Here is a 56986-nt window from a genome sequence, read left to right as displayed (position 1 = left end):
GGCGCCCCGGGTGTTGGCGTAGTCGATGATGTTCGCGGGATAGTAGCGTGGGGCGAAGGCGCTGGTGGAGTAGTAGAGGTTCGGCCATTTGAGCATGAGTTTGACGGCGAGGTCGGTCCACGGCTCGGCGCCGTGGCGCATGACGAACACCAGGTCGGGGAAGTCGTACACGACCTGGTCGATGAGCTCGACGCGTTGGGCCATGGACGGCACGCGGGGGCCGGCGATGCCGACGGTGACGAAAATGGGGATGTCGAGCTCGACGCATTTGGCGTAGATCGGGTACATCTGGGGTGCGTCGATGGCGACCTGTGGCTGCCCGCCGTGCGGGAAGACGGCCGCGGCCCGGATGCCCCAGGTCTCATGCGCGCGGACGAGTTCGCGGATGCCGGTCATGCCCTTGTTCGGTTCGCAGGTCCAGGAGCCGGTGAAGCGACCGGGGTGTTCGGTCAGTGCCCGGCTGGCGACCGGTTCGTTCGCGCTGACGCTGACCAGGGCGATCTCGATGCCGTGCCGGTCCATCTCGCCGAGTACGAGCGCGACGGGGTCGACGTCGTCGGGGACGTGGTTTTCGGGGATGTCGTGGAACATGTACTGCGCCGGCATCGCGAACTCCTCCCGTGACTGCCGGTCGCGCAGCACCGAGCGGATCTGCTGGTAGAGCGCGGCCGGGTCCTGCGGGAACCCGACCATCGTGTCGATCACCCCGACGTCGAACGGCCGGGGCCGGGCGGCGGATGGGTCCGGTGGGAGAGCTGGGACCACCTCGGCACCTTTCGTGACGTTGCCGTCGGGACGGCGCGGCCAGGACGGCCGCCGCGGGCTGGATGCTGGCGCCGGCCGGGCATCGCCGCGGCGTCGGTGCGCCCGGCGGCGGTCGCCTGGTGGACGGCTTCGACCATAGCCATGATCGTCGTTAATGTCGACATCGATATTGACATGAGGTAACGTCCGCCGTGGCGGTGGATGTGTCGTGCCTACCCGCGGTGGACTCCACCCGCGGTCTGGTTCCCGGTCGCACGGGGCTCGATGCGGGCGGCGGGCGGCCGAGCCACCTGGTGACCTGATGCGGTACTCGTCGGGCACGACCGGGCTGCGCCGGCGGTTTGGCCGTCCGTTACTCCCGGTAGAAGGCGGCCTGCCGCGGTCGGGCACCGCGGGCTCTGGCGGTGCCAGGCACGACGGCCACCGTCAGGCTTCGGTCTATATCGACGTCAATATTGACAATCGAAACGTGAAGGCGGTCTCATGGGTGGTGTGGGACAGGATGTACGGGACGCGTGGATCTTTGACTTTGACAGTCACTACTACGAGGCGCGTGATGCGTTCACCCGGTATCAGGACCGTTCGTTGGGTGGTCGGGGTGTGCGCTGGGCGGAGGTCGATGGGCGTAGTCGGCTGATCGTCGGGGGCAGGGTCAACAGCTACATCGCGAACCCGACGTTCGACCCGGTGGCGCGCCCCGGGGCGCTGTATGCGTGGTATCGGGGGAATCCGGAGCGTAGGGGTATCCGGGAGGCGTTCGGGGTGCTGGAGCCGATCCGGGCGGAGTACCGGGACCGGGACGCGAGGGTGCGGGCTCTGGACGGGCAGCGGGTCTCGGGCAGCCTGCTGTTCCCGACGCTTGGCGTCGGTCTGGAGGAGGCGCTCAGGGACGATCCGGACGCGGCGGCGAAGGTTTTTCATGGTTTCAACCGGTGGCTGGCGGAGGACTGGGGCTATCGGTATCAGGGCCGGTTGTACGCGGTGCCCTACATACCGTTGCTGGATCCGGCCGCCGCCGTGGCCGAGTTGCGGGTGGTGCTTGATGGCGGTGCTGTCGCGGTGAACGTGCGTAACGCGCCGGTGCCGGTGGCGGGGGGTTACCGGTCGCCGTTCGACGCGGTGTATGACGGGTTCTGGGGGCTGGCGGAGGAGGCGGGTGTCGTGGTGGCGACGCATGCCGGGGTTGATGGTTATGACGCGTTGGTGCGGATGTGGGAGCCGGGGCGGGAGGAGCAGTCGGTTCTGCGGTCGCCGTTGCGGGGGGTGTTGACGAAGGGTCGGGCGGTCGCGGACTTCTACGGTGCGGCGTTGTGTCATCTGGTGTTCGAGCGTTTCCCGGGGTTGCGGATGGCGAGTGTCGAGAACGGTGCGGGTTGGATTCCTGATCTGTTGCATCGGCTCGATGATGTGGCTGGCCGCAGTCCCGGCTATTTCAGGGAGCATCCTCGCGAGGTGTTCGGGGAGCATGTCTGGGTGACGCCGTTCTGGGAGGACAAGGTGGAGGACCTGCTCGCTGACGTGCGGGTCGACCGGTTGTTGTTGGGTTCCGACTGGCCGCATGCGGAGGGTGTCGCCCGGCCGGTCGACTTCGTCACCGAGTCGCTCGCGGGCCTGCCCGAGGACGACGTCCGGAAGATCTCCCACGACAACGCGCTGCAGGTCCTGGCCCTCTCCACCACCTGACCAGTGGTCAATCCCCCCGCCGGAGACCACGCCAGGGCCGCCGAAGCCCGAAGCCCCGTGAACCGGCCGCGGGCCGCTGGGCCCACGGCCGGTTCAGGTTGGCGGACTACTGGTCGAGCCGGTGGCCGCACCAGCGGTCGCGGCCGGTGGGGCCGGGGACGAGGTCGTAACCGGTACCGGCGTCGTTGACCCGCATGAAGGTGTAGCAGGTGGCGATCTGGCCCCAGTCCTTGGTCATGTCGACGGGGCCCGGCAGCAGGCCGCCGGCGTCGTATGTGCTGGCTCGCAGGGCGTCGATGTACTGGGCGCGGGTGGGACAGGCGCCGGCTTTGTCGAGGCCGTAGAGGAACAGGTCAGTGAGGATGTAGGTGACGAGGGCCAGCTCCTGGTCGGGTGGCTGGATTTCGGGGGCGTAGCTGCTTATCGCCTGGAGGTACTTCTGGTGGGCGGGGCCGCCGATCTCGAACGGGATGTAGTTGACGGCGGCGGTCAGCCCGCCGAGTGTCTGGCCGTACGTCTTGAGCAGTGACTTGTCGTAGCCGCTGGGCGCAAGGATGACCTTCACCGGTGCGCCGGCTTCGTGGATGCCGCGGACGACCTCGGCCAGGTCGGTGCCGGCGAATGCCGCGGTCACGACATCGGCCCCGGCCTGCTTCAGCTGCTGGCCCAGCTGGACCGGGTTGGTGAAGTTCGGGTTGTAGGTGAAGCGGCCGGGCACGAGCGGGATCCCGGCCGCCGTCAGGCTGGTGCCGATCTTCGATCCGATGTCGTTTCCGGCGGCGGTGACGTCGTTCTGGATGACAGCTGCCTTGGTGCCGCCCTGGGCCTTCGCGAAGTCGCCGAAGGTCGAGACGGACGGGCCGTCGCCGAACAGGTATGTGTAGGCGAACATGTTGCGGTAGCCGTGGTCCGCCCAGAAGGTCTCGGCTGGTATTCCCGTTGCCGGGATGCTGTGGTCACGCAGGTAGCCTGCGCCCTGGGCGGCGGCGATGGATGCCTCGACGAGTCCGAAGACCTTCTGGTTCTCGACGAGGTCGCGGACGACCTCGAGGTTCTGGGCGGGCGTACTGGTGTCGTCGCGCCAGGTGTAGATCAGCTTGCGGCCGTGGATCCCGCCGGCCGCGTTCGCCTCCTCGATCCGCGCGACGAACCCGCCCCTGGCGGCGCTCAAGGACGTGGAGCCCGCGCCACTGCCGGGATAGACGAAGCCCAGCCGGATCTCGTTGCCGCTGTACCCGGGGGTGCCGCAGCCGGCGACCGGGTTGTCGCCCGCGCCGCCGGACGCCGAACAGCCCGCGGCCAGCGCTGTGACCAGGGCAGCGACGAATGCCGCGGGCCGCGCCACGCCGCGCCGAGGCCCGGCATGGGCGGCGGGACCGGGCACCGCGTCCCATGGGCGGGAGGACGGCCGATCATGGTGTGGTCGCCGGCGGAGGCGCCATGCGGGCCAGCCGCCATTTCGGGGATCATTCTGCTTGTCAAGCATCCCGTCACCCCCGGCTCAGGGCGAGTGGCCCTCGCGCGGCGGACCGGGCGCGGGGGCAATGGCCTTGGACTTTGTACCGACTAGGCACGTTGATCTCCGGGTCGTTTCTCTTCGGTATTTGTCAGGGCTCGAGGGCACGTCGTGAGACGACGGCCCACTCGGGCACGCGCCTGCCTGGGGCCGGCGACGGTCTCGACGAAGCGTGGTCCATGGCGGCTCTTGCTCCCCGACTAGCTATCGACGTTGACGTCGACCTCGACATCCGCGAACCTTAGCGGGTGGGTGTTGGCACAGTGACGACGGGCTGGGCCTAGCGGGCTCTCCCGGACGCCGGAGTGCCGCGGCGCCTTCCGGTGACGGCCGGCGCCCCGCGGAGGGCGCTGGAATGGGAACCGGGCCGGCCTCCGCGACCGAGAACGCACCCGAGCGTGCCGGGTGTGGGCGGCTCGGTCGTCCTCCAGTCCTGACCTGTCGATCTGCTCCGGCCTCACTCGTCAATGCTGTGTCAGCGTCGAACCGATCCGAGAGGACGTCTCATGCGCTACACGATCCTGCTGCACTACCGGGAGCTGATGGCGACGGGCGAGCTCGACGAGGCCGCCGTTCAGGACGGTATGGCCGCCTTCCAGAAGTACGCCGCCGACCTTGACGCGGCGGGCGTTCTTATCTCCGCCGAGGTGCTCGGCGACTCGTCGGCCACCACGACCGTGCGCAGCGTCGACGGCGAGTTCCGCGTGCAGGATGGCCCGTTCGCCGACACCAAGGAACAGCTCGCCGGCACGTTCGTGATCGACGTCGCCGACCTGGACGCGGCGCTGGGGTGGGCGAAGCGGGCGCCCTCGGTCGCGTGGGGGCCGGTCGAGGTACGGCCGGGCATGACCCACTGGCAGGACGGCGCGTGGACATCGAGGCGGTGACCGACCTGCCCGCGCGCGTCCCCGACGAGGTCCGCGCCGCCGCCGAGGGCGCGGCGCGGACCTCGTACGGCCGGCTGCTCGCCCTGCTCGCCGCACCGACCCGGGACATCGCCCTCGCGCAGGACGCGCTCGCCGACGCCTTCGAGCAGGCGCTGCGCACCTGGCCGGCCTCGGGCATCCCCGGCAACCCCGGAGGGTGGCTGCTCACCGTCGCCCGCAACCGTCAGCGCGACGTGCTCAAGTCGGCTGCCCACCGCATGTCGGCGCCTCTTCCCATGGCCTCCGACGCCGATACCGTCGCGGCCGTCGCGATCGACCCGCTCGCCGCCGTCGATCCGGATGCGATCCCCGACAAGCGCCTGGAGCTCCTGTTCGCCTGCGCCCACCCCGCGATCGCGCCCGAGGTGCGGACCCCCCTCATGCTCCAGACCGTGCTCGGCTTCGACGCGGCCAGCATCGCCGCCGCGTTCCGTGTGCCTTCGGCGACGATGGCGCAGCGTCTGGTCCGGGCGAAGCGCCGCATCCGCGCCGCCGGCATTCCGTTCACCGTCCCGACCCGTGCCGACCTGCCCGAACGGCTCGGCTTCGTCCTCGAGGCGATCTACGGTGCCTACACGATCGACTGGGAGTCGCTCGGCTCTCCCGACGCCCGTGTCGCGCCGCACGAGTCGCTCGCGGCGGAGTCGCTCTATCTCGCCGTCACTGTCGCGGCGCTGCTCAAAGTCGAGCCCGAGGCGTGGGGGCTCGCCGCGCTCATCGCGCTCTCGTCGTCCCGCGCCCCCGCGCGTTGGCCTGGCGACGTGTTCGTGCCTTTCGCGCAGCAGGATCCCGAGCGCTGGGACACGGCCCTCATCCGCGAGGGCGAGGCCTACCTGCGCCGGGCCCACGCGCTCGGGTCCCCTCTCGGCCGGTTCCAGATCGAGGCCGCGATCCAGTCAGTCCATGCCGACCGCCGACGTACCGGCACGACCGACCAGGACGCCCTGCTCCGGCTCTACCGGGCACTCGTCAACATCGCGCCGACCCAGGGCGCCCGCGACGCGCTGGCCGCCGTCGAGAGAAACCCATCGGGGGAGATCTCCCCGACGCGGGGCTCATAGCGGGACGTGGCCACCGACCAGCCCGCGCCCGGTCCGGACGTCCTGGTCAGTCGATCCAGGTCAGCACCGCGTCCCCGCCGGTGGCGGCGTCTCGGAGGAACACGGTCAGGTTGGTGAAGGTGTCGCGGCCCCATTCCAAGGGGAGGCGCCTGTGCCAGGGGGCCAAGCTCACGGCCGCGTCCCGTTTGTGCAGTGTCTGGGCCTACGATGCGGTCTGTGATGATCCCTCCTGGCGGGGAAGGTGGGGCTGACCCTCTTCTCGACAGCCTTCGGCGCGCGGTCGCAGCGATGCCGGACGATCTGCCGCTGCGGCTCCTCCTCGCCGAACACCTGTTGCTGCAGGGCCTGGGGGACGAGTCGGTGGCCGTGTGCGCGGAGGCGCTGCGGCGGGCACCTGACAATGCGCAGGCCCGGGAGCTCATGGTCCGGGCTCTCGAGCCGACCCCGACGCCCGGACCGAGCGCGCAGACCCATGCCTCGTCCGGAGCCGCGGCCGGCGCGCCGGTCAGCCCTGTCAGCCCGACACATGCGCGGCCGTCCACCGGCTCGTCGGAGCCGGAGGCCGAGGTCCCCGTCGCCGGTCCGCCGGCGCGGGACGACTTCGACTGGGGCGCCGCGGAACGCGATGTCGACGGCGTCGTCCCGCCGGCGTTCGTCGGCGCCGAGCCGGTCGAGGCGTCGCCGGGAGCGCCGGGCCCCGGCGACGCGTGGGACGTGGTCGGCGCCGGGGTGACGCTGGCGGACGTCGGCGGGATGGCGCAGGTCAAGAAGCGGCTGGAACAGGCGTTCCTGGCGCCGATGCGCAACCCCGAACTGCGGCGGATGTATGGCAAGAGCCTGCGGGGTGGGCTGCTGCTGTACGGGCCGCCCGGCTGCGGCAAGACCTTCGTGGCCCGGGCCGTGGCCGGAGAACTGGGGGCGAAGTTCCTGTCGGTGGGGCTGGCCGACGTGTTGGACATGTGGGTGGGCTCGAGCGAGCGCAACGTCCACGAACTGTTCCAGCTGGCCCGGCGGGAAGCCCCATGCGTGGTCTTCCTGGACGAGGTGGACGCGCTGGGCCAGAAGCGTTCGCAGACCCGCCAGTCAGCCACGCGGGGGGCCGTCACCCAGTTGCTCGCGGAGCTGGACGGAGTGGACGGCCTCAACGAGGGCGTGTTCGTCCTGGCGGCGACGAACCACCCCTGGGACGTGGACTCGGCCCTGCGGCGCCCGGGGCGGCTGGACCGCACCCTGCTGGTCCTGCCACCGGACCAGGCCGCCCGGGAGGCGATCTTCCGGCATCACCTCGCGCAGCGGCCCGTCGGGGGCATCGACCTGGGCCGGCTGGCCAAGGCCACCGACGGGTACTCCGGAGCCGACATCGCCCACATCTGCGAGACAGCGGTTGAGCGCGCGCTCCTGGACAGCGTCAGCACCGGCCAGGCCCGCCTGGTCGGCATGCCCGACCTGCAGGCGGCCATCACCGAGGTGCGCCCCTCGATGGGCCCCTGGTTCGACATCGCCCGCAACGTCGTCCTGTTCGCCGACGACGACGGCACCTACTCCGACCTCCGCGCCTACCTCAAGAAGATCAGGCGGCTGTGACCTCCCCTCCTTCATCCGGCGAGGCCACCGGCCTCGACCGTGCCGCCGCCGTAGGGGCGATCGAGAACCTGCTCGACGTCCGCCGGTTCGCGGACGCTCGGGCTCGTGCCGCGGCGCTGCTTGGCGAACAGCCGGACGACCCGCGGGTGCTGTGCCTGCTCGCCCAGACACTGCTGGGCCTGGGCGAGCACGCGAGCGCGCTCCAGACGGCCCAGCGGGCCATCGCGGTCAGCCCTGAGGAGGAGTGGGGTCACCGGCTGGCCAGCCTTGCCTACGAGAAGCTCGGGCAGTACTGGTTTGCCCGGGACGCCGCCCAGCGCGCCACCATCCTGGCGCCACACCGCTGGCAGGCCTGGATCCAGCTCGCCGACACCGCCCACGCCCTGGCCTCGGAACACCAGGCACTCCACGCCGCGACCGAGGCGCTGCGACTGGCTCCTCACGAATCCGCGCCGCATGTCGTCTACGGCAGGCTCCTCATGGAGCGTGATCCCGTCCGTGCGCGGTCGGCCTTCGAGGAGGCGCTCCGGGTGGAACCCGGCGACGCCGCCGCCCGGAACAACCTCGCCGTCCTGGACCTCCGGACCAACAATCTCCGCCAGGCCGGCGAAGGGCTTATCCGAGCCGCCGCCGCCAACCCTCAAGACACGGTCGCGCAGCACAACCTGCGCGTGACCGTCCACGCCATCGTCTCGCGGACCTGCCTCGCGGTCTTCGTCTTCACCATTCTGGTCGCCAGGTCCCTGACCATCGTCGGCGAGGCCATGGGCCGGGTCCAGCTCCCTTTCGCGATCATCTGGATCGTCACCGAGGCCCTGGCTCTGGGTTACCTGACCTGGTGGCTGCGCCAGCTCACCGCACCCCTGCGGCGGCATCTCTGGTATCTGGTCAGCCGGGACGCGATCCTCAGCGTCGTGGTCGCCGGCCTTGCCGTCGTGGGCATTCTCGGCACTGTCGGCGTCGTGACCTCCGGACCTGTCGGGCTTACCACTCGGGCCCTCGCGCTGCTTGTCGTCATCGCGGTCCGCATCCTCACCGCGATCTCCGTTCGCCGGCTCAGGTACTAGTCCACCGACTGAGTGCCATCACCGCGCGACACGACGCGACAGAACCCGCTATTCGGCTGGGGCGGTGCGGTGCGGAGCGGCTGACCATGCCCCGGAGCAAGTCTGACGAGATGGGAGCGGTGGTCGAGATCTGTCGGATTCCGGAAGGCTGCGAGGCTCACCAGAGGCTTCAACACCATCGTGAATGGATTGACGGATGACCGGGCTCGAGCCTGGCTCTCAGGGGGTCTCGCCGGCGCTGGTGGCTGAGGCGGAGGCGCGGCAGTCGCGGTTGCGGTGGCGGGTGGAGCTGGCCAGCGGGTTGGGTGAGGGTGCGGCGACGGTCGCCGGGCTGGACGTGTCGTATGAGGTGGGTGGCATGGGCGCTCGGAATCACTGCACATCTCGATGCGCCGTAGCCTCCGGAAGATCCGTGGCGTCCCCTGCCCCCGGCGATCGGATAGTCGACTTCTGGTCCCTGATCCGTTGCTGGGCGGAATCCGCCCGCGCCGGTAGCGTCGATCTCATGGTTGACGGGGAGCCGTCCGGGACTGGCTGTTTTTCCTGCGCGCAGAATGAGGTCGAGTCGGCGAGTCTCCCGCCCAGAGAGCGGATCCTTCTCGGTGACGGTTGGCGGGTGGCGCACGCGTTCACAACTGCCATGCCCGGCTGGCTCGTCGTCGTCGCCCGCCGCCACGTCCTGTCGGTCGCGGACCTCACGCCTGCCGAGGCGGCGGAACTGGGACTGGTGACCTGGCGGCTGAGCAACGCACTCGCCACGGTGCTCGGCTGCCAGAAGACCTATGTCGCCTGCTTCGGCGAGGCCGCGGGCTTCGAGCATCTGCACGTCCACGTCATCCCGCGGGCCCCCGACCTGTCCCCGCCCGAGCGCGGTCCGGACGTGTTCGCATATCTGCGCGAACCAGAGCAACGCCGGGTCCCCGCCGCCGACATGGACCGCATCGCGACCCTCCTGGTCAGCCATCTCCATGATTACTGACGCCCTCGACATCATCGGCCGACAAGAAGCTGATGCTGGCGCCGCAGGGCGTTGGCGTATTGGTCAGGTCCCCCAGGTTCACGTCCCAATGGTCGAACTCGACTTCAGTACCGCAGCCACCGACCGGCCGGCTGCCCTCGCCCAGCTCGACGGTGAGCGTGACCAGGTCCGCGCCATGCCAGGCAACGTCGCCTTCCGGGCCTGGGCGCTCCCGAAGGTGGAACGGCCGCCCGCCAACGCCGTTGGAAGGTTTGTCGCTCGGTGCAGCAGTGCCAGCAGGCCGCGGGCTTCCGCCGGGTCGGCCCGCTCTCGTGCCGCTCAGGAGCCGGCGGGGTCCAGGGTGAGCAGGTCGTCGAGTTCGCCGAGGGCGTCGCGCAGCCGGTCGGCGAAGGCGTGCATACCGGCAGCCACCGGGCGCGGGGTGCTCAGGTAGATGTTCAGCCGGTCCGGCAGCAGCACGTAGGCGATGCCGATGCATTTCCCGCTGGTCGAGCCGAAGCCGAAGTGCTCGATGTTCGCTGACGGGGCTGAGCTGGTGCTCAGGTAGTCGTCCCGCATCACCAGCCAGCCCGGCGACTCGTACAGCGGCGACGAGGTGGGCACACCGAGCTCGGCTCCCCGGCGGCGCTGGATGAAGGCAAGCTCCCACAGGTGCTGTTCGGGAGCGTCCCCGCGCTGGCACTCGCCGGCCCGCCGCACGTGGGCGTCGGCCGCCGCGCGCAGCGCCGCCCGGCGAGTGGCCGGATCGGCGGCCGGATCGTCCATCGTCGCGACGAAGGTCAGCACCTCCGGGGTGACGACTCGCATCGCCTCGGTGCGCCCGTACCGCCACTGGCGGGTGGCGATCGACTCGTATGTCGCGCCGGTCCGGCCCCTCGCCCGATAGTGCGCGAGCTGGTAGGCCAGCTGCACGAGTGCGTCCGGTGAGATCCGCAGCGTCTTGGACCGGTCAGCGCCGTGCTCGGGGAACGACAGCGTCACCGCCACGGTTTCCTCGCCGAACTCGGCGAACGACTCCGCCGCCGCCTGGACATCCGCCCGCAGCGTCGCGTCCAGGACGAAGGAGACAGGGCGCACCGCCGGGCGGCCGTGCGCTCGGGCCCCCGAGCGGGCGGACAGCTCGGCGGGCGGCGCGGCGAGCAGCTCGTCGACGAAGCTCAGAACGGTGGTGCCATCCAGCCCGCAGTGCTCGATGTTGATCCCGGCGCGGCCGTTCGGGAAGACGACGAACGAGACCGATTTGTCGTACCAGCGGCCAGCGGCGCTGCCGTACAGCAGCTGGTCGCAGGTGGCGAGGGTGTCCGGCGGGACGACATGGTCGAGACAGACGCAGAACAGCGCCCGCTCGATCTCGTCCAGCGCGGCCGCGTTCGCTGGATCGTGGGCGAGCAGCTCTGCCCGGCTCTCCGCCCACGCCGCGCGGGCCTTGGTGGTGAGGTGCCCGACCGCGACGTCGTCCGGCGCCGGCGCCGGACCGGCGGCGGCGAGGACGGCGGCAAGCCCGGCGGCGAGCTCCGGGAGGGTGTGCGGGGTGCCGTCCGGGCCGAGCACGTCCATCCGGAACATCTGGCCATGCCGGAACACCACGACGTGGCGGGCGTCCGACGGGCCCGGCCACGCGGCGCTGTACGGCACCCGGACGGTGTCCTGCCCCTGGCCGGGGATGCGGGTGGTGGAAAACAGGAACCGGTTCTGCACCATCGACTGCGGCTGGCCGCGCCGCAGCAGCGGCGGGATGCTCTCCGCGTCCAGCCGGATCTTGTAGTCGAGCGCGGCGGCGATCAGGCCCGCGGCCCGCTCGGCCTGCGGGCCACCGGGCGGTGTCGGGGTGGCGGGCGGGGGAACGGCGTCCCGGAACAGGAAGAAGAAGTTGGCGTTCAGCGCGATCCGGTCCCGCCGGCCCAGGTAGCGGGCGGGCCAGAACTCGTCGAGCCAGCTGTGCACACCGTCGCTCGCGTTGAACCGGGCCAGTTCGGCGTGCAGTGGCCGCCCCGGGCCGTCGGGCGCGAGGAAGTCGTTCACGGCCGCCTCGGTCGCGGCGAGCTGCTCGGTGGTGAGCAGCGGGGCACACCAGTCCAGAAACCGCGCGCAGCTGTCCGCAAGGTCGGGCAGCGGGACCCGAGGCAGACTTTCCTCGTTGTCGAAGGTGCGCACGGCGGGCACCGTCTCGGTCGTGGACGGGGCCGCGTTCGTGGACGGGCCTGCGTTCGTGGGCGCGGCCGCGGTCGTGGCGGCCTCGCGGCCGGTCTGGACGGTCATCCTGGTCGTCTTCCTCGTCCTGGTCGTGGAGGGTGGGCCGTGGCGACGGGTGCTGGTAGGGGCGCGGAACCGGGCGGCGGGCTCAGAGCCGGACGACGCGGGTGCGTTGTCCGGCCGGGCGGTCGAAGCCCGCGCCCCAGCCGATCATGACGCCGGGGCGTCATCCCGGCGGTTGCCGCGCCCCGCCCGTGACGTTCTCATAGCGATTGGGTGTTCAGAGGGATTCGGGCGGACGGGAGATGAACAGCTGGGCGTACAGCCATCCGTCGGCCTCCAGCCGGCGTGGATCCACCCCAACCCCCGCGAGGGTCGCCAGCACCTGGTCCCGTTCCTGCGGCGAGGCGAACCGGCGCTGCTCGAACAACCGGTCCACGGCCACCGTCTGGTAGCCAAAACCGGCAAGAGTCTCGGCAATCGGGTCGAACGGGAACATGCGCAGCGTGAAGTGAGCCATCCAGGGCAGACCCGGCCCGCCGCCGCCCGCCGCCGCGTCTGGCTCGGCAGCCGCGTCCGAGCTGGTAGCCGCCGTGACGATCCGGGTGAGAGTCCGGCCGGTGACGTAACCGAGGCAGCCGGTGGAGATGACCAGATCCACGCCGGCTAGGCGGGCCCGCTCCGGTTCCGTGGGCTCGCGGGACTCCAGGTCCGCGTGCAGCGCGTCGTCGAGAAAACCGGCGTCGAGAGCGTAGGCGAGCGCGGGACCGGACGCATCGAGACCGATCACCTCGATGTCGGTGGCGCCGCCGCGGGCCGTGGTCAGTGCCCGGTCGCTGGCCACCAGCGTCGCCCGGGTTCGCGGGTCAGCCGCGAGGCCGGTCGTCCCAGTCGCCTCGGTCGCCGTGGGCGCCGCGGTCAATTGGCCACCGACGGATCCACGGTCACGATCCTGGTGGCCGCCGCCTGGATCGCCGACGGCCCGCCCGATCTCGCCCGCGTAACGGTCGTACAGCTCGTCCATGGCGACGTCGAGTTTCAGCAGCGCCGCGTTGACGCCATAGGAGCAACCGACATCGAGCACTCGCAGCCGCCTGTCCGGGCGGCTTTCCTGGCACTCGTCGATGATTTTGGAGAAGTACGGCTTGGCCAGCTGAGGCAGCCGGTAGCCGAGTGCGCCCAGTGTACGGAAGTAGGAACGCGGGTCGGGCTGGTCGTAGACATGCCCGAGTGAAACCTTTCCAGCGGCGTCGAAATCCATGGTCGGTGCTCCTCTCGATACGCCCAGCGGCTGGGCGATCAGGGTGCGCATCGGTCCGGAATGCTCGGTCGGGACTGGGCGGGCTGGAGCGCTCGTCGGAGGCCGACGGTCAGCCGACGGTCATCGGTGGCGAGGCGCGTCCGTGTCGGCGGACCCCGGGGTGCGATGTGCACGGCGGTCAGTCGAGCAGCGCGTCCATCCGGACAGGCCGCTCGGCCGCCTCCCGGTGTTCCGGCAGCACCCGGCCGAACAGCTGCCTGGTCCGGGACAGGCTGCCGACCACGCCCGGCCGCGCACTGTAGGCAAAGATCACGCTGTGCCGCTGGACCGGGCCGGTCACCTGGCTCACCCGGTGCAGGGAGTAGCGACCGAGGAAGAGCTGGAGGTCGCCGGGCCGCAGGCGCAGCCGCCGGACGAACCTGTCGCCTCTACTGGCCAGCACGGCCGCGACGTCCTCGACGTTCTCCTCGGCCGCGGACCGGATCCCCGGGCAGTACTCGAACTCGCCGCCGTCGGCCTCCTGGGTCAGCAGACTCACCGCGAACTCGTTGGTGTCGAAATGCCAGGGATGTTCCCGCCCGGGAGCGACGATGTTAACGCACAGCCCCGCCAGCGGGTCCGCCAGTTCGTGCACTGCCGGCAGTTCGAAACAGGCCGCGACGAACGTCTGGAACGCGATGCTGGTGTAGAGCCGCTGGACGGCGTGGTCGGCTGGGATGCGGTCCCGGGCGACGAACGCGTTGCCCCGCGGCATGCTGACCCGCCCGGGATGTCCTGGCGGCAGCGGCGTCTCCGGCGCGATGTTGTACGCGTTCACCGTCTCGCCGCCGTAGTAGGCCAGCGGGGCCAGCGCGGCGCATTGGGCGCGCAGCCGTTCCAGCGCCTTCGGTCTGACGAATGCCGGAAGCACACAACATCCGGACTCGGCCAGCTCGAGCCGGACACCCCGGACGAGCTCATTCCAGGCTGTGCTGCCCGGTGGCGCGAACAGCGGGTAGAGCCCGGTGTTAACGACAGCCTCGGCCGCCGTGGCCGTCGCGACGTCGTCAATGACGCTCTCGGGCCTGGTCACGGAAATCCCTCCATCAACCGTCCACACGACGCGCCGTCCGGAAATTCAACGTCACGAAGGAACCCAGCACAGTTTTCCGGCAGGTATCCGCGGAATGTCCGGCAATGTGACATGTAACACGACGGTCATCTCACGGCCTGATCTCGGGCCTGATCCCGCCCGCGACGGCAAAAGCGCAGGTAGAACGCATCGCCGAGCGCGGGTCTGTCGCGCCGACATCGGCGGCCCGCATCTCGATGGCTCCCGCCGGTCCCAGCTCACCACCCGCTGGATCTCTCCGGCTCGTGTGGGGGCCGTGAGAGGTGCCGGCTGTGCGGGACGGGGTGTCTCGCACAGCCGACGGTGGTGTGGGTCAGCGACGGGCGAGGAGGAGCAGACGAGGAGAGCCCAGGGCGTACGGGGTGCTGTCCGGGCCGGCGTGGCGGCCGGTCACGGTGAAGCCGCCGCCCGCGGGTGGATTCGATCTGGTGCATGCCCGGCTGCTGCTGACGCATGTGCCTCGGCGGGTCGAGGCGCTTGCCTCGATGGTGCGAGCGCTGCGCCCGGGTGGCTGGCTGGTCATCGAGGACGCCGACCCCGCGTTGCAGCCGCTTGTCTGCCTGGACGAGTACGGGCCGGCGCAGGAGTTGGCGAACCGGCTGCGTCAGGGGTTCCGGACGCTGATGGCTGGTCGGGGTGCGGAGCTGGCGTTCGGGCGGACGCTGCCGCGGCTGCTGCGTGGGGCGGGGCTTGACGCGGTGCGGGCCGACGCGTTCTTCCCGGTGACGTCGCCGGCGTGCTCGGTGTTGGAGATCGCGACTGTGCAACAGATACGGGGACGTCTGCTTGCCGCGGGCCTGGCGACCGAGACGGAGATCGAGGAGCATCTCGCGAACGTTGCGAGCGGCCGCCTTGATCTCGCGACCGCGCCTTTGATCTCGGCGTGGGGCGCAAGCCGCGGTAGTCCTGGCGGCCCAGCGCGCAGCGGGCTGTCGGTGCCCTGGTCGGATGAGCGGCGCAGCATCATCGAGCTGGCGGACGCCTGCGACGTCCCGACCCGCTGGTCCTGCCGCACCGGCGTCTGCCACACCTGTGTGACGCTGCTGCTGACCGGATCCGTGCGGTACGCACCCACCCCCTGGAGCCGCCGGCCCCCGGCGAGGTGCTGATCCGCTGCTCTCACCCGGATGGCGAGATAGTGCTCGACCTGTAACCAGGGCGCTGTCGTACCCAGCGGGGCCTCCAGGGTCAGGCCGCGGTGCTGGTTCTCAGCCCGGCGAGCAGCTGGCCGTGGGCGAGCTCGCCGGAGGTGGGCTGGGTGGCCTGCCGCCAGGCGACGTGTCCGTCGGGGCGGACCAGGACCGCGCCGGCGGCCGAGACGCCGTACTGGTCGGGCCAGCCGGGTTCGCGGATCACATGGCTGACGACGGGTACGCCGAGGGCTCGAGCGGCGGTGTCGGCGGCTGTCCGCCACGATTCGCCGGGCGGCGCGGTGAGCAGGACGTGGTCACGGTCGAACAGGTCGATCGTCGATCGGCGCCCCGCCGAGGTGTCGATCCACAGGTGTGGCGCGCGGCAGCCGGGGGTGGCGCTGGGGCGGTAGTCCGCGCCGGGCGGGTCGGCGTGTGGGCTGCCATCCGCGGTGATGACCGGTGACTGGTACTGGTAGCCCATGTCGATCTGGGCGAGGCTGCGACCGGCGAAGGGCGCCGCGCCGCTGCCGAAGACCCTCGACCAGGCGGTACCGGTCTCGTCGGCGTTACGGCAGCCGACCGGTTCGCGTTCGGATCGGTAGCTGTCCAGCAGCCTCGCGGGTGCGTGGCCGTGCACGACAGAGGCGATCTTCCAGGCGAGGTTGTGGGCGTCGTGCATCGCGGTGCTCACGCCGGTGGCACCGGCGGGTGGGAACCGGTGCGCGGCGTCGCCGAGCAGGAATACCGGGCCGTCGGCGTAACGCGCCGCGCTCTGCGCGGCGGCGGTCCACCGGCTCGAGCCGACTATCTCGACCGGCAGGTCCGGCACGCCGAGCACGCCGAGCACGGCCGCCGCCGGATCGGATATGTCGCCGGTGTCCGGAACGCTGATGACCCAGCGGTGGTCGGAGTGGGTCCAGATCAGCGCCGCGTTGGTGCCGGTGAGGAAGTAGATCCCTCGCGGGTGCTCGCCGGTGTACGGCGTCAGGTCGGCCCGGAAAGCGATCATCTGCTGCCGGCCCAGGTCGTGCGGGCCGAGCATGGCGACACCGAGCCGCTCGCGTATCGCGCTGCGAGCGCCGTCGGCGGCGATCAGCCACCGGGCCCGGACGTGGCTGTGCTGCCCGGATGCCAGGTCAAGCAGGGTTGCCCGCACGCCGGCGGCGGATGTCTCGAACGACTCCAACCGGACGCCGCGGCGAAGTCGGGCGGTGTCGTAGCCGCATGCATGTTCCAGTAGCACGGACTCGAACACGTCCTGCGAGACGGACAGGCCCTCACACGGGCTGACCTCGGCCGCGACCGCGGAGGACGGGACATCTTCGCGGATGGCCGGGCCGGCAAGCCCCGTCCGCCACTGTGCACCCGGCGTGATCGGGAGCTCCACCGCGCGCAGGTCCGGCTCGACGCCGCACACCCGCATGATCTCCATTGCCCGGGCATGGACCCCGCGCGCCCTCGGCAGCGGCGACGCGGTGTCCCTCTTGTCCACCAACAGCGACTCGACGCCGTGACGGGACAGCAGCAGCGATGCGGTCAGCCCCGCCGGGCCGCCGCCCACGATCAGCGCCGGTACCTCGACCACTCCAGCAGTCATAGCTCCACACTCTTCGTCATAGCGAGACTATGATTTGTAGAGTGGTACCGTGCTCAGGTGGTTGTCAAGAAGGAAGGCCCCAGCCACCGGCAGCGCCAGGCGATGGCCACCAAGGCACAGATCGCCGCTGCCGCGCGGAACCTGTTCGCCGCGCAGGGCTACGTCGCGACCACGATCAACGCGATCGCCGAGACCGCCGACATCCCCGCACCGACGATCTACTCCGCGTTCGGCACCAAGGCCAAGATCCTGCAGGCGATCGCCTGGGGCGTGGCGGCGACCCTCGACATCGACACCAGCCACGACGAGGCGCTCGCACAGCCCGACCCGGCGCGGGGTCTGCGCCTGGCCGCGCGCATCCAGCGCCGCCAGTACGAACTCATGTACGACGTGATCGCCATCTACCAGGAAGCCGCCCGCACCGATCCGGACATCGCTCACGACCTGCAGACGATCACCGGCAACCGGGAACGTGCCTTCCACCGGCACATCGAGGCCATCGCCGCCCACCTTGCGCCCGGCGTCAGCGTCAGTAGGGCCCTCGACATCTACGTCGCCCTCGTCCTGCCCGAGATCTACCGCACCCTCGTGCTCGAACGCCGCTGGACCATCGACCAGTACGAATCCTGGCTCGCCGACACCCTCATCCACCAGCTGCTGTATCGCACCTGAGGCGTCGGCACGACGGTGCCGACCGGCACCAGAAGCCGCGACCTGGGGGGCGGGCGTGAGGAATGGAATGGAGTGGCGCTGACATGACCGGCGCTGGAGTTCTGGTCGAGGAGTCGACGGGTCCGTTCCCGGGATCGCTGGACGCCGACCTGATAGGGCGGTACGCCGCGGCCACCGGTGACCGGTCGGAGCGGACGCGGGCCGGCCTGGCGGTGCCGGCGGTCGCGATCGTGACCCAGATCTGGGTGGCGCAGGAGGCCGGCCGGGGCGCTCTGGTCAGCAAGGAGGTGCAGGCGGCCGCGTCGGGCGGGGTGCACGGCGAGCACGATGTCGTGCTGCACCGGCCGCTGGTCCCCGGCGAGCCGCTGCGGACCTGGGTGCGTGGCTTCGGGGCCCGGCCAGCGGGCCGGAACGCGCTGGTCACGCTGCGCTACTCGACGCTGGATGAGCGCGACGAGGTCGTCGCCGAGCAGTTGTGGACGACCGTCTACCTGAACACCACCTGCCGAGCGGTCGGGTCGCCCGTGCCCGACCACGCCTTTCCCGCCGACGTGCGGCGTAGCCCGGTGGGGGAGTACACGGTGACGGTGGACGCCGACATGCCGCGCCGGTACGCGGAGGTGTCGGGGGACTGGTCGGATCATCATTTCGACGCGGCGGCCGCCCGCCGCGGCGGTTTTGACCGGCCGTTCCTGCATGGGCTGTGCACGATGGCGCTGTGCTCGCAGGAAGTCGTCGACGCGGTGGCCGGTGGCGACCCGGACCGTGTTCGGCGGGTGGCGGTGCGGTTCGCCTCACCGGCCTTCGTCGGCGAAGACCTGCGCGTCGGTGTCTACGAGGCGGGCCCGCTCAGCTATGCCTTCGAGGCGAACTCCGCCGGAAGCCCGGTCGTGACGCACGGCCGTCTGGAGCTGCGTGGCTAGGGCGGGCGACACCGTGGCCTGCCTCGCCGGGTGGACGGGAGTCGGCCATCGGATCGGTGAGGAACTAACGCGCCGTGACCTAGCGGTCGCGGCCTCACCTCGGCCGGTGCGACAGCGCCGCCTCGGTTCAGTCATTACCGAGCGAAGCGAGATGACAGCGGACTAAGGTGCCTGACTGGATCTGATCGTCCAAAAAAAAGGGGGTGGACGTACGTGTTCGGTCTCGAGCTGCAGGCATCCAAGAACGTGTTCGTCAAGGGGGTGCAGGACCGCGAGGTCGCGTACCGTCACGGCAGCAAACTCCTCACGCTGGAAGGCGACGAGACACTCAGCGGCGCGCTGTCCGAGCTGGAGTTCGTCACCGCCCCGGTCAACTCGCTCGCCAAGATTCGGGAGGCGGTCGGCTTCGCGAGGGACGTCGCCGCCGAGCTGGCGAGACTGTCGCCAGCCACCTGGGGCAAGCTGACGTTCGAGAAGGGCGACACGTTCGTCGGCGGTATTTGGGAGCGGGACTGCACGCTCCAGATCAACGACAGGACGTTCGTCGCGAAGCCGCAGGGCACGGTGGGCGTCCCACTGGCCAAGCTCAGAAGTTTCGTCGAGGAGGTGCTCCACAGCGAGGGCGCGGCCGGGGCGAAATACCTCGAGAGCCTGGCCGAAATACGTGCGAAGAGCGGGCTCGTCTTCGACCAGGAAAACCCGGAGCTGACCGGCTTCCTGACCGCGTGCCACATCTTTCTGCTGGCCGCTGTCTGGAACTTCTCGCCCGACCGCGCCGTCGCCCCCGACGGGACACCGTTGATCGCCAAGGACGGCGACTTCTTCCGAGTGTTCACGTTCAAGGACAGCGCACATCTCAGAACATTCGAACATCTCCCCCCTGGCTCCAAGGTGAAGGAGTTCTCCTTCTATAAGGCTGACAGCGGCCACTGCCGTGTGCTCGTCAACCGCGACTCGCCGAAGTCGTCGTTCACGCTGCTGCATCGGACCGACTTCCACGCCATGTTCGACGCTCTCCCGGAAGACCAGAAGGCCCGCCTCCGGACGCAGCCGGGTCATATTCCCCCCGCCCTGTGGCCGACGGACTGGCCCGACAGGTTCCTGTTCCCATTCGCGTACCGGGCGGACCCGCCCGACCCCCAGATGGTGATCCCGGAATACGCCGCCGGCGGCTGGCCCAAAGACGGGGTGACTCGGCAGGAAACATGGCAGCTCATCGAGCACGGTCCAACGATCAGCGCGTGGTGGGACAGTGTCCTCAACGGGCGGTCGGCGCCAGGGCAGCAACCCGATGAGCCAAGGATCCGGAAGGACCTCGCCTCGCCGCCCCCTGGGCTGCGAGGCCGGCGGCCGGACAGGATCGCCGACTTTCCGGGCGATGATGAGAACAAGCGGGAGTACTACGGCATGGGCGCCTTCCCGATGGACCGGAAGGACGGCCCGAAGCCGCTGGCCGTCTTCGAGCTGCGGGCCTTCGCCGACCACCAGGAGGTGATGGCCCTCGGCCCGCCAACCCTGGACACGTGGGTCCGCATCGCGGAGATCTTCCAAACGAAGTTCGTGCCCAAGGCCTGACGCCACGCTCGGCGGCCACCTTCACCGGAATTTCCCGCCTGGCGGACCGTTCGCTACCGGTTCTGGCGCCCCTGCGTCACAGGGGCGCCAGTCCCAGGTAGCTGTGAAGGACTGACATCAGTCAAGACATCAACCGATACGGACTGCCTTGGCGCAGGTTCCGGTGCCTCATGGCGATCCCTTCTGGCCCGCGGCGCGCAGCGCCCGGACCTGGGCGAGCGGGTGGAACTCCTGGTTCTCACCCCAGCCCTGTCGCCCGTCCCAGCGCCAGTCGGTGAGAGTCCAGTAGGCGAGTCGGCCCGGCCAGCCGAACCAACGCAGGACTGTCCGGATCTCCCCGATCGCCCGCAGCTCGCGTCCATGCTCGTCGACGGCGTCCAGCACGACACGGGCCGGCGCGTCCCCGCGTCGCTCGAGTACGCGTCGGCTTCCACTAACAAGATCGCCAAGGATTCCGTCGCGGAACAGGTAGCCGTTGCGGACGGACTCGACCCCGGGTTCGTCGGTGGCGAGAGTGATCGCGTGCCAGTGCGAGTCGGGCGACGTGATGGCCCAGAGATAGTCGCCAGGCCGCGTGGCGCCCGGGCGGTGCGGCCCCCAGGTCCGGTCTCGCAGGGAGAAGCAGCCGACGTCGATGCGCTCGCCGTGCAGGACTAGTGACCCGGTGCACCGGCCGGGCTGGTCGAAGTGCCGGGCCCCGCTCGCGATCGACAGAGGATCGCTGCGGATCTCGTGTGGCTCCATGAGCGCCGTCCACTCGAGGTCGAGCTCGAGGCCGAGGTTCGAGTAGGACAGCCGGTAGCGCCGCATCGGGTCGAGGACCTCGTGGCGGAGGCTGTTCGGCAGCTCGACATGTGTGGAGTCGAGGTGCTCGACTGTCGGTTGGAGCCATCGCCAGTCGTAGAAGAGACAGTCGTAGGTCTCTTCGCCGCTGGGGTCCCATACCGCTGGGCCACCGCCCGGGACACCGGTGCGCGGGTCGTAGAAGAAGTAGACGAACCCGATCAGGTTCCGCTCCGGAACCGAGAAATGGAACCACGCGCTTTCGCGCCAGTATGGGTCCGCACCGTGATGGAAGGCTTCGTCGCCGGCATCAAGACCCACAGGTTGCTCCGATGGTCGTGTCATGCGGCCACTCGATGTCCAGCCGCAGCCGGGTCAGGGTTAGCGTGGCGATTCGCCAGCAGCCCCTCTCCTTGCGGTAGGTCTCGTGGTAGTGGCCGCGGCCCAGGATGCTTTTCCAGCCCTCGCGCGGGTGCCGGTCGGCCCATTCGATGACGTCCTGCATGGCCCACACGCCGGTGGCGTGCCGCTCGTCGAGGATCTCGATCTCCCCGGTGAAGCCCTGGTGGCACGACACAGCGGCTGTGAGGCTGGATCGGAGGCTCGCGGCGTAGTTCGCGCCACCCTCCATCCACACGTCACCGCGCGGGGTGATGACCTTCATGTCGTCCGTGAACACGGACGACAGGTCGTCCCAGAGCTTGGAGTCCATGCAGCGGAAGTAGCGGGCCTTGAGGTTGCGGATCTCCTCGATCGCCTCCAGCCGGTCGATCCTGTCCATACACGGCCTCCTCGCTGAGCACGGACTCCACCGGCCACGCCCTCACAGGAAAGTACACGTTCACTCTCTAGCGATCCATCCGGCGTCAGCGATCCAGCCGGTGTCGCCGACGGCCGTCGCCGGTGACAGATGACCCCGTGACTCCGCACTTGCGTATGACTGCTCTCTGTCCGAAATCGGCTATAGCTCCTCGGGCACGTTGGCGGAACGCGTGAGCCGGCGAAGGAAACCTGACGGGGCGCCCCTTGGCGAACACAAATCCCCGGTTCACCGGCCGCCGTCATGCCCGGCAGCGCCCGCGCTCTGGCGCGGCCAGGCGATGGGGATGCGTTCGAGGATGCCGTCGGTGAAGGTGCTGTAGAGGCCGAGCGGTTCCAGGTGGACGTAGCCGATGTGGCAGTCGCACACGTCCAGGGGGCACAGCCGGGGGCGCAGTGCCACGCCGAACGAGCCGTCGTAGAGGTTCCCCAGGACCGTCGGGACGAAATGGCAGCGCCGGACTGTGCCCTCGCCGTCCACGGACACGACGGTCTCCCCGGTCCGGCAGGGCAGGCCACGGCTGGGATGTGGCACGCGGCTGTAGGCGAAGAGCGGGTCGATCTCCGCCCAGTGGGCGGCCTCGGCGTCGGTGTAGGCGCGGCCCTCGGCCGCGTTCACCCACAGGTAAATGTCGGCGGGGAGGTCGGCGCGCAGCTGGCGCGCGGCGTCCAGGTGCTCGGGCTGCCCCACGCGCCGACGCTGTAGCGCACCCCACGTCCGGCCAGGTCAAGGCATCTGCCGAGGAAACGCTCGTACGGCACCTGGCTCGGGTGGTAGGTGCCCCACAACGCGAGCCGGGACAGATCCGCGCCGGCCGTCCAGTCGACGCGATGGCTGAGGTTGGTCTGGATCGCGACGCGTTCGACGTGTGGCAGGCGGCTGAGCTCCACCAGCGCACGCCGGTACCAGGAGCGGGCGAGGCCCTCACCCCAGGGGGGAGCAGCACCGAGACGCAGCCGAGGGCGGCGATCGCCTTCTGGCCAGCCTCGGAGGAGGTGTAGGTCAGGAACGATTTGACCAATGCGGTCTGGGCGGAGTCCAGGCCCCTGGTGCGGACGATCTCGTGGCTCACGAGGTAGATCGGGTAGACGCCGGCGGTGGTGGCGGTATAGCTGTACGTCAGCAGGAGGTCGCGGCCGGTTCCGGCGAGCGTGGCGGAGCTGAGGCCCTTCGTCGCGCCGTCAAGCCGCGCACCGTCCTTGCCGTCGTCCGGCCTGACGGCTTCCTGGCGGAGTCAGGGTCGGCGCATCTGGTAGGTCCGCACCGACCTCGGGTCGATCAGGTCGAGTGTCTGGCCCGCCGGGTAGAGAACCGCGTTGAAGACGCCGGCGCAGAACGAGCCGCCGGCCTGGCGGCCAGGCAGGCCGGAACCGATCGGCTCAGCGGTGCCGGTCTTGGTCGTGAAGGTCAGCTGGTAGGCGTCTGCCGTGACGGTTCCTGAGCAGGACTGTCGGATTCCGTTTCGATGGTTCCCGACCATGACGTAGTCCGCACCGGTGAGATGCCACCGCGCGCCGTCGATCGTCAACTGGTAGTCGGCGCGGCTGCCCGCCAGCGTGTAGCGGTTCACCCAGGGGCCCGCGGCCCGGGCCACCAGCTGGGACGGCGGGTCCTGTGTCTCGGCCGTCCGGCCACCGGGAACGAGCAGCACGCTGATGGTCACCGCGGTCGCCAGGGCCGCGGCGCCGGCCGCGGCCGTCAACGCCCGCCAGCCCCGCCCGCGGGTGGCCGGCGTCTCTGGCGGTGCGGGCGGACCAGCCAGGTCCGCCGGCGGGGGTTGCGGCACGAACCAATCCGTCGTCGCGCCCTGCGCACTCCAGGGCGACGGCGTGGTTGTCGCCGGGGTGGCGGGCGGCCCCGTGGCCCGAACCACGGTGGCCAGCATGGGCTCGCCGCATGGGAACCGCTCGCTCACGATGTCGCGCCTGCTGTCCATGGGCGCCCCCATGCCTGACTTCGGCTGATCAGGAACAGCGCGCATTCTAGCCCGCGGCGGGCCTAGGTGTCTCGGTTTCGTCATCGCGCGGAAACCTGCACGAAACAATGTGATGGAGCGCTCGCTCGCGTCGCGTCGACCCGGCCTCGACGGCGGGGGCCTAATGATCGCGAAAAGGCTGTCGTAGCATCCTGCGATCCCGTTGCCGCCATGGCGCTAACTGCCGAGACTGGGGTGAATGCGATGAGGAGCCAGTGGTCGTTCGAGGTGACCAGCCTCGTTCTCGCGCCCGCGGATATGGTCTGGCGGCGGATCGTGACGCCCGAGGGCATCAACGACGAGATGCGTCCCTGGATGACGATGTCGCTGCCCCGCGGCGTGGGTGAGGTCTCCATCGAGACGATCCGTGTCGGGGTGCCCGTCGGCCGCGCGTGGCTGCGGCTCTTCGGCGTCCTACCGTTCGACTACGACCGGCTGACACTCACCGAGCTCGAGCCGGGCCGCCGGTTCCACGAGGTATCCACCATGCTCAGCATGCGGCGATGGGTCCACGACCGCACCGTCGAGGCCACAACCGACCGCACGGCTGTCGTCACCGATCGGGTCACTCTGGAACCGCGCGTCATCCTGCGGCTCGCGGGCCCCCTGCTCCAGGTCCTGCTCCGTGCCTTCTTCGGACACCGCCATCGCCGGCTACGGCGCCACTTCGAACGGTGACGTCCGGACTCGTAATCCTCCGGTCGTGGGTTCGAGCCCCACCCGCCCCACCCCGCAGCGTGACGAACCGCCTGACCTGCAGAAATAGGTTGGTTCGTACGTTGTGGACGTGCTCGTGCCCGCCGAAACTGCAGGTCGGCGGGCCGGGCAGGTGGTTCGAGCCTCCTTTGGCTCCGTAGCAGCCGACTCCTGTCGGTAGTCACCGCTGCTGGGACTGGGTCAGCATGCGGCTCGTTCGCGGCCTTTGATCCGGACTGGAGACCGCCGGAGCCGGACACACCACCCGCGCCCCTCGTCCACGAAGGCCGGTACCAGCAGGCGCTGGCCGAATACGACCGCCAGGTCGACGAATGGCACCGGCGTGCCGGTGGCACGGCTTCCGATCCGGTGACCGTCGAGCGGGCCAGGCTCGTCACGTGCCCGAAGTGCGGCGCCCCCGAAGCACGCCCGTGCACGGACGCCGCGAAGCCCCGGAAGGCGAATCACCAGGAGCGGCTCCGGCGGTTCCGTGAGTGGATGCAGGAGACCCGCCCCCGGTACCCTCGGCGCGAGACGCTCTGATCATGTCGGCGCGACCGGCCCGGCCAGGGCGCGCCGGCGGGCGGACACCGAGGGCGCGATGTCGCTGAGGGCGATGCGGAACGTCAGCCGGGGCGGCGCCGGGCCTTCGGCCCTACGGGTGTTCCTTCGAGTTGGTGGCGGCTGCGGTGGTGTGCTCCCAGCGCAGGATCAGCTCGGCGAGCGCCTCGACTGCTCTTCGCCGTTCCTCGGCCGTCATGGGTATGGTCTCGACCCGCTCGATGACCATGTGGCGGGCGACGGGTTGTCGTCGTGCTTTCCGGGACGGTCCCGCGCCAGCTTGGATGCCGGCTTCCGTGCTCTCCGTGCGCGGATCGTCCTGGGCGTGGTCGGGACCGGCCATCGGTAGCGTGCCCCCTTGAGGCTCTCTGGCCTGTATCGGCTGTCGGGGCACTCTATTGCTGCTGGGAACGGTTCCTGGGCGACCACGGCGTCGCCCTTCGTCGCCTCCGATGGCTTGTTCTGGTGCCGGGTTGTCCCGGCGCTGGCGCGGTTCGTCCTCGTTTGCCTGTTCCCGGTCCGGGTAAGCGCGTTTCCGGTTCGGCCGGTTGGAGGTCGCGGTTGTCGAGACCCACCAGCTGTCTCCGCGGGCTGTTGGCGTATGAGGTCGATCACCCGACAGGCTAGTTCTAGTTGATCGGATGAGATCATGATGGGTCGTGTGGAGGAGCCGGAACTCACGCGGTTGTGAGCCGGAAGATCGCGGGATGACGGTGCGCGAGTTCTTCGCGGCGCTTGCCTTCATTGCGCGGGACGCGTGGAGCCCTACGCCCCGGTCAGATCTTTACTTGCACTGTGATGTCTGTGGCGGTCCGACCCCGCACTCCAGCTATCGGCGGATCATGTCAGCGACCGAGGTGAATCCGACGCTCGTTGCCGCGCCCCCGGAGCCGGTCTGCGCGGTGTGCCGTGACGCGCATCCGCGCACGCTCGGCGACGAACCGCCCTGCGACACGGCCATGGTGTGTATCGGCCGGCGACGGCGCCGCTGGCGCTCGGGGAGGGTCCCGGCGGCGGTGTGGTGCGCGATTCGAGGTTCCCGCGTCCGCGCCGACCGTGATCTGCCCGTAGTGCAGCACGCAACAGGACGGGCCAGCGAGGCATCAATGACCACGCCGCGGGACTGACATCAACGCTCCCAGGAACCCGAAGATCTTGGTGTCATCGGAGCATGTACTCGGCGCGCGTTCGGTGAAGGCGGCCAAGCTGCCGATAGGTCGCCGCCAGCGGTCCAGCAGCGGGCAGTCAGGCTCGCCGTCTCCGGCTCGTTCAGGCTGTTCGCCGGGACGCGAGCCACGGCCCTGGCATAGCGGTGCAGGATACTCGCCATAGCGATCAGTGACCATGACCGGAAGGTGCTGTGGGCTCGGGCGCACAACACTTGCGCCATGTGCAGGAAGCCACTCGTCGTGGACGGCGACGCGACCAGCCGAGAGTCGGTCGTCGGGCACGAGGCCCACATCGTCGCCCAGTCGCCCACCGGTCCTCGCGGGGCGCAGCTCCCGCTTGATGCGATCGACAGGCTCGACAACTTGATCCTTCTCTGTCCGAACGACCACAAGATCGTCGACGATCAGCCTGGCATCTATCCCGCCGACCGCCTCAGAAAGATCAAAGAAAACCATGAGAAATGGGCGGCCGGGAGGTTCGGAGCTGACCTGATCAGAGTTCGGCGCGACCCAAGGAACCCCCGCTGGTACTCATGCGGCTGCTGGTGACCGGGAGCGACGTCTGGGAGGTGATCGAGGGTAGCCAGGCTTACCGGCTCGGGAACCTCGCCGACGGAGCAGCCGACCCTGAGCTCTGCGACCTTGCCGACGACTTCCTTGACCTGGCACGGGACACGGCCGAGGTCAGCCGGGAGACTACACGACTAGGGGCAGCGGACGATCCGCGAGGCGAGCCGCGTTCTCAGCGCCGAGCTGGTGCAGCTCAGGGAGAAGGGCGTGGTCATGTTCGGAGGACGACGCAAGCTGCTCCTGACCGGCGGCGGTGATGCGCCCACGACCTGGCGGGAGGCCGTCCTGCAAGTGAGCCTCGCGGCAGAGGGCCTCCCAGACACCTGGCATGATCTGATCAAGTAGCGGCCGGGTCTTGGTCAAGCAGACTGGCCTGGAACCGGCCTGTTGGACTCAGGGCCGCATGTAGCGAACCTCTGGCGTCTCGAACTCCGCCGGCGCAACCGTGGCGCATTACGTCCGGCCAGTCCCGCTAAATCGCGGTGCCCATCCGTTGGGACGTCTTTGACTTTCTTTGGGGCGAAGCTGGGCCGTGGTGGGGGTGCCTGAATGAGATCGATCTTCTTAAACAGCTCTACGACTTGGACGCGCTGCCCTCGACGAAATCCTGCCATGCCACCGCCGCCGAGGACATCGCCTGCACCGGGTCGCAGACGTCGACTGGGACGATGGCCGGGTGTTGGGCGCCCCGTGCTTCCAGCTCACCGACGGACCCGACCAGGCGCTGCTGGACTCCGTGGAAAATCTGAGGATCCTTCTGAAGCGAACTCCTGGGTCATTCCGAGGCCGTCATCCTTCTGGCTCGGAAGACCGGCTCGCGATCAATCCTCGGCCTAACGGCAAGCCGCATCGCCAATAATCAAGCAATCGAAGAAACAGTAGGACCCTTCCGCGAGGCACAGGCTCCAGTCGAATATCCTCCTATAACTTGAACGTGTCGCGGCGCACCAGGGAGGGACAACATGAAGCGCTTGAGACCCGAGGATGCGAAGCAGAGGATGATCGAGCGTGGCGTCTGGCCGGTTACGCCGTTCGCGAACACACAGGACAAGTGGCTGTGCGTCTGTATGGCCTGCGGGACGTTTGTCGAGCCGAGATATAACAATGTCGTTAACAAGGGGGCAGGCGGGTGCAGACCATGTGGCACTGTGAGGACGATCGACCAGCTCCGTCTCGATCCGGCTACAGCAAAGGGAGAGATGATTGGGCGCGGCATCTGGCCGATCGAACCGTTTGACAGGACGCTGGCGCCATGGCTCTGCGTCTGCATGGAGTGCGGCTCCTTTGTTTCCCCGACGTATGCCAACGTCGTAAGTCGCGGTCAAGGTGGCTGCAAGGAATGCGCGCGAAGGAGCAACGCCACTGATCCCGATACGGCCAAGGATGCGATGATCGAACGCGGGGTCTGGCCGGTCGCCGGTTTCGTCAATACCAGCGACCCTTGGTTGTGTGTCTGCATGTTATGTGGAAAATTTGTCACGCCGAGATACAACTCGGTTGTACACAAGGGCAACGGTGGCTGCGAGCATTGTGGACGCCGTGAGGTTGATGCCAGCATAGCCAAGGCGACGATGATGGCACACGGAATATGGCCTGTCGCGCCGTTCCGTGGGACAAATGTCCCCTGGCTCTGCGTCTGCATGGAGTGCGGCGAGTTCATCACGCCGCACTATGCAGGAACGGCCTCTCGTTCCTCTGGCTGCAAATTCTGCAAAGGCAAGGCGATAAACCCGAAGGTCGCGATGAAGAAGATGATCGAACGTGGCTATTGGCCGATCGTCGAGATCACATCTTCGCACGCACCCTGCAAATCGATGTGCATGCGCTGCGGAGAGATCGTCACCCCACGCTACGACACCATCGTCAATGCGGGTCAGGGGGGATGCTCCAACTGTGCCACGAGCGGATTCCGTGATACCGAATCCTCCTTGATCTACCTCTTGAGACGCGACTCGGTCGCTAAGGTTGGCATCTGCAATGTTGGCTCCCCGCGGCTGCAACAGCATGCACGGAGAGGTTGGGTCGTATATGCCACATACCTGTTCGCAACCGGGGCCGAGGCAAGGCTGGTAGAGAAGGTAACCGTCGAATCCTGGCGCGCACGGGGAGACGGCTGGAATTTCATCCTCCATCCAGGTGGTGATAGGTATGACGGGTACACTGAGACCGTGTCTCTCGTCCGCCTTGACGGTACTCAGACACCGATCGAGGAAGTCTGGCAGGACATACTTAAGACCATCGAAGACAGATACATATAGCAGGAGCAGATTGTCCGTGACCGAGCAATCTAGCGCCGTTACTAAGAGGTAATTAGATTACTGGAATGGTCGGGGCGCAGTGTGGGATAATTGGGGCATGTCGAAGGAACCCGGCTCCCGTATCTCCCGGCGCAACCTGGAGGACACGCGTCTTCTCGCGTTGAGCGCGATTGATAAGGGGATGCACCCGAAGGATGCGGCGCTGGCCTTCGGGGCGGGTGTCTCCACGGTATACGGCTGGCTGCAGGCGCGGAACGAAGGTGGGCCGGAGGCCCTCAAGGTGAAGATGGCGCCGGGCCGGACACCACGGCTTTCGGACGAGCAGATGTCGCGGCTGTGGAGACTGGTCGTGGGAAGGGACCCGCGGCAGCTGCGTTTCGATTTCGCGCTGTGGACCCGGGACTTGGTCCGCGAACTCATCCGCCGGGAGTTCGGGGTCGAGTACACCCGACAGGGAGTCGGCAGGCTCCTGCACCGGCTGGGGCTGTCGCCACAGCGGCCACTGACGCGGGCGTGGGAACAGGACCACGAGGACGTCGCCCGCTGGAAGCAGGTCGACTACCCGAAGATCCACGCAGAGGCGCAGGCCACGGGCGCGTCGATCTACTTCGGGGACGAGGCGTCGGTACGCACCGACTTCCACTCGGGCACCACCTGGGCGCCGGTCGGCCAGACCCCGGTCGTGCGGGGCACCGGCAACCGGAAGTCCGTCAACATGATCTCCGCAATATCCGCGAAGGGAAAGCTGCACTTCTCCCTCCTCGACGAGAACACCACCTCGGCGACCTTCATCGAGTTCTGCGGGAAACTCCTCCACGACGTCGACGGCCCGGTGTTCCTCATCGTCGACGGCCACGGCGCCCACAAGTCCGCCGCCACCCGAAAGTACGTCGATTCCACGGAGGGCCGGCTGAAGCTCTTCTACCTACCGGCCTACTCGCCCGAGCTCAACCCCGACGAGTGGGTCTGGAAGAACGTCAAGAACGACAATGTCGGAAAGGTCGCCGCCCGCACACTCGACGAGCTGCGCGACGGAATCAAGAAGGCGTTCGCTCGGCTGCTGGAAACCCCCGATGTCGTCCGGGCCTTCTTCCAGGCGCCCGACCTGGCCTATATCGAAATTCCAGTAAGATAGTTTCTCCTTAGTAGAACCTCCTCGCGACCGGCAGCGGCGACGGAACGGTGCGCTTCTGGGACGTGGCTACGGAAGAACCGGTGGCGACATTCAGCGGCAACCGCACAGACGATGTCTTCGGCTTGGTGCTCGGACGGGACGGCACCTGGATGTTGCGGGCCGGCATCGAGAGCACGGTGCTCGTTCAAGACATTTTTCAGACACCGCAGGATGCCTGCGAGCAGGTCGAGGCGAAGTGACCGAGGACGAACTTCGCGCCGCCCTCGGCGGCGAAGCGCCCGAAGCGTGCACCAACCTGCACTGACAGTAAGTATGTGCGGTGAGCCCGCACCAGCCGCTGACCCTCGCACTGCCTGACTTCGGGCTAACGGGATCAGTCGGCCGCCCGGACGATGTCCGGACCGAGACCGCAGAACAACATCTCCGCCGATGTTGGTGGCTCACAGTCGACTACGCCGCAGAGCCTGCCCGGCGTGATCGTTGAAGTCAAGGGTATGAGATCGACTGGGGGTGTCGGCTCGTATCTGCGACACCAGTGACCGCGCCTATCTGCGCCGACGTGCAGCCGTTGCGGAGGGTCTCGGGGGGAGATTGGACGCTGGTACTGAGGCCGCCCCCTGCGTCGTCCGGAAGAGGCAATGCAAAATCGGCTATGAACGGTTCTCGTGAGCGCTGGCGGCACTGCTCACCGGGTGTGAGTAAAAAGTCCGCTGGAGATCAATTGCATGGCCGGTGTGGCGAGATGAACGGCGGCGTGCGCTTCCTCCAACGTTTGCGGTGAGAACCCGATTGGGCCGCCGGGGCGAGTGCTGACCATCCCACAGTCGCCGAATGGCCATCTCTAGAGGCTCAATCGATCCCTCTCCAGATCTATCGAGAAGGATGAAGGTCCACTTGTTTGGCGCGTCCGGCAGGTGCTTGAGGGCCTTGCTGAGGTTCGGCACCACGTCTTTCGGTAGGATCAGCGAGCAGGGAATCTCCTCGCGGGCTTCTGCCGTCTGGCTGCCCCGTTCCGACGCCTTCCCGAGTTCGCTGGTGACCTCCGATCAGGATCGTGGGGTTCCCGTTCCCTGGTTCTGCGGAGGCGGATGTGCTGAGGTTACCGGGAGCAGGCCCAGCGACCTCAGGATGCGTCCGGTGTCGGCCCCGTCGATGATCATGTAAGAGCGGGGGCGCCGGGCGTCGTGGGCGTAGGAGTCCATCATGCCGACCACGCTCGGCTTGATCTGATGACAGTGTTGCAGCACGAGTAGCTCCGCGGGCTCGGTGAACAGCCGGTCGATCTGGTCGCCGTTCTTGCCCAGGGCCTTGACGTCCATCGCGCGAGGGTGGCCAGGCCCCTTGAACAGCCACGCGGCCGATACCTGGCGTCCGCGGGCGAACACCCGTGATGTATAGAGATCGGAGCGTTCGCCACCCCAGTCCTTCGGAACGTGTGACTCGCCAATCAGCCCAGCGAAGGCGCGTTTTACCTTCTCCTCCGGGACCCGCAGAACCGCGTCGAGTTCGGCCTGTGTGAGGGGGGACGCGAAGTCGATTCCGCTGAACTGGCCGATATCGCTGGGGTACACGCGCAGCCCCGGCGCCGGCTCGTCGGCGGCGAGGTCGTCATCGACGAACGACCTAATTCCGATGAAGACCGGTCTAAGCTCGATCCGCTCTGCGGCGAGGTCGGTGACTGTTCCGATCAGGTAGGCCCGCCTGCTACCGGTGAGGCTGCTGGTCGCGGACGAACTGGCCGTCCGCGCGGAGTTGAAGGTGCCAGCCACGTGCACCGGCTTGCCCGCGTCTAGCACCGCCGTGAAGGTGACGGGCTTGAAGCCGGGCGCATCGTGGTCCCGGTCTCGCTGGAAGGCGAACTCCAACTCCGCGCCAAGTACCTGCCCCGAGCGGACGTTCTGCTCCAGGACGCACCTTGCCAGCTCACCGATGCCCAGCGCGGGGAGTGCCTTGGCCAGCTCTGAGGCAAGCGTGTAGGGCAGCGCCGCCGCAGGATCGCTCCTGCGGGCCGCTCGCGCCAGCGCGGACTCCGACCGCTGGTCTCCGAGTAGAGACTGGACCTGATCCTGGTGCAGGAAGTACGGCTCTAGCGCGATGCGCGTCATCGACGACTGGACCCTTTCGGCCGGTGGTGCGGACCAGGTTCGCGGCCTGGCCGCGATGGGGTGCATGCGTAACGGCTACGGGATGTCCTTGAGAAGGCGGAGAAATTCGCCCACGTCCTGCGGTCTGTCCGCCGGGTTGCGGTGGGTTGCCTCCGCCGCTACCGTCCGCCACGGGCTGGTCTCCGGGAGCAGTGGGATGTTCGTCTCCGGAGGCTGCCCAGTCAGGATGGCGCCGATGAGCCGTCCGATGCTGTAGATGTCGGTAGCGGGCGTCGCGTTATGGGGGTTGCCGGATAGCAGCTCGGGAGCTGCGAATCCCTCGGACCCGAACCTCGAGCCGGTGTGTGTGCGGCGGGGAACGCTGGTCTGTCCTCGGGGACGCCGTCCTAGCCCCCAGTCTGCTACGACCCACCGGCCTTGCAGGAGCAGGATGTTCGCGGGCTTGATGTCGCGGTGAGTCCAGCCATCCGCATGGGGTTGGCGCAGGCCCTCACAGGTCGCCTCGACGAGGCCTCGGAGGGCTGTAGTCTCTCGCAGCCGCTCCGCGTGATCGGCTGCGCTGCCATTCGCGTGCGGCATGATGAACCACCGGCTGTCAAGATCAGAATCCAGCACCGGCATGACGTTCGGGTGGGCACCGTACCGCTGCCCCATTTCAATCTCGCGTCCCATGCGGTGCACAGCGTCGTCATCGCCGAAGCGGAGCCGCTTCAGCGCGATAGTGATGCCGGTGAGCTTGTGCACCGCACGGAATACTGCGCCTTGACCACCCTCGTCGATCGGTTCCGGGGACATGCCGTAGTCCGTCCTTTTTCCGCGCTTGAGCCACCGCACAGGGGCCCACGGCGCGTCCTCGCCCGTCCCGGGCAGGGTGCCGTCGGCGAGGAGGACACGGGCGGCCTCAATAGCGTGGTCGCGGTACGGACCACCCTGTCGCGTGGTGAGGATGGTCACCAGTGGCCCGGCGGCGGGATAGGGGGCAAGTTCGGCGGAGAGACGGCGTGCCTCGTCGTCCTGAGCGGCTCGACGGGCAGCACGCTGGTTGGTGTGCTCCTCCGTGGCCGCGTGCAGGTCAGGATGAGGAGACCAGCCACGTGGTGGCAGGACCACCCGGGCGTCGCGGAAGTCACATTCGAGGACGATGCTGCCGCTGCGCGCCAGCGCTGCGGCTATGTCCTCGGCGCGGTCGCCGAACGTGGTCACGACGGACTGCCACCGGTGGGGGCCGCTGGTGACGAAGGCCCACTGGCTGTCGGTCAGGCCGTCCGGGCGGTGCGGTGCCGGGTAGCCTTCGGGCTCAAGGGTGACGCGCGTGATCTTCGGGTTGCCGTTGCGGTCTTTGTTGTAATTGCCGTCGGGTAGGGGGACGGCGTACGTGGTGAGGTCGGGGTAGACGCTGAGGTGGCGCATCGCGAAGCCTCGCGGGTGGTGACGGCCGGTCATTCCGGCTCGCGGTACTCGTTGCCGGTCAGCCAGGCGCGGAGCAGTTCGACGCGTGGGGCATGCTCGTCATAGCCGACGACGACGGGCTGCTCGTTGTACGGGCTGGAGTCTGAGCTGCGGCGCAGCTTGATGTACTGGCCGCAGGCATCGATGGCGTAGGGCTCCATGTCGTCTTGCAGTGCCCCGACGACGGTGATGCCGCTGTCCCTGCCGATTTGCCCGAGCAGGGCGACCGTCTCGCGGCGATGCTGCTTGCCGAGGTTGCGGCCGAGTTCGTCCAGGACGAGCACCAGCGGGCGGCCTGTGCCGCTCGCGACCGCAGCAGCGCAGACGAGCTTGATCGCTCGGTCGTCGATCTGCGCGGTATTGGCTCGCCGATTGTAGAGGATCGGGCGCTGACCCTCGGCGCGTCGCCACATCGGCGTGACCTTCCAGTCCCACGCTTCGGTGGGGTCGGCCGGCGGCGGAGGCTCGTCGTACTGGAGCGAAGCCCCATACCCGCCGTATGTCTTGTCGAGCCGGTCGAACTCGCCTGCTACGTCAGCCAGCTTCTTCTTGATGGCGGAGGTGAGCGCCCCGCGGTATGCCCGGCTGGCCTGGACCGCCTCCTCGTGGCCGAGTCGCGCGGCGTCGAGGCTCTTGTGGCGTTCCTCGCGCTGGATGCCGATCTGCCGGCGCTCGTACTCGTCGCTCTGTTCATGGAGGCGCAGGTGCACGTGGAGTGCGTGGCGCAGCGAGGCGAAGGCGGTCTGTGCCCGCCGGCTGCTGCCGGGTCCGCGCTGGCTGAACTCTGCCCACAGGCTGGTGATCTCCGTCGGCATGCTGGCCGAGGCGGAGGGTGGGAAGCACTCGGAGACTGCGGTGGTGATCAGGCCCCGGGCATCCTCCCACCAGTCGTCGGCCGTGCAGGACTGTTGGCTGTCCGGCAGGGCGAGCAGGTGCGCGCTGGCAGAGTCGGGGGTGCCGTCCCAGTCGGCGGCCAGTTCCGGGAGACCAAGCTGCGATCGTTCGTCCTCGAGGCTCTCGCGGTGCTTGCGCCGGGTCTTGTTCGTATCATCGAGGGCGGTCTTCTGACGCCGCAGCGACTCGATCTGCTGCTGTCGGACGCCCACCAGGCGGAGTACCTCGTCCCGCTCGGCTATCGCCGCGCTGAGCGCCGGTGCGAGTTTCGCGCGCGCATCCCTGGCGGCCTCGTCTTTCTTCCGCAGGCCGCCGATTTCCCTGTCCAGCCGGCCGGCCTCGGCTGCGGCTCGTGCGCCTTTCTGCCGACGCTTGGCCGCGGCGACGAGCCGCCCGGCGGCCTCCTGTCCGTCCTTGGCCTTCTGGTGGCTGCGGGATTCCCGGTCGACGCGGTCCCGTGCAGCGGCGATGCGGGCGGCGCGGCCGGTCACCGGCTCGGGAAACCCACCGACGATCACGATCCCCGCATCGTCGTGGACACGGTCGGGCTCGCTGCGGGCCATGGTCCGCGCGTCGAGGGCCGCCAGGAAGCCGCGGAGGTCGTACTGCGGGTCGGCGTTGCCCGGCAGCCTTCCGGGCAACGCGCTCGTGGCAAGGTTGGCAGCGATCAGGATCGAGCCGGGCATGTCCGCCAAGAGCACGCTGGCCCTGTCGAGTTGGCCGGAGTCCACGACGGCCGCCTCGCGGTACGGCCAGAGGGCTGGCTCCCACAGCGGCCTTTGCCAGTCGTCGAGGATGACGGCGTCGAGCAGACCGATAGCGCGGATGCCCTCGGCGGCGAGGAGGTCGATCTGCTGCCGGGCCAGGTCCCTGCCGCTTTCGGCGTCCAACAGTCGCGCTTGGGCGTCGGCGAGTGTGCTCTCGGCGACGCCGACCGCCTTGATCGCCCCCTCCAGAACAGAGTCCGCATCGGAGCGTTCCTGGTCGGCGGTATCCTCGTCACGGCCGTCGGCGTCGCGGGCCGTGTCCTTGGCTGCGCGCAGGCGGCGGTCGGTCTCCTCGATCTGCTGCACGAGGGTCGCGATCTGGTTGCCTAGCTCGCGGTCATCGCCGTCGAGCGCGCCGAACGTGGTCACCGCTGCCTGCTGCCGCTGCGTGAACGCCTCGTCATCGGCCAGCTCCGCCACCTGCCCGACCAGCTCCCGTACCTTTTCGCTGTCGCGGTCGATCGCGGTGCTGATCTCGGCGATATCTGCCTGGATCTCGGCGCCACGCTGGAGGGCATCAAGTAGCAGCCGTGCCGTGCGCGACCGCCAGCGCCCGGCCGCTTCCGTGACGTTCCCGCGCGCCCGGTCCCGGGCGTCGATGCCGTCCTCGATGACCTGGGCGCGCTCCTCCCAGGACGCCAGCACGGACTTGGCGTCGCTGGCTTCCTTCTGACGGTCGTACTCGTGGCGGCGGGCCTGGCGTTCCGTCTCCAGCTCGTGGTCGATGCCGGTGAGCGCGGCGATCGCCTCGAAGATCCGCCGCTCGGAGATCTCATTCAGTGGCTGGGCGAGCAGGTTCGGGGTGGCGCTGGCTCGCACGGATGTCGACAGGAACGACACGCATCGGACGTGCTCGCCGTAGAGGGTACGGGGCAGGTCGCGGGCCCCGACGTCGTGCCGTCCGGCACGTGGCGGCAGGGCCTGCCAGAGCGAGTCGGCTGCGTGCTCCCGTTCGGCTTCGCTGTTCCCGGTGGGCAGGTGCAGGCCATCCTGCCAGCGCAGCTTCAGCCGGGGCCCTTTCTGGCTGCTGCGGTCGATGCGGACCCACACGGTCAGGGCGCTTGCCTGGAGCTGTTTCAGCGTCCCGGCGGCGGGAGCGAACACGCCGATGAGGTACCCGTGGTCGGCGTTGCCCCAGCGGTCCTCGCCGCCGGCGTCCTCGGCGTTGAACAGCAGGTCGACCGCGGCGGACGCACCTGAGCCGAAGCGCCACTGCTCATCGGCGTGCAGCAGGCTGACCTGGGCAATCAGCGAGGACTTTCCCGCCCCGTTGGAGTCCTTCGGCCCCTGGCCAGCCACGGCGATGAGGGTGCCGGCGGCGACCGGGACGGGATGCGTGGACAGCCGGGAGATCCGCACGCTCTGCAGGCCGACCAGGACACGGTTGCCGACGATGTCCTCTGCCTGCGGCGTGCCGCCGCTCATAAGCCGCTCCTGGGGAGATGAGTTAACTCTGGGTACGGCTCAGGTTCCTGCGGACCGTGATCGCTGTGGCGAGCGCGGTATCCGGGCCAACAGCCAAGATCAGGTTCTCCTGCAGGCGCTGGCGCGCGGCCGGAGTGAGCCGGCGCAGCGCCGGCCCCGGGACGTAGGAGGCGCCGGCCATCTCGGGATCGGCGCCGCGTACCACGCGGATCAGCCCGGCTGCGCGTAGCCACTGGAGGGCATCGGACAGGCGCCGCTGCCTGTATACCTGCGATAGCTTCCGCAGGCTGGTCGGGGTGGTTGGATAAGGGGAATCCCAGTCGTCCCTGGCTAGGCGGCCCTCTGCCTGGGGGATCGCGACCGAGTGAATGAGCACCAGTGTTAGCGCGGCCCGCTCCAGCGGCGGAAGTACGCCCCACCCATTCGCCGCGAGCTCGGTGGCAATGTCGTCGCGGTATCCCGAGGTCCACAGGTAAGCGCCTGCGTGGACGAGAGTGCGGCCGGTTCGGCGCAGCATTTGGTCAAGGAGATGACGCAGCGCCGCGTCTCGGAGCGCGGGCAGCGCGGCCTCGCTGGCAGGCTCACTGCTGTACTCCAGGGCCGCCCAGGCGGCCACCAGCGCGTCGCGCTGCTTGTCGCCGAGCGGCTGGAGCAAGTCGTCGAACAAGCCGCTCACCCGTCCGGCCCCGGGTCGGGCCGCGGACACGGCAGCTCGCGGCATAGCGCCCGCAGCGCGGGAAGGTCCTGGTCCGGCCAGGTAGCCACCCGGGGGCCGAGGCTAACCTGCTGCGCCTCATCATCGACGTCCAGCCACCAGCTGGCGTGCAGGCGGCGGAGCGCCCCCCTCCCGAGACGGTGCAGCACCTCCTCCCCGCGTCGGGGGACGAGTTGGTCCACCACGTCCAGCACGTCGCGCACTGTCGCCAGTTGCCCCGGCCAGGGGTTTGCCTGCGCGTCGGTCCAGCAGCAGCGCAACGCCGCGGCCAAGACCCGGCTGGTCTCGTTCGGGTGCTCCGCTGGGAGCGCCTGCATGCGCAGCTCGCGCAGCACGGTCGGGGTCACGTCGTCGGGCGGGCGAGGCAGCAGCCAGCAGTGCTCACCACCCCGCTCCACCAGCCGGCGCATGCCAACCGGGGTACGGGTCGCCGACGGCACGCGCAACGGTCCCTCCGCCCGCGCCCGCGCCCACCACAGCGCCGCGTCCGCGCCGCTCACGCAGGCGTCCGCGTTCGCTCGAATACGCCGTGGGTAAGCCAGGACGGCACGCTGCCCGGTCGCACCTCGACCGTGCCGGACCACACCAGCCGGTAGCCGAGCCGGGCGTTGTTACTCACGGCAACCAGGTCGGCCAGCACGCGGCGCGCCGTTACCCAGTCCGTGTCCGACAGCAGCTGCTCGACAGCAACAGCGTCACTGCCGCCGAGCACCTCCTCTGCGATAGCTGCCAGCCGCTCGGCCTCCACGTCGGACCACTCGCTCGGGAGCTGCTCGTCGCCGTCGGGAACCCGGGAACGCGGCGGCGTCGAACGGCCGCTGGCCGGCCGCGGCGTCCCGGCCACGGCCTCTGCCAGGTCGGCAGCATCGTGCCATGGAGCAGGCGCGTCGAAGACCTGGTCGGCCAACACCGCCGCGAGTTCGTCCACGTGCGCCCGCCGCGCGAAGCGCTTCCACATCTCGGGCGGCAGAAGGTCCAGCGCCCGTGAGGTGCCCGCCGCAGCCATCAGACGCGCCGACGCGTTCGTCGAGGCATCCTCATAGGCGGCGATCGCCGAGCGCAGCTGCCCGCACCAGCGGCCCAGTTCCGGCCCGACCACCAGCAGGATCTCATGCACCTCGGACGCCCGATCGATCAGCGACTTCGCGTTCCACAGCAACGGGGCGCGCTCCCGCAACTCCTCCACTGTGCCGCTGACAGTCAGCGCCACAAGCTCAGCGACCAGAAGCCGCAGCGCCGTCGTGACCCCGACCGCAACCTCGCGAGCCTCCTCGACAGTGCCCTGCCCGCCCTCCAGCCTGATCTTCTCCATCGTCAGGAGCTGGTGCAGCTCCGACTGGCCCCCTCGGGCCAGCATCCGCTGGACGAACAGCATCGACACATAGCTGGTGAACGACGCCCGGTACACGCGCTGGTAGGGCTTACCGAACGCTGGCTGGATAGCACCGAGCCTCCGCAGGACACCCACGCGATTTTCGATCACGTCAGCCGGGAACGCGGCACACGCCGACCTGATCTGCTCCGCAGTCAGCCCGTCCTCGCCCGCACGGGCAAACGCTGCGAACAACGTGTCCGCCAACCGGAACAAGGCCGCGTCGGTAATCGCCGCGTCTGCCTGGCGCGCCAGCACAGCAACAATCTGCTCGAACACAGAAACGACAGCATGCTCGGCCGCCACCGCATCCAGCCCAAGCTGCCCATCCACCACATCATCACTATATAAGCCTAGCCCGACAACCTTAGGTGACAGCCGGGGCTGGGTGGCGCTCAGGCGGCCCAGCCGGCGGCAAGCTGCACGCGGTCCGCACGGTGCATACAAGGGCATGGCACCGTTGCCTGCTCACCGCCGCCACAGCTGGTCACGCCGACGACGCGTTCGCGCTGGCCGCGGGCACGACGCTCGCCCACCGCACGCAGATCCTGCGGACGGTCGCCGACCGCGACCAGCCAGCGCTGCTCGCCGACCTCGCCCTCCTCGCGGCCACCGGCGCCACCAGCCCAGCCGACCGCGCTGACGCCGTCGTGCATCTCGCGCTCGCACACGCGCTCGACACCCCGACCAGGCCGTCACCGTCGCGGACGACACGCACCGCGCTCGCCGCCACCGCGCTCGCCGCCTGGGCCGGCAGGCGCGATGGTTCGAGCCTCGTCTGGCTTCAAAGCAATCGATTGCCCTTGGTAACGGCTGAGTCTCGGCAGTGGGCCGTGTCCCAGCACCGTGCGGACGACGTGGGTTTCCGGACTGGTGCGCTGTGGCATTGCGTCCCAACGACCCGATGGAACCCTCGATCCGCTGTCCCAAGTGCGCGTCCCACCCAGTGATCTCGGGCTGGAGGCATAGCACCTGGCGGGGGCCAGTCCCTAACCTGTCTACATCACCCTTAAACCGGGCGAACCGGACCGGCGAGGCGTGCGGATGTGCCACCCCTTGGGGGCGTCCGGGGGGACGTCGATGATGATGGGTCCGTGAGCACGTACAAAATCGTCTTGTTGCTGACTTGCATGGCCGTTTGCGTGACGGCTGCCGTTCTCGCGGTGACTGGCGAGAACCCGGGCACCTGGATCGCCACCGCCGTCGCGGCAGTCGCCGGCGTCGCCGCCGTCGGCGTGGGGGTTCTAGCTTTGTTGTCGGCTACCGGCTCCGGCAGGCAGGTCGAGGTGAAGGACACCGGCGATGCGACGGCGACCGGCGTAGCGTCTCGGGCTGTTACCGGGATCGCCGGGACTCCAGGGAAGTCGACACTGCGGGTGGATGTGACCGGGGAGGCCGACGCCACCAGCGGAGGGCAGGCGGTTTCCGGAGTGGACCTGAGCTGACCGGGCGGCCGCGCTGGTGTCAGGCGGGCGGGGCGAAGATGGCAGACAAGGTGACGGTGCGTGGGACTGGTCCCGCGACAGCGAGCCACGGTGGGTTGGCAATCAGCGGCCATGTCGGAAGCGTCACCCTCGGACCGGTAGTTCGGTCGGCTTACAAAGAGCAGGTTGCGCGGATCGCGCCAGAACAACTGGTCGGGCGAGAGCAGGAACTCGCCGAGTTGACCGAGTTCTGCACGCGGCCGGATCCATCGCCGACGTACTGCTGGTGGCGGGCATCGGCGTGGTCCGGGAAGTCAGCGCTGCTGTCGTGGTTCGTGCTGCACCCGCCGCCGGCGGTTCGGGTGGTGTCGTTCTTCGTGACGGCCCGTTACGCCAGCCAGAATGACCGGAACGCGTTCATCGACGTGCTGATGGAACAGCTCGCTGACATGCTAGGCGAGCCTATGCCGGCCTTCCTGACCGAGGCCACCCGGGAGCCCCACCTCCTCGGAATGCTGAAGCAGGCCGCTGAAGCCTGCCAGCAGGGAGGCGAGCGGTTAATCCTACTCGTCGACGGACTGGATGAGGACCTTGGCGCGAGTGGTCCACAGGGGCACAGCATTGCCTCGCTCCTGCCGGCCCGCCCACCGGCAGGCCTGCGGGTCATCGTATCCGGTCGGCCGAGCCCACCCATTCCGCGCGATATCGACGATCTTCATCCGCTGCGCGAACCAGGAGTCGTACGAGAGCTGTCGACGTCCGAGTTGGCGCGAGTTGTCCGCGCCGACATGGAACGCGAACTCGAGCGGCTCCTGGAAGGAACACCCGACGAACGCGACCTACTAGGTATACTCACCGCTGCGGGTGGTGGCCTAAGCGCCGCAGACTTGGCGCAGTTGACCGGGCTGGCGCCGCGGCAGATCGCCAAACAGCTGGGGACCGTGGCTGGACGCAGTTTCACCGTCCGAAGCAGTGGTTGGCAACCAGGCTCGGGACCAGCCATGTACGTCTTGGGTCATGAGGAGTTGCAGAAGACAGCCGTGACCGAGTTCGGCGGCCAGCAGCTCGCGGAATACCGACAGCGGCTACATGCCTGGGCGGAGTGTTACCGCGAGCGACGTTGGCCACCGGACACACCCGAGTACTTGCTCCGCGGCTACTTCCAGCTTCTGCACGCCGCAGAGGACCTCTCTCCTCTGATTGCCTATGCCACCGACCGAGCCCGCCATGACCGCATGCTCGATATTTCGGGCGGAGACAACGCCGCTCTCAGCGAGATCACCACTGCTCAGGACGTGGTCCTCACCCAGCCCGAACCCGACCTGCGGGCTATGGCCCGGCTGGCCGTCCACCGCGACGCCCTCGCTGACCGGAACACCAACGTTCCCACCAGTCTGCCCTCGGCCTGGGCGCTCCTTGGTAATCCAATCCGCGCCGAATCTATTGCCCGGTCGATCGTTGACCCAGGTCGGCAAGCCGAGGCGTTGACAATCCTGTCAGTCACGCTGGCTGAGACGGGGATGCATGACCGGGCCGAGGCTCTTGCCCGCACGATTAGAAGCACCTACCGGCGGATAAGGACGCTGGCAGCCGTTGCCGGGGCGCTTGACCAGGAAGGCATGCATGATCGAGCCGCATCGCTAATCGGCGAAATTGAAACCCTCGCGCGGTCGATCACGATTCCGGATCTACGGGTTCGCGGACTCGCTACTCTGGTGGGCATACTCGCCCAAGGTGACATGCGTAACCGAGCCGCGTTGCTAATCGGCGAAACCGAAACTTTCACGCAGTCGATCACAGACTCGAGTGCGCAGGCACGGGCGCTGAGGGGGATGGCGGAAGCGCTTGCCTGGGCCGGGCTGTACGACCGGGCCGAGGCCGTCACCCGCTCGATCGCGAATCAGGATCTGCGGGCCGACGCCCTAGTCGCTCTGGTAGCAGCGCTCGCTCGAGTCAGCCGGTACGACCGGGCCGAAGCCGTGGCACGGTCGATCACCCGCCCCATCCGGCGCGCCGAGGCGCTGACAGCCTTGGGGGAAGCGCTTGTAGAGGCCGGTCTGTACGATCGGGCCGAGGCCGTCACCGCCTTCATTGTGGACCAGGACCTGCGAATAGGCGCTCTCGTTGCCCAGGTAGGAGCGCTCGCTCGGACTGGCATGCACGAGAAGGCCGAGGCCATTGCGCGGTCGATTACGCACCCAAAGTGGCGTGCGGAGGCGCTGACCGGCTTTGCTAGCGGACTGGCGCAGTCCGGGGAACACGACCAAGCCTCGTCCATCCTCAATGAGACAGAATCTCTGGCGCGCTCGATCACGAATTCCGACAGGCAGGCGAAATGCCTGGCTGCCGTGGCCGCGGCACTCGCACAGACCGGCGAGCACGATCAGGCCGAGGTCGTCGCCCGCTCGATGACCAACCTGCGGGAACGGGCGCTGACGGCCCTAGTCGGAGCGCTCGCCCAAGCTGGTATGTACGACAGGGCTAGGCGGCTCGCCCGATCGCAATATTCCGCAGAGCGGCAGGCCGAGGCGCTGGCGGTTGTAGCCAAGATGCTGGCACTAGCAGGCCTGCACGACCAGGCTTCCTCCGTATTCAGCGAAGCTGAGGCGCTTGCCCGGTCAATTACCAACCCAAACTCGCAGGCGCGGATCCTGGCCAGCCAGGTCGGGGCGCTTGCGCTGGCCGGAAAGCATAAACAAGCTGAACTGCTCTCCCGTGAGCTCACCCACCCTAGTTGGCAGCCACGGGCCGTGGCTGCGCGTTCCGGAGCGCTTGCAAAGATTGGACAATACGACCAGGCCGAGGCGCTCGCCCTCTCAATTTCTAATCCAAACAGGCGGGCGGAGGCGCTGGCTACCTTGGTCAAGGAGCTTACACAGGGCGGTATGTACACTCGAGCCGAGGCGCTCGCCCGCTCTATCTCCCACCCGTACCGTCAAGTGCATGCCCTCTGCGATCTGGCCAGGGAGCTTGCCCGGGTTGGGATGTACGAGTGGGCCAAGGCACTCACCGCCCCGATCACAACCCCGAGCGGGCGCGCACGTGCACTCGCCGCGCTGGCGGGTGGAATCGCCCAGGCTGGCATGTACGACCAGGCCGAGATGCTCGCCCGCTCGATCGAAAGACCAGCTCATCAAGCGAACGCTCTGGCTTCAGTGGCTCAAGCACTTACTCAGGCAGACTTGTACGACCGTGCCGAAGTAGTTGCCCGCTCGATAACAGACCTGAACCGCCGGGCCGATGCCCTGAGCACTTTGGCGAAAACCGCCTCCTCCCAACCTGCGGCACGCAGGTTTGTCTTGCTTGCTCTCCGGACGAGTTCTTGGTCCATACCTCTGCACGCCCTTGTGCATGTCGAACCCGATGTTGTGCGGAGTATCGCCGACGAGTATACAGCTCTGCTCTCCGTGGAACATGTCTGAACCTCGATCCACCGATGAATTTCTGTGATCTCCAGGTGATCAATTTCCGGCTGAAGTGGATCTTCTTTGTTGCGGGCTCGGTCGGGTGGGCGTGACGTGTCTGCCGCATAAGGAGGCTCCGCCACAGACAGGTCGACCGTCGGCGCGACGAGGAACGCCACGTACGCCGGCACCCCCAAGCGGATACCGAGCGTAGCGTCGGGTAGGCCAGGCGCATTGCTGCGCCTTGCCGTTGAGCGTGCAGTACACCGCCTGAACAGCGTCCTGGCAGCCGCGTCCGGGCCGGAAGCCGTACGACTTCGGCTCGAACCGCGCTTCCCACTCGGGTTCCAACGCGTTCTTCACCCGTGCCTGCCGCACGCGATCAGAAATAACGGGAATCCCGAGCGACCTTCGGATAGCCGCTTTCTCGCGCCGTCTTTCCGTCAAACGGCGTATCAGGGCGTGGGCCGCCCAGCATCCAGCACAGCTCGTCGCCATCGACGTCCTTGCCGACGCGGGACGGACCTGCGACCACCGCCCCTGTCGGCCCGGCGGACCCTGCTCGCGGACACGCTCAGCGGCCTGGGGCCGTCGGTGACGATCTGCCCGAAGACAGCCGACGTCACGACTGCCGAGACCGACCCTGCGCCTCTGTCGGCGCGCCCCGGGCTAAAGCGGCAGCTGCAGCGGTCGGTCGCCGACGCCGCCGCCGCACGGGTGTCGTGCGGGAGCGCAGCTGGGGTCTGCGCGACGACCGAGGTGGTGAAGCCGGAGAATGAGGCGAGGTGCACGGCGAAGACCACCCGGCGGACCACCGCAGATAGCCGGTCGTATCCGTGGACGTCGCGGAAGTAGTCGGCGAACCGACCAAACGCAGGGTGATCTTTTCGCTGACTTCGGACGACCGACTCCTCGCACGGTCGTCCACTCTTCGATCGCGTCGGGGGCGTCGACCGGCAGCGGGACAGCCTTCGTGAAGGCGATCTCCGGCGATCAGGCTGGGGCAGAGCGGGGGGTCGTCGTGGGCTGCACGAATGCCGACCCGGACCGCCTTGAACCACAGATGTGGCGCACACTGATCCTGGAGAAGATAGTCTTCCACCTGCACCAGTAGCAGTGGGCCGCCTGTATCGCCGCCCCGACCCTGGGAGAACCCGCCCACTCTCGCCGGCTCACCGCGCGGGACGGCGCTACCGGAGTGAAAGCCGACGTGATGTTCTGCCGGCCTCTGCGGCTGGATGGCGGTGACCTGTCCGAGTCCTACAAGGTCACGGCCGTCTCGGGTACTTGGCTATCGAGCGTCACGTGTGTGTCGCTGCGCAGCCGGGCGACCAGCAGGCGAGCTGTGCCGGCGCCGACACGGAGCCGCTTGCGCAGGGAGTCGGCGGAGATCGGGCGGTGGTACTGCTGCCAGTGCAACACATCCTCGGCTCTCGCTCGGTGGAGCAGATCCTGTTCCAGAGCCATACTGTCAGACGGACTTGGAGCCGGCGTGGGTCGATCCGTCACTGTCGACTCAGGCAAGACCTCCGTCCTTTGCGCGACGCGCCTCGGTGTATTGCCTCCCGTCGTCTGCATGGCTTGGAGCAGGCCAGGTCCAACCTCCGCCCACCCAATAAGGAGAAGCGGCCCGACCGCGTCAAACGCGGCTTTCCCGTAGTGGCCGGCGATCAGGGGTTCCGCGATGTTCAGGGCCAGCGATACACTGCTGGAGAAGATGAGCAGACGCCGCGCCGACCGAATCACCTCCGTGGGTCCGCCGTGCAGCGCGAGATGTCGTGTGCCGATCAGAAGAGACACGATGGAAAGATCAACTGCCGGTGCTACAAGGAACGCGACATACGTCGGAACTCCCAAACGGATACCGAGCGTAGCGACGTTGCCGAAGCCGAAGAGGAACGTCAAGCCGACCACGATTCCCACGATCGCCGTCACCAGACGGACCGGAGCCTCCGAATCCGCCAGGTGTGCGGAACATATGTTCGATTCGACGGATGATGTCGTCGACTGGGCGCTCACTGGACATCGTCCCTGGCCAGGAGCCGCTTGGAGACCGGACGGACGGTGATTTCAGGACCCTGAACCAAGATCAGACGGTTCTTATTGTGGTGCGTTAGGTCCACCACCAGGCAATACGCGAGTACTGAGTCCCGGACAGCGCTCGTACAGCGGAGTATCTTCAAGATCGTGAAGACGACGGATGCTGCCCCTGTCGACGATCTGACGACCCTTCTCCCCGACTGGCGCCGCCATCTGCGGGCCCTCAACCGGTCCCCAGCGACGATCAAGAGCTACCTGACGTGTGGGGAGTCGTTCGTCGCCTTCCTCACCGAGCAGGGCATGCCGAGGGCTGCGAACGCCATCGCCCGGGAGCACGTTGAGGCGTACATGGTGGCGCTCAGCGAGCGCGTCAGCGCCGCCACCGTGGCGAAGCACTATCGGTCCCTACGGCAGCTCTTCCGGTGGCTCGTGGAAGACGGCGAGATCAGCCGGACGCCGTTCGAGCGGATGAGCGCGCCCGCCGTCCCGGAACAGCCGGTGCCCATCCTGGGTGACGACGTGCTCCGCAAGCTCCTGGACACCTGCAAGGGCAACAGCTTCGAGAACCGCCGCGACGCCGCGATCATCCGCCTGTTCCTGGACACCGGAATCCGGATCGGTGAACTGGTCGGGCTGAAGGTCGAAGACCTCGACTTCGACCACGACGTAGCGCACGTGATGGGCAAAGGCAGGCGCGGCCGTGCCGTCCCCTACGGCAACCGCACCGCCGATGCCCTCCGCCGGTACATCCGTGCCCGCGCCCGCCACGGTCAGGCCAAGAGCCCGGCGCTCTGGCTCGGCAAGAAGGGGCCGATGACCGAGTCAGGCGTAAAGCCAGATTCTGGAACGGCGCGCGGCCGACGCTGGCGTCCCCAAGCTCCATGCACACCAGTTCCGGCACACCTTCGCCCATGCCTGGCTCGCCGCGGGCCACCAGGAACAGGACCTCATGCGCCTGGCCGGATGGCGAAGCCGCGAGATGGTCGGACGCTATGCCGCGTCAGCGGCCGACGATCGCGCGCGCGAGGCGCACCGACGCGCGGCGCTTGGTGATCGTCTGTAAGTTCGGCATCTCAATCGTCCCGGTCATTTGAGCCTGAGATGCGGGCGTAAAAGGTGGCCGCCATTGACTGCGCTTGGACAATCGATGCGTTGACAAGATGCTCAGTGTTCCTGAATTCATAGACGACATCGGCGATCAGCGAAAATGGATTGAACTCGACGCGAATCCGCCCTTCGTTTGGGTAGTCCACATACTTAGATACCAACAGATAGGGAGGTGTGGACGCAGGGTTCTCGGTCGGCTGGACGACGGTGAATCCTGCAGCCTCCAGGGCGTTATAGACTGGACCGGTCATAAGAAAGATAAATATTGCCAGCCGGCCGGCAGCGAGATCAATACGATTGTTCAGGGGTATAGGGTACAAGTGAAAGGGAAGATGCAATGCCGGCCGCTCTCTTTCGACGTCTGGGATTGAAAAGATCGCCAAAGAGCCGGGAAGGCCGGCCTGCAGGGCCATTCCCTCGATGTCCTTCAGAATATGAGTATCAATGACAGTTTGCACGTTTACTTCATCCCGCGAATAGAACGCAGCCACGCCGACCGCGTCGTCAAGCTGCTCGAAAGCGTAACCGACCAATCGCGCACGTTGTAGCAAACGGTCTACGAGTTGCCAGTCCGGGTCGATCCCAGATTTGACGGGAATTGAGAGAGAGGGTAGCTCACCTTCAATCTCGACCAATTCTCCGTCGATGGCATTCTGGAGTCGGAAAGCGCGCGACATCCGCTTTATCTGCCGAGCGGTCCGTGGATTATTCTTGGTGGGACCGGAATTTTCCTCGGCCGGACCTAAACTTTGATCGACCGGACTGTCATCAATGTCAGGAGTCCAGTCACCCGCAATCAAGTGATCTAGCGATGTTGGCGAAATTAACGATACTCTACATTCGAGGGACCGCTTCCCCTGATCTATGCGCTCCTCTATAACTCGAGATTTTACTTCGACCGTCGAGTGCCTGCGACGAGAGTCATGAACATCGATAAATGTAATATCGCCGATCCTCAGGACATCGGTGACATCGTGCAGCAGTGGAAATACATTCCTAGTATTGGCTAGCTGTTGTGCGACTACAATTAGAGCAAGATCCTGATCGGACTCTCTAGGTGATATTGGTGTTTTCTCATTTTCGCTTAGGCTTTGTATCGTCTTCTGACTCCCGCCAAGCAAGGCCCACCCGAACGCGTCTCCGAGCCGCTTGGCCTGCCAACGAAGGTTGCGAAATCTATCTAACGACTCCTTCTTCTCGCCGCGAGGTAGCGGCATTCTTTTAATATTCCCAATTTCACCTTGAATGTCCCTTTGAACGGCGAGCAGATCAAGCTGAAACCGCCACAGGTCGGCCGCGCTAGAAAAGCTAACAGACATGAAGGCGGTCGCGAGTCGTTCTACTTCACTCGAAAGTGATTCCTCGCGCGAGTTCGATTTTCCACTCATCCGTAACCTTTCGCAGCCGTTCAATTAAAAATTATGCGGGAGAGACTCGCCCGTCCAGCCAGAGTTAAATTGGACGCCGCGCCTGCACCGGAAAGGCAAACTTCGTAATTCTAATCCGCCAATTTGATCCATGTTGCATGCATCCACGCCATTAAGCGCCGGCGAAGTCCTTCGTTTCTTTCAAGGGCTTGAAATTACCATCTTCCAGCATCCGAAGCGTCGCTTCAGTCTCCCGATAAGCTCCAAGAAGTGAACGCACACGCTTTCGATCCCGGCTCAGACTGTGGAGCGTGAGGGCCAAAGAGCGGGCAACGAGGGGCGTTCCCGGGCGTTCACCCAACTGTCGCAATACGCTGATGGCGTTGTCGCGGTCCCATGCAGCGACCAACCGGCCTGCGGTAGTCACAAGATCCAAGTCCGATACGGAGCCCTCAAGTCGACGGAGCAAAAATTCGCTGACTTTCGGGAACTTAGAATTCTGCGGGAACATTAGAGCCAGCTGCGCCTGGGCCCAAGGTAGACGGTTAACGATGCTCGACTGTGTGAGGTCCAGGTACCAAGATTCGAGTTCTCGCGAGCGCCCCGATGTGCGAATCATTCTCGAATAGTGATCGGCGCCATGAAGCGACCGGGGCACGACTTCGAGGATCCGCGGAATCCAGTGCCACTGCTCTAGCCCCACAATTCGGCTGCAGACATATCTAATCATCGTCCGATCGGCGTTCTCGGGCTCGGAAATCAGACGATTAGCGGCTCGGTCGAGATCTTCAACACTGCCATTGGAAACATAGCGGCTCCCGCTTGGGGCCACTTGTACGGTTGGTTCCTCGCGCTCAAGCTCATGGTCCGCGAGAAAGTCTTGAACCCCCGGCCCCTCGACGACCCGCGTCTTGCCGAGGTTAATCTCAAGCTCGATACTTCTAAGCTCGCGTTGAATATCTAGTTGTATCTCCCGCGCCACATCGGGATCTGGGCAGAATGCCCAAATGTCGTCCATCCAGCGCAGCGCCTTGATTCCCCGTCTATTCTGAAACCCTCTCAGCACATCGTCCACGGGCCGGATGTAGCAGTTTGCGAGCAGTGCTGACGCCAGCGAGCGTTGCGGTATTCCCGTCCTAGCCGGTGTCCGCCGGTATGTCTCTAGGAACACCTCAAGGTAGTCGAGGACGTCCGACGAGCCGACCTCATCGTGCAGCCGATCAACGAGTCCTTGCGGAGGGATCGACGCGAAGAAGTTGGTTACATCAGTCGAGAGGACTGCACCGCAATCATCGGCATACTCTCGGCGTCGAGCGATGAGTTCGAGCCACTCTTGGCCGTTGTTCAAGTAGTGCGACGACTTGTCGGGCGGGCGTGGGAGGCGCCAGCCGAAAACAAAGCCCGACATCTCAGCGCATATCTTCGCAGATATTCTGTTAACGAGCGCGTGATAGATCATTCGATCGGCGGGACACATCACGACCGCCGGTCGTGTGCCGAAATTGTGTTTCGGCACGTCTAGAAGCTCGAAGACGCGGGCGCTGTCCGATATTCGACTCACCACGAGGTCGGGATGATTAGCTAGGTAGGAAAGCTCTGGCCAACCCCATGGGTCGCGAAACCAGTCGCCATATTGCTCATTCTTTGCCGTAGCCGCAGCGAACTTAATATCTAGCGAGTCCTTGGCATCCTGCCGACCCATGTTCACCCCGTTTGGTCGTTCTCAATTAGGCTCGGCGCCTCGTCAGGTGCCGAGCGCCTGCGCGGCCGTCGCGCGGCACCGTCTCCAGGCGTGCGTTGATCCTAGAACCAGGGATTTGGCGAGCAGCCGGCACGTCGCTGTCCGATCCCATGTGATGCCTCACGGCGGCGATCGAGCTAGCTGGCTCGTGTCGTACCTACCTTGCCTACCGGGGCACCGGACAGGTTCGCTTGCCTTACGCTGGCTGGCGGGCTGCCTGCGAGAACGGACGAGATCATGACCTTGATCGTGCGAACAAGTGTTGTTGTCGGCCCCGCGGTCGCGATGGGGCAGCCACCTGCTGGCGCATCACTAGCCCGGCGTTTGACGACGTGCGGTCGTTTGGTCGAGGCCAAAGATGCTGGTCCTAGGTTCGCTAGGCAGCCGCAGCGACGGCCACCCTTGACACCCCTGGTGGTAGCAATAGCGGATCAGGCTGGTCGGAAGGGCTGACCTCGTGGCTTGGAAGGAGTCGGACGCCCGGATGGCGGCGTTCGACGTGCTGGCGCGGCTGGGCGTGGATCCGCCGGATCTTGAGTTGTTGCGGTTCGGGGAAAACGCGCTGTACGCGTTCCGGGAGCGGCGGCTGGTCGTGAGGGTGGCTCGGCCGTCTACGGAGGCGGTGGACGTCGCTCGGACGGTGGAGTTCATACGGCGGATCGCGGCGCGTGGGATGCCTGTTTCGGAGCCTGCCGACCTGCCGGAGCTGGCGCAGCCGGTTGTGACGTCGACCGGGGTCGTGACGCTGTGGACGTTGCACGACGTGGATGAGGGCTGCCGAGTGAGCGCCCTCGAGCTGGGCGGGTTGGTCCGCCAGTTCCATGATCTGGCCACGCCGGAAGCCGATCTCCTCGGCGCGTGGGAGCCGTTCGGGCTGATTCGGGCGCGGTTGGCTGCGGCGGAGCGCGACGGGCTCGACCGGTCGTTGACCGGGCCGTTGGTTGACCTGCTCGCGTCGTTGGAGACAGCGGTCGATCGGCTGTCAGACCGGCTCGGCGTAGGGGTGATGCACGGGGATATGCACTACGGCAACGTGCTGTGTCTGCCGGGACGGCGCCTGCTCCTGATCGATTTTGATCAGGTCTGCCGCGGCCCGCGAGAGTGGGACCTGGTCCCGAACCTGGTGACCGTGCGCCGCTTCGGGCTGGCCGAGTCCGAGTACCAGGCGTTCTGCGCCGCGTACGGCTTCGACCTACGGACATCCCCGGATGCTGAGACGCTGGTCCGGCTTCGGGAGCTGGGCATGGTCAGTTGGCTGTTGCAGCAGTACGGGACCTCGGCCGTGATCGACGATGAGATCAGGCTGCGGATTGGGACCATCGGTGAACCGGTCGGCCCGCCCGCGACCCGTTGGCACGTGCATTGAGCGCCGCTCCGCCGGCCGCCGCAGGGCTGCCGTTTGACCCGATCGTGGCCCGGCCATCGCACCGGCTGTCCATCGTGATCGCCACTAGCGCGGAGACGGCGGACCTGCTACGCGCCGACGGCCAGCTTCCCGAGACGTACCTACGGTTGGGTCGGCTGGCAGGGTTCTACCGCGATGCCGACAACCAGCTTCCGCGTGTCCTGGCCGTGCGCGATCTCGATCCGGCGACGTTGGCGTTCCGCCGGGGTGCAGGAACCGCGGCGACGATCCGGGCGGGGCGACTGTGGCTGTTCGACGTCCAGGCTGGACCCGTGGTCGCCGTGCTGTCCGTCGACCTTGACTGCGATCCGCTCGCGCTGATCCCGTTTCTCGAGGATCTCTACTACGACGACCTCACCGTTGGTAGCAGCACTCTCGATGTGGTGGCGGCTGACCTGCTCGACGGGGCGAACGCCGCGGTCCGGCAGACCGGTGGGGGTCCGCTGAAGCTGACCTCGCAGCGCCACCAGATGGTGTTCACCTCTGCCACCCTGCCCGAGGACACGATCCAGCGGCTCATCTACCGGGCTGATCTCGACGCGAACCCACAGTATTCGTCGATTCAGTATCCGGCCGAACTCAACCGCCGGCCGACCAGCGGAGCGGCTGTCGGTGCCTACGTTTCTGTACTGGCCGCGCAACAGGACTACATTGAAAACTGCGCACTGCTGTCCGCAGTGCAGGTTGTCGCAGCGTCCTGCAAGATACGCTCGGTCAGATTCGCCGCGTACGAGACCTTGCTCCGGGTGCGCGAACTCGGTACAGCGCGCACCACCATGACCACGCCGACGCGCCGGGCCGAGTTGGCTCGGCTCCACGAGAAATTAGCCGAGCAGGAACTATCTCTGACGTTCGGCGTCGAGGCGGCGTGCGAGATCGGCATTCTTATCCCGGCATTGCGGGTCGAGAACTTCCACCGCCAGCTCGTGGCCTGCACAGGGCTGCGCGACAGCATCACGACCGTCTCCACGATGCTCACTCGCGCCACGTCGGTCCTAGCCGCCGAAGAGGCTTCCCAAACGGGCCTGGACGCCCAGCGTCGGGACCTGCGCAGACTACGCTACGGTGTCGCTATCGGCCTGCTGTCGACGATCGCCGTTCCGATCGGAATCATCCTCGGATTCTTCGGCGGCAACTACACCCAAGTAGACGGCAACAGATCCATGTTCGACTGGTCCCACTATCACGACATGTATTTGGCTGTTCTCGGGATGATTTTTGCTGCCGGAGCAGTCTTCGCCGTTCTCCTTCTCGCCGAGCGCTACCAGATTCGCCGCACTACCAATTCAGACGATCGGACCTGACGAGGGGAAGCGTCAAACGTCGCTGTTCGCCGGTAGCGGTGTCAGGCTGGCGCGCCAGGTTGGGATCTGTTCCTCTTGGGTGACCTCCCAGACAACGCGGTACTGCGCGGTGCCCCGGATGAAGACCGTGACCGGGTGAGGGACGATCACCCCGCCGCCTTCCCAACCACAGCGCGGCCGGACCCCGCACGTCACGACCGGTCTCGGGCCGGCATGGAGCGCGTCCCGCTGATCGGCGAGGACGCGTGCGACCGCGAGCGCGAGCCTGCTGGATGCGGGAGAGACGAGCGCCGGGCAGGCCACGAGCACCCGTGCCGCGTTGTCCTGGGCGAGCCGGGAGGCCACCGTGTCGGGCGGATGCCAGCCGGCACGGACGAACTCCGGGTGCGGGTAAGTGTCCACGAGCACCCCCGGGCGGCGCGGCAGCCGAATCGGACCAACAGTCACCGGCACCGGGACAGCGGTGCCCCCGTCGAGTTCGATCATTATGGCCGGCATGGCTTCCCCTTCCGCCGGCCGCTGTCGATCATCCGGCCGTACGGTCTCAGCGATGAACGATGACCTCTACCTGCGCTTGCAGGGCGCTTGCTGAAGTTAGCGCCGAGGTGTTCCCGGCCGGCCGAAATCGGCAGGGGTCAGAGCGCCGACCACAGCCACGAGTACGTCCCGCTCGGTCGCGGACCCGTCGGCCGGGCCGAACACGAGCACCACGCCGATGTCGCCGTAGCCGCCGATGAACACGGCGCCGTCCGGCAGATGGGCGATGCTTGCGGCCAGTTCGGCGATGGTCGCGCCGGGCGCTACCTTCACGGTCACCACCGTTGCCGGCGGCTGGGCTTTCGTAGTCTGTGGCCTGGTCACGTGGTCACCGTCCCGCGCTGTGTCGTGTGGGTGGGTCTTCGGTACTGGGCGTCCCGGGCCGGCGGGGTCTGGCGGCTACCGGCCCGGGAGCCACTTCCACGGTGGTGGGCGCGACGTTGGGGTGACAGTCCGAAAATGGCCGGACCGATGGCGCAGAATTGACCCATGGGGAAGCGTTCCGGGCTCGCGGCACGCCGCAAGGCCGTGGGGCGCTCACAGGAGAGCCTCGCGGAGGCCCTGCACACGTCGCGGTCGACGGTCGCTCGCTGGGAGCGCGGCGAGGTACAGCCTCAGCCCGCCACACGCTCGGCGCTGGCTGAGATCCTCCAAATATCGCTGAGCGATCTCGACGATCTCCTCGAAGGCACGCCAGCACATACGCCCAGCGAGTCTTTCAGGGTAGCTCCCAAAGAGCCGGTCGGAGCCGCCCACATCGAAAGTGCGCGCGATCGTGTCAAGCAGCTACTCGCCATGGAGCACTCCTTCGGTGGGATGCGCGTCGCGAATGTCGCTCTCGACTCGGCGCACGCGTTTGAACGGCGGATCGACGAGGCTGGTATCCGCGCCGGATATAACTCGGACGCGCACGCGGCTGCCGCGGAACTCTTTGAGGTAGCCGGATGGCAACTCATCGATGCCGCCCGGCCGGACGATGTCGATCGGGCGAACAGTAGAGCGCTGCGCCATGCGGCGGCGGCTGGCGACCACAGTATGGAAATCTTTGTGATCCAGAACGAGTCCATGCACTTGTGCGAGACGGGCAGGGCGACAGAGGCCCTCTATCTGACTCGTGGCGTACTGGAACAGACTCTTTCCCCGCGCTTGTCCGCACTGTTCCACGTGCGGGAGGCACGCGCCCTCGGGCGGCGCGGCGACAGCGAGGCCCTGAGAGTTTGGCTCAAGGCGATGGCCGAGTACGGAGACGGGGTACGCGAGTCGGACCCGTACTGGTCATGGTGGATAAACGACGAACAGATGCAGTTGCAGAAGGCTGCGCTCTTCCGTGATCTAGGCCGGTACGACACGGCCATAGATACCTGGCAGGGGTACCTCACCGCCCGCTCGGACGATCTTTATCTCACCTTGGTTATCGCCCAGTTGGCGCAAGCGCAAGCACGCGCGGGAGCTTGGGTCGATGCGGAGTCGACCGTAGGCAGCCTCATCGACGGCGCCGACGACATCTGTTCGGGGCGGGCCATCGCGCGGATTGACCAACTAGCCGCCGACCTGAAGCGCTCCCCGTCCGCGCCTGGCTCGTTGCGTGAAGCCACTCGCCTACTCGCATCGTTCATGCACCACGCCCACGCCGAGCGACTTGCTAGCTTCAGTTAGCACCCAGCAAGCAAGCATCGCCCGACGTCGCACCGAGCCCATCGGCCGACATTTCTTCGACTGCTAACTACAGCTAGCACTTTGCAAGCACGCGCAGAAACGATCGGGCCGCGCGGCTGGTTGCTCCGCGCGGCCCGCTTCTCGCCTTACCGCTGGGGGCATTCAGCGGTCACGATCTCGAAGGCGATGTCGAGGATCATGGAGCCTTCCCGGTGGGGGCGGCGGAAGGCGCCGGGGGTGATGCTCATGAGGTACGCCGCTTCGTCCCGGCGGTAGGCGACGCTCTTCCGCCGGGTGTCGGCCGTCAGGCCGAACAGAGTCCTCATGGCCTGGTCTGCCGGCGGGTCGAGCCTGTCGATCGCGGCTCTGATGATCCGTTCGGCGGGTAATGCCCGCGCTTTCGGGCTGGTGCCGTCAGGCGGGGTGAGCAGGTCGACGAGGTCCGGTCTGTGTCGTGCCAGCTCTGGGGCTCCGGCGCCGTGGCGTCGGGCCTTACAGAGGAGGGTATCGACCGTCTCAACGTCCGGCCTGCTGTTGGTGTGCATGTGGCGTTCGGCAAGGGCCTGTGTGGCCCCCGCTTCCCCCGCCGCGGTTCCTCCTTCCGTGTCTGGTGTTGCCCGACCGCGGGTGCTTACGGGCGATGTCAACTACTATCTCACGTTTTGTCGCCGATCGCTACGTTTGCGGTCAGTAGCCTCTACTGAGTCCGCTCCACAGTTGGTGACGTGTGCTTGCCGGCGACGGTCTGCCGAGCCGTTGGCCTGCGACAACGTGGGGAGCATCCCGCACTCGGCGCGGCGAGCGCGGCTCGGTGCGCAGAGACGCCGGTCCGGATCTAGGCCGACGCCGATCCGGCCACGGGAGCGCTCCGGCCCAAGATGCGCGCGGCCTGACGACTCACACATAGAAAGGGCAGCTCTGGGCGCTGCGGTGGGCGGCTCCTGCTCGGATCCGTAGCCGATCTGCTGCCATGTTCCGTGCCACGACACGGCTCAGTTCCGCGGGCACTACGCGGCCCGTTTCGACGTCAATGCAGCGCCAATTATTGGGGCACATTCGTGGCCAATAACGGGGGCAAAACACCCGCGCGGCGAGGCCAATACTGGCGATGTCAGCGCGCCACGGGAAACACCCCCGGCGGCGCATCTCTCGCCAACTTCCTCGGGAGCCTCTCATGCCTCGCTATGTTTACCGCCCCTCCCTGTTGTGGCAGCTGATCCGCTGGTCGCTGCTCATCGCGCTTCTATACCTCGTGCTGTTCGCAGTCTCGTACGTCGCGCGGTACGCCATTCCGGTCGTGGGCCCGTTCCTCGTGGTCGGTGGCCTCGTCTGGGGCGCGGTCGCGCTGGTGCAGCGCGGGCGCAGTAGGTGAGGTTCGCCATCGGGCTCGACCCGTTCCCGGGAGCTCCCGCGACCGCTCCGATTCCAGGAATGGTGCTGCTGTTCCCGGACGTCGTGTGGTGGCTGCTGGAAACCGTGCTGGTTCTGGGCCTGTCCTGGCGCCGTGTGAAGCCACGTCGCGTCGGCACCGTCGTGTGGCTCGCCGTGCTGTGGCTTCTCGCATCCGCCGCGCGGTTCACGCCGCAGATTCTCGCCCTGACGATTCGCTAACCCTCCTCCCCGCTTTCCGATGTTCCGAAGGGATAGTCATGTCCTCCACGCACGGCAAGACCTCGGCCGCCGACCTCGGGTCGCTGACCTTGGACGATCTGGCGTTGCGGTCCGAGAAGGCGCACGCCGACCACATGGCGACCTACACCGCTACCGAGGTTCTGCATCTCGTGTTCATGTCCACGCCGGAGCACGACCAAGAGGTCGTCGACGTCATCGACGCGGCGTACCGCCTCATCCGCCAGTACCGAAAGAAGACTTACCGGGAATGGCGCGGCGCGTACCGCATATGGGTCACCGAGGCCGGGTTCGAGATCCCGCCAGAGATGACCGAGACCACCGACAGCGAGAGCGAAAGCGAGGTCTAGCCGGGTATGCAGACGACAATCGTCATTCTTCTCGGGCTCCTGCTCGCGGCCTCTCTGATCGCGCCCCGGCTACGCGCTCGTAGCCTCGTGCCGATCGTGTGCATTCTGCTCGGCTGGTTCTGGGCCGGCTCGGGATTCGTCCCCACACTCACCGACGTCGCCACGGCCATCCGAGACTTCTTCCGGTCGCTGCCCATCCACTGGAGCTAGATCCCCCATTTCCCGGGAGGTGGGGGCCCGCCCGGCCCCCCCCCGGGCGCGCCCCCCCCCCCCACCGAAGGC

Annotated in this window: 55 protein-coding genes and 2 pseudogenes (1 of these 57 cut by a window edge); 30 read left to right on the top strand and 27 right to left on the bottom strand. The window is 67.5% G+C overall.

Annotated elements, in window-relative coordinates; all coding sequences use genetic code 11:
- Window positions 1-765, bottom strand: partial view of an amidohydrolase family protein gene (locus tag QOZ89_RS26875; RefSeq protein WP_198543235.1) — the 5' portion only. 153 nt of this gene lie to the left of the window's left edge; 765 of the gene's 918 nt are visible here — the first part of the coding sequence; its start codon is at window positions 763-765; its stop codon lies beyond the left edge, outside the window.
- A 483-nt stretch (window positions 766-1248) separates the two neighbouring features.
- Here QOZ89_RS26875 and QOZ89_RS26870 point away from each other — a divergent pair, with 483 nt between their 5' ends.
- On the top strand, window positions 1249-2448 hold the full coding sequence (locus QOZ89_RS26870) for an amidohydrolase family protein (RefSeq protein ID WP_312626104.1): 1200 nt from the start codon (window positions 1249-1251) through the stop codon (window positions 2446-2448).
- Window positions 2449-2554: 106 nt separating this feature from the next.
- Here the strand turns inward: QOZ89_RS26870 and QOZ89_RS26865 are convergent, their stop codons facing one another.
- Window positions 2555-3832, bottom strand: a complete 1278-nt coding sequence (locus QOZ89_RS26865; protein WP_312626102.1) for an ABC transporter substrate-binding protein — start codon at window positions 3830-3832, stop codon at window positions 2555-2557.
- 638 nt (window positions 3833-4470) lie between these two features.
- On the opposite strand from QOZ89_RS26865, the gene QOZ89_RS26860 reads away from it, so the two are divergent.
- On the top strand, window positions 4471-4851 hold the full coding sequence (locus tag QOZ89_RS26860) for a YciI family protein (protein WP_071048805.1): 381 nt from the start codon (window positions 4471-4473) through the stop codon (window positions 4849-4851).
- Window positions 4833-5951 (top strand): RNA polymerase sigma factor, encoded by a 1119-nt coding sequence (locus QOZ89_RS26855; protein ID WP_312626100.1) that lies wholly within the window; start codon window positions 4833-4835, stop codon window positions 5949-5951. The genes QOZ89_RS26860 and QOZ89_RS26855 overlap by 19 nt, the downstream gene beginning before the upstream one ends.
- A 46-nt stretch (window positions 5952-5997) precedes the next feature.
- On the opposite strand, the gene QOZ89_RS26850 is transcribed toward QOZ89_RS26855, so the two are convergent.
- Entirely contained in the window at window positions 5998-6123 is a 126-nt protein-coding gene (locus QOZ89_RS26850) for a hypothetical protein (protein WP_274536526.1), read from the bottom strand.
- Window positions 6124-6158: 35 nt separating this feature from the next.
- On the opposite strand from QOZ89_RS26850, the gene QOZ89_RS26845 reads away from it, so the two are divergent.
- Window positions 6159-7535, top strand: a complete 1377-nt coding sequence (locus QOZ89_RS26845) for an ATP-binding protein (RefSeq protein ID WP_397428848.1) — start codon at window positions 6159-6161, stop codon at window positions 7533-7535.
- Window positions 7532-8602 carry a tetratricopeptide repeat protein gene (locus QOZ89_RS26840; protein WP_312626096.1) on the top strand — a complete coding sequence of 357 codons (1071 nt, stop codon included), beginning with the start codon at window positions 7532-7534 and terminating at the stop codon, window positions 8600-8602. The genes QOZ89_RS26845 and QOZ89_RS26840 overlap by 4 nt, the downstream gene beginning before the upstream one ends.
- Window positions 8603-8821: 219 nt before the next feature.
- Here QOZ89_RS26840 and QOZ89_RS26835 read toward each other — a convergent pair whose 3' ends face one another.
- Window positions 8822-8962, bottom strand: a complete 141-nt coding sequence (locus tag QOZ89_RS26835; protein ID WP_157910496.1) for a hypothetical protein — start codon at window positions 8960-8962, stop codon at window positions 8822-8824.
- A gap of 256 nt (window positions 8963-9218) precedes the next feature.
- Here QOZ89_RS26835 and QOZ89_RS26830 point away from each other — a divergent pair, with 256 nt between their 5' ends.
- Window positions 9219-9581 (top strand): HIT family protein, encoded by a 363-nt coding sequence (locus QOZ89_RS26830; RefSeq protein WP_312626094.1) that lies wholly within the window; start codon window positions 9219-9221, stop codon window positions 9579-9581.
- Window positions 9582-9899: 318 nt separating this feature from the next.
- Here QOZ89_RS26830 and QOZ89_RS26825 read toward each other — a convergent pair whose 3' ends face one another.
- The 3 genes from QOZ89_RS26825 to QOZ89_RS26815 all read right to left on the bottom strand — a co-directional run bounded on the left by QOZ89_RS26825 (window position 9900) and on the right by QOZ89_RS26815 (window position 14107).
- On the bottom strand, window positions 9900-11840 hold the full coding sequence (locus tag QOZ89_RS26825; protein WP_312626092.1) for a choline/carnitine O-acyltransferase: 1941 nt from the start codon (window positions 11838-11840) through the stop codon (window positions 9900-9902).
- Between the two features lie 214 nt (window positions 11841-12054).
- Window positions 12055-13035, bottom strand: a complete 981-nt coding sequence (locus QOZ89_RS26820; RefSeq protein WP_241841718.1) for a class I SAM-dependent methyltransferase — start codon at window positions 13033-13035, stop codon at window positions 12055-12057.
- A gap of 178 nt (window positions 13036-13213) precedes the next feature.
- The gene (locus tag QOZ89_RS26815; RefSeq protein WP_071048802.1) at window positions 13214-14107 is read right to left on the bottom strand and encodes a HalD/BesD family halogenase; all 894 of its coding nucleotides are present in this window, start codon (window positions 14105-14107) and stop codon (window positions 13214-13216) included.
- A 401-nt stretch (window positions 14108-14508) separates the two neighbouring features.
- On the opposite strand from QOZ89_RS26815, the gene QOZ89_RS26810 reads away from it, so the two are divergent.
- Complete coding sequence (locus tag QOZ89_RS26810) at window positions 14509-15255, top strand: methyltransferase domain-containing protein (RefSeq protein WP_241841717.1); 747 nt, start codon at window positions 14509-14511, stop codon at window positions 15253-15255.
- A 79-nt stretch (window positions 15256-15334) separates the two neighbouring features.
- On the opposite strand, the gene QOZ89_RS26805 is transcribed toward QOZ89_RS26810, so the two are convergent.
- Window positions 15335-16876 carry an FAD-dependent monooxygenase gene (locus QOZ89_RS26805; RefSeq protein WP_312626088.1) on the bottom strand — a complete coding sequence of 514 codons (1542 nt, stop codon included), beginning with the start codon at window positions 16874-16876 and terminating at the stop codon, window positions 15335-15337.
- A gap of 57 nt (window positions 16877-16933) precedes the next feature.
- Between QOZ89_RS26805 and QOZ89_RS26800 the strand changes: the two genes are divergently transcribed.
- The 3 genes from QOZ89_RS26800 to QOZ89_RS26790 all read left to right on the top strand — a co-directional run bounded on the left by QOZ89_RS26800 (window position 16934) and on the right by QOZ89_RS26790 (window position 20046).
- Entirely contained in the window at window positions 16934-17548 is a 615-nt protein-coding gene (locus tag QOZ89_RS26800) for a TetR/AcrR family transcriptional regulator (RefSeq protein ID WP_071048801.1), read from the top strand.
- An 83-nt stretch (window positions 17549-17631) separates the two neighbouring features.
- Window positions 17632-18471: a MaoC/PaaZ C-terminal domain-containing protein gene (locus QOZ89_RS26795; RefSeq protein ID WP_312626086.1), complete on the top strand. Its 840-nt coding sequence runs from the start codon at window positions 17632-17634 to the stop codon at window positions 18469-18471.
- Window positions 18472-18684: 213 nt separating this feature from the next.
- The gene (locus tag QOZ89_RS26790; RefSeq protein WP_312626084.1) at window positions 18685-20046 is read left to right on the top strand and encodes a hypothetical protein; all 1362 of its coding nucleotides are present in this window, start codon (window positions 18685-18687) and stop codon (window positions 20044-20046) included.
- Window positions 20047-20214: 168 nt separating this feature from the next.
- On the opposite strand, the gene QOZ89_RS26785 is transcribed toward QOZ89_RS26790, so the two are convergent.
- The 5 genes from QOZ89_RS26785 to QOZ89_RS26765 all read right to left on the bottom strand — a co-directional run bounded on the left by QOZ89_RS26785 (window position 20215) and on the right by QOZ89_RS26765 (window position 23585).
- Window positions 20215-21150 carry a DUF7064 domain-containing protein gene (locus QOZ89_RS26785; protein ID WP_083418604.1) on the bottom strand — a complete coding sequence of 312 codons (936 nt, stop codon included), beginning with the start codon at window positions 21148-21150 and terminating at the stop codon, window positions 20215-20217.
- Window positions 21140-21610, bottom strand: a complete 471-nt coding sequence (locus QOZ89_RS26780; RefSeq protein WP_071048797.1) for a nuclear transport factor 2 family protein — start codon at window positions 21608-21610, stop codon at window positions 21140-21142. The genes QOZ89_RS26785 and QOZ89_RS26780 overlap by 11 nt, the downstream gene beginning before the upstream one ends.
- 267 nt (window positions 21611-21877) lie before the next feature.
- The gene (locus QOZ89_RS26775) at window positions 21878-22339 is read right to left on the bottom strand and encodes a hypothetical protein (protein ID WP_241841716.1); all 462 of its coding nucleotides are present in this window, start codon (window positions 22337-22339) and stop codon (window positions 21878-21880) included.
- Window positions 22264-22539, bottom strand: coding sequence for a hypothetical protein (locus tag QOZ89_RS48405; protein ID WP_241841715.1), 276 nt, complete (start codon window positions 22537-22539; stop codon window positions 22264-22266). Before QOZ89_RS48405 ends, QOZ89_RS26775 begins: the two co-directional genes overlap by 76 nt.
- Before the next feature lie 344 nt (window positions 22540-22883).
- Complete coding sequence (locus QOZ89_RS26765) at window positions 22884-23585, bottom strand: hypothetical protein (RefSeq protein WP_312626079.1); 702 nt, start codon at window positions 23583-23585, stop codon at window positions 22884-22886.
- 243 nt (window positions 23586-23828) lie between these two features.
- On the opposite strand from QOZ89_RS26765, the gene QOZ89_RS26760 reads away from it, so the two are divergent.
- Entirely contained in the window at window positions 23829-24302 is a 474-nt protein-coding gene (locus tag QOZ89_RS26760; protein ID WP_071048794.1) for an Rv1443c family protein, read from the top strand.
- Between the two features lie 387 nt (window positions 24303-24689).
- Complete coding sequence (locus QOZ89_RS48400; RefSeq protein ID WP_491723674.1) at window positions 24690-24863, top strand: zinc finger domain-containing protein; 174 nt, start codon at window positions 24690-24692, stop codon at window positions 24861-24863.
- Window positions 24864-24975: 112 nt separating this feature from the next.
- On the opposite strand, the gene QOZ89_RS26755 is transcribed toward QOZ89_RS48400, so the two are convergent.
- The gene (locus QOZ89_RS26755; RefSeq protein ID WP_312626077.1) at window positions 24976-25224 is read right to left on the bottom strand and encodes a hypothetical protein; all 249 of its coding nucleotides are present in this window, start codon (window positions 25222-25224) and stop codon (window positions 24976-24978) included.
- 1066 nt (window positions 25225-26290) lie between these two features.
- On the opposite strand from QOZ89_RS26755, the gene QOZ89_RS26750 reads away from it, so the two are divergent.
- From QOZ89_RS26750 to QOZ89_RS26730, 7 genes and pseudogenes are all read left to right on the top strand, one after another.
- Window positions 26291-26599: a hypothetical protein gene (locus QOZ89_RS26750; RefSeq protein WP_312626075.1), complete on the top strand. Its 309-nt coding sequence runs from the start codon at window positions 26291-26293 to the stop codon at window positions 26597-26599.
- A gap of 228 nt (window positions 26600-26827) precedes the next feature.
- Window positions 26828-26965, top strand: a complete 138-nt coding sequence (locus QOZ89_RS26745) for a hypothetical protein (RefSeq protein ID WP_312626073.1) — start codon at window positions 26828-26830, stop codon at window positions 26963-26965.
- 137 nt (window positions 26966-27102) lie between these two features.
- Window positions 27103-27369, top strand: a complete 267-nt coding sequence (locus tag QOZ89_RS48395) for an AbiJ-related protein (protein ID WP_491723673.1) — start codon at window positions 27103-27105, stop codon at window positions 27367-27369.
- A 399-nt stretch (window positions 27370-27768) separates the two neighbouring features.
- Window positions 27769-28878, top strand: a complete 1110-nt coding sequence (locus QOZ89_RS26740; RefSeq protein ID WP_312626071.1) for a hypothetical protein — start codon at window positions 27769-27771, stop codon at window positions 28876-28878.
- Window positions 28879-28975: 97 nt separating this feature from the next.
- Window positions 28976-30013: an IS630 family transposase gene (locus QOZ89_RS26735; RefSeq protein ID WP_312626069.1), complete on the top strand. Its 1038-nt coding sequence runs from the start codon at window positions 28976-28978 to the stop codon at window positions 30011-30013.
- Window positions 30014-30027: 14 nt separating this feature from the next.
- Window positions 30028-30075: pseudogene (locus QOZ89_RS47645) on the top strand (WD40 repeat domain-containing protein); the annotation flags it as partial.
- An 18-nt stretch (window positions 30076-30093) separates the two neighbouring features.
- Window positions 30094-30252 (top strand): hypothetical protein, encoded by a 159-nt coding sequence (locus tag QOZ89_RS26730; protein WP_312626067.1) that lies wholly within the window; start codon window positions 30094-30096, stop codon window positions 30250-30252.
- Window positions 30253-31059: 807 nt separating this feature from the next.
- Here QOZ89_RS26730 and QOZ89_RS26725 read toward each other — a convergent pair.
- The 7 genes from QOZ89_RS26725 to QOZ89_RS26695 all read right to left on the bottom strand — a co-directional run bounded on the left by QOZ89_RS26725 (window position 31060) and on the right by QOZ89_RS26695 (window position 39411).
- Window positions 31060-32118 carry a hypothetical protein gene (locus QOZ89_RS26725; protein ID WP_312626065.1) on the bottom strand — a complete coding sequence of 353 codons (1059 nt, stop codon included), beginning with the start codon at window positions 32116-32118 and terminating at the stop codon, window positions 31060-31062.
- A 75-nt stretch (window positions 32119-32193) separates the two neighbouring features.
- The gene (locus tag QOZ89_RS26720) at window positions 32194-33528 is read right to left on the bottom strand and encodes a serine/threonine-protein kinase (RefSeq protein ID WP_312626063.1); all 1335 of its coding nucleotides are present in this window, start codon (window positions 33526-33528) and stop codon (window positions 32194-32196) included.
- Window positions 33529-33557: 29 nt separating this feature from the next.
- The gene (locus QOZ89_RS26715; protein ID WP_312626061.1) at window positions 33558-36653 is read right to left on the bottom strand and encodes a coiled-coil domain-containing protein; all 3096 of its coding nucleotides are present in this window, start codon (window positions 36651-36653) and stop codon (window positions 33558-33560) included.
- A 22-nt stretch (window positions 36654-36675) separates the two neighbouring features.
- Complete coding sequence (locus tag QOZ89_RS26710) at window positions 36676-37329, bottom strand: hypothetical protein (RefSeq protein WP_312626059.1); 654 nt, start codon at window positions 37327-37329, stop codon at window positions 36676-36678.
- Window positions 37326-37868 carry a hypothetical protein gene (locus QOZ89_RS26705; RefSeq protein ID WP_312626057.1) on the bottom strand — a complete coding sequence of 181 codons (543 nt, stop codon included), beginning with the start codon at window positions 37866-37868 and terminating at the stop codon, window positions 37326-37328. The genes QOZ89_RS26710 and QOZ89_RS26705 overlap by 4 nt, the downstream gene beginning before the upstream one ends.
- On the bottom strand, window positions 37865-39073 hold the full coding sequence (locus QOZ89_RS26700; RefSeq protein WP_312626055.1) for a hypothetical protein: 1209 nt from the start codon (window positions 39071-39073) through the stop codon (window positions 37865-37867). Before QOZ89_RS26700 ends, QOZ89_RS26705 begins: the two co-directional genes overlap by 4 nt.
- Window positions 39074-39135: 62 nt before the next feature.
- Window positions 39136-39411 carry a hypothetical protein gene (locus QOZ89_RS26695; protein ID WP_312626053.1) on the bottom strand — a complete coding sequence of 92 codons (276 nt, stop codon included), beginning with the start codon at window positions 39409-39411 and terminating at the stop codon, window positions 39136-39138.
- A 423-nt stretch (window positions 39412-39834) separates the two neighbouring features.
- Between QOZ89_RS26695 and QOZ89_RS26690 the strand changes: the two genes are divergently transcribed.
- Both QOZ89_RS26690 and QOZ89_RS26685 read left to right on the top strand, forming a co-directional pair.
- Window positions 39835-40185, top strand: a complete 351-nt coding sequence (locus QOZ89_RS26690; protein WP_312626052.1) for a hypothetical protein — start codon at window positions 39835-39837, stop codon at window positions 40183-40185.
- A gap of 95 nt (window positions 40186-40280) precedes the next feature.
- Window positions 40281-43586 carry a hypothetical protein gene (locus QOZ89_RS26685; protein ID WP_312626050.1) on the top strand — a complete coding sequence of 1102 codons (3306 nt, stop codon included), beginning with the start codon at window positions 40281-40283 and terminating at the stop codon, window positions 43584-43586.
- A gap of 1242 nt (window positions 43587-44828) precedes the next feature.
- Here QOZ89_RS26685 and QOZ89_RS26680 read toward each other — a convergent pair.
- Complete coding sequence (locus QOZ89_RS26680) at window positions 44829-45587, bottom strand: hypothetical protein (protein WP_312626048.1); 759 nt, start codon at window positions 45585-45587, stop codon at window positions 44829-44831.
- A 168-nt stretch (window positions 45588-45755) separates the two neighbouring features.
- On the opposite strand from QOZ89_RS26680, the pseudogene QOZ89_RS26675 reads away from it, so the two are divergent.
- Together QOZ89_RS26675 and QOZ89_RS26670 are read left to right on the top strand one after the other, a co-directional pair.
- Window positions 45756-46379 (top strand): annotated as a pseudogene (locus QOZ89_RS26675) (tyrosine-type recombinase/integrase); the annotation flags it as partial.
- Between the two features lie 67 nt (window positions 46380-46446).
- Window positions 46447-46671, top strand: coding sequence for a tyrosine-type recombinase/integrase (locus QOZ89_RS26670; protein WP_312626146.1), 225 nt, complete (start codon window positions 46447-46449; stop codon window positions 46669-46671).
- 10 nt (window positions 46672-46681) lie between these two features.
- On the opposite strand, the gene QOZ89_RS26665 is transcribed toward QOZ89_RS26670, so the two are convergent.
- Together QOZ89_RS26665 and QOZ89_RS26660 are read right to left on the bottom strand one after the other, a co-directional pair.
- On the bottom strand, window positions 46682-48103 hold the full coding sequence (locus tag QOZ89_RS26665; RefSeq protein WP_312626046.1) for a hypothetical protein: 1422 nt from the start codon (window positions 48101-48103) through the stop codon (window positions 46682-46684).
- A gap of 151 nt (window positions 48104-48254) precedes the next feature.
- Complete coding sequence (locus tag QOZ89_RS26660) at window positions 48255-49784, bottom strand: RNA-directed DNA polymerase (protein ID WP_312626145.1); 1530 nt, start codon at window positions 49782-49784, stop codon at window positions 48255-48257.
- A gap of 523 nt (window positions 49785-50307) precedes the next feature.
- On the opposite strand from QOZ89_RS26660, the gene QOZ89_RS26655 reads away from it, so the two are divergent.
- Both QOZ89_RS26655 and QOZ89_RS26650 read left to right on the top strand, forming a co-directional pair.
- Entirely contained in the window at window positions 50308-51189 is an 882-nt protein-coding gene (locus tag QOZ89_RS26655; RefSeq protein ID WP_312626044.1) for a phosphotransferase enzyme family protein, read from the top strand.
- Window positions 51186-52532, top strand: coding sequence for a hypothetical protein (locus QOZ89_RS26650; protein WP_312626042.1), 1347 nt, complete (start codon window positions 51186-51188; stop codon window positions 52530-52532). The genes QOZ89_RS26655 and QOZ89_RS26650 overlap by 4 nt, the downstream gene beginning before the upstream one ends.
- 12 nt (window positions 52533-52544) lie before the next feature.
- Here the strand turns inward: QOZ89_RS26650 and QOZ89_RS26645 are convergent, their stop codons facing one another.
- Together QOZ89_RS26645 and QOZ89_RS26640 are read right to left on the bottom strand one after the other, a co-directional pair.
- The gene (locus tag QOZ89_RS26645; protein ID WP_312626040.1) at window positions 52545-53030 is read right to left on the bottom strand and encodes a hypothetical protein; all 486 of its coding nucleotides are present in this window, start codon (window positions 53028-53030) and stop codon (window positions 52545-52547) included.
- 96 nt (window positions 53031-53126) lie between these two features.
- On the bottom strand, window positions 53127-53342 hold the full coding sequence (locus QOZ89_RS26640) for a hypothetical protein (protein WP_312626038.1): 216 nt from the start codon (window positions 53340-53342) through the stop codon (window positions 53127-53129).
- A gap of 216 nt (window positions 53343-53558) precedes the next feature.
- Here QOZ89_RS26640 and QOZ89_RS26635 point away from each other — a divergent pair, with 216 nt between their 5' ends.
- Complete coding sequence (locus tag QOZ89_RS26635; protein ID WP_312626036.1) at window positions 53559-54725, top strand: helix-turn-helix domain-containing protein; 1167 nt, start codon at window positions 53559-53561, stop codon at window positions 54723-54725.
- A gap of 146 nt (window positions 54726-54871) precedes the next feature.
- Here the strand turns inward: QOZ89_RS26635 and QOZ89_RS26630 are convergent, their stop codons facing one another.
- The gene (locus QOZ89_RS26630; RefSeq protein WP_312626034.1) at window positions 54872-55270 is read right to left on the bottom strand and encodes a hypothetical protein; all 399 of its coding nucleotides are present in this window, start codon (window positions 55268-55270) and stop codon (window positions 54872-54874) included.
- Window positions 55271-55899: 629 nt separating this feature from the next.
- Here QOZ89_RS26630 and QOZ89_RS26625 point away from each other — a divergent pair.
- Genes QOZ89_RS26625 through QOZ89_RS26610 form a run of 4 tightly spaced genes read left to right on the top strand, consistent with a single transcriptional unit; the run spans window position 55900 to window position 56914 of the window.
- Window positions 55900-56097 (top strand): hypothetical protein, encoded by a 198-nt coding sequence (locus QOZ89_RS26625; protein WP_071049057.1) that lies wholly within the window; start codon window positions 55900-55902, stop codon window positions 56095-56097.
- A 59-nt stretch (window positions 56098-56156) separates the two neighbouring features.
- Window positions 56157-56336: a hypothetical protein gene (locus QOZ89_RS26620; protein ID WP_312626031.1), complete on the top strand. Its 180-nt coding sequence runs from the start codon at window positions 56157-56159 to the stop codon at window positions 56334-56336.
- A 38-nt stretch (window positions 56337-56374) separates the two neighbouring features.
- Window positions 56375-56704: a cysteine protease gene (locus tag QOZ89_RS26615; RefSeq protein ID WP_312626028.1), complete on the top strand. Its 330-nt coding sequence runs from the start codon at window positions 56375-56377 to the stop codon at window positions 56702-56704.
- Window positions 56705-56710: 6 nt separating this feature from the next.
- The gene (locus QOZ89_RS26610) at window positions 56711-56914 is read left to right on the top strand and encodes a hypothetical protein (protein WP_071049054.1); all 204 of its coding nucleotides are present in this window, start codon (window positions 56711-56713) and stop codon (window positions 56912-56914) included.
- Window positions 56915-56986 lie beyond the last annotated feature (72 nt).

This window comes from Pseudofrankia coriaricola (assembly GCF_032027725.1).
GTDB lineage: Bacteria > Actinomycetota > Actinomycetes > Frankiales > Frankiaceae > Pseudofrankia.
The sequence above is the reverse complement of the archived record's forward strand: the minus strand, read 5'-3'. Positions and strand labels throughout refer to the sequence as shown.

Bases quoted from the DNA above. Each gene is read 5' to 3' on its own strand.
- QOZ89_RS26870 (WP_312626104.1), top strand. From the start codon at position 1,249: ATGGGTGGTGTGGGACAGGATGTACGGGACGCGTGGATCTTTGACTTT.
- QOZ89_RS26860 (WP_071048805.1), top strand. From the start codon at position 4,471: ATGCGCTACACGATCCTGCTGCACTACCGGGAGCTGATGGCGACGGGC.
- QOZ89_RS26845 (WP_397428848.1), top strand. From the start codon at position 6,159: ATGCGGTCTGTGATGATCCCTCCTGGCGGGGAAGGTGGGGCTGACCCT.
- QOZ89_RS26835 (WP_157910496.1), bottom strand. From the start codon at position 8,962: ATGCCACCCACCTCATACGACACGTCCAGCCCGGCGACCGTCGCCGCA.
- QOZ89_RS26825 (WP_312626092.1), bottom strand. From the start codon at position 11,840: ATGACCGTCCAGACCGGCCGCGAGGCCGCCACGACCGCGGCCGCGCCC.
- QOZ89_RS26820 (WP_241841718.1), bottom strand. From the start codon at position 13,035: ATGGATTTCGACGCCGCTGGAAAGGTTTCACTCGGGCATGTCTACGAC.
- QOZ89_RS26805 (WP_312626088.1), bottom strand. From the start codon at position 16,876: ATGACTGCTGGAGTGGTCGAGGTACCGGCGCTGATCGTGGGCGGCGGC.
- QOZ89_RS26795 (WP_312626086.1), top strand. From the start codon at position 17,632: ATGACCGGCGCTGGAGTTCTGGTCGAGGAGTCGACGGGTCCGTTCCCG.
- QOZ89_RS26780 (WP_071048797.1), bottom strand. From the start codon at position 21,610: ATGGACAGGATCGACCGGCTGGAGGCGATCGAGGAGATCCGCAACCTC.
- QOZ89_RS26765 (WP_312626079.1), bottom strand. From the start codon at position 23,585: ATGGACAGCAGGCGCGACATCGTGAGCGAGCGGTTCCCATGCGGCGAG.
- QOZ89_RS26760 (WP_071048794.1), top strand. From the start codon at position 23,829: ATGAGGAGCCAGTGGTCGTTCGAGGTGACCAGCCTCGTTCTCGCGCCC.
- QOZ89_RS26755 (WP_312626077.1), bottom strand. From the start codon at position 25,224: ATGGCCGGTCCCGACCACGCCCAGGACGATCCGCGCACGGAGAGCACG.
- QOZ89_RS26735 (WP_312626069.1), top strand. From the start codon at position 28,976: ATGTCGAAGGAACCCGGCTCCCGTATCTCCCGGCGCAACCTGGAGGAC.
- QOZ89_RS26725 (WP_312626065.1), bottom strand. From the start codon at position 32,118: ATGACGCGCATCGCGCTAGAGCCGTACTTCCTGCACCAGGATCAGGTC.
- QOZ89_RS26720 (WP_312626063.1), bottom strand. From the start codon at position 33,528: ATGCGCCACCTCAGCGTCTACCCCGACCTCACCACGTACGCCGTCCCC.
- QOZ89_RS26715 (WP_312626061.1), bottom strand. From the start codon at position 36,653: ATGAGCGGCGGCACGCCGCAGGCAGAGGACATCGTCGGCAACCGTGTC.
- QOZ89_RS26665 (WP_312626046.1), bottom strand. From the start codon at position 48,103: ATGAGTGGAAAATCGAACTCGCGCGAGGAATCACTTTCGAGTGAAGTA.
- QOZ89_RS26660 (WP_312626145.1), bottom strand. From the start codon at position 49,784: ATGGGTCGGCAGGATGCCAAGGACTCGCTAGATATTAAGTTCGCTGCG.
- QOZ89_RS26655 (WP_312626044.1), top strand. From the start codon at position 50,308: ATGGCGGCGTTCGACGTGCTGGCGCGGCTGGGCGTGGATCCGCCGGAT.
- QOZ89_RS26645 (WP_312626040.1), bottom strand. From the start codon at position 53,030: ATGCCGGCCATAATGATCGAACTCGACGGGGGCACCGCTGTCCCGGTG.
- QOZ89_RS26635 (WP_312626036.1), top strand. From the start codon at position 53,559: ATGGGGAAGCGTTCCGGGCTCGCGGCACGCCGCAAGGCCGTGGGGCGC.
- QOZ89_RS26630 (WP_312626034.1), bottom strand. From the start codon at position 55,270: ATGCACACCAACAGCAGGCCGGACGTTGAGACGGTCGATACCCTCCTC.
- QOZ89_RS26625 (WP_071049057.1), top strand. From the start codon at position 55,900: ATGCCTCGCTATGTTTACCGCCCCTCCCTGTTGTGGCAGCTGATCCGC.
- QOZ89_RS26620 (WP_312626031.1), top strand. From the start codon at position 56,157: ATGGTGCTGCTGTTCCCGGACGTCGTGTGGTGGCTGCTGGAAACCGTG.
- QOZ89_RS26615 (WP_312626028.1), top strand. From the start codon at position 56,375: ATGTCCTCCACGCACGGCAAGACCTCGGCCGCCGACCTCGGGTCGCTG.
- QOZ89_RS26610 (WP_071049054.1), top strand. From the start codon at position 56,711: ATGCAGACGACAATCGTCATTCTTCTCGGGCTCCTGCTCGCGGCCTCT.